Origin of the sequence: Vibrio sp. 10N.247.311.14, assembly GCF_041467715.1 — a bacterium.
Taxonomy (GTDB): domain Bacteria; phylum Pseudomonadota; class Gammaproteobacteria; order Enterobacterales; family Vibrionaceae; genus Vibrio; species Vibrio crassostreae_C.
The window spans coordinates 115344-173014 of record NZ_JBFSVE010000001.1 but is presented as its reverse complement, the minus strand read 5'-3'; the positions used below and the strand labels follow the sequence as shown (position 1 = coordinate 173014).

The 57671-nt window shown below is 45.5% G+C and carries 48 protein-coding genes (1 of these 48 only partly in view); 31 read left to right on the top strand and 17 right to left on the bottom strand.

Annotation, left to right across the window (positions count from 1 at the left end):
• Positions 1-307 carry the start of a LacI family DNA-binding transcriptional regulator gene (locus AB6F11_RS00810; protein WP_102393219.1) on the bottom strand. 767 nt of this gene lie to the left of the window's left edge, so 307 of the gene's 1074 nt are visible here — the first part of the coding sequence; its start codon is at positions 305-307; its stop codon lies beyond the left edge, outside the window.
• A gap of 250 nt (positions 308-557) precedes the next feature.
• Between AB6F11_RS00810 and AB6F11_RS00805 the strand changes: the two genes are divergently transcribed.
• Positions 558-2660, top strand: a complete 2103-nt coding sequence (locus AB6F11_RS00805) for an alpha-galactosidase (RefSeq protein WP_102393201.1) — start codon at positions 558-560, stop codon at positions 2658-2660.
• 102 nt (positions 2661-2762) lie between these two features.
• On the top strand, positions 2763-4457 hold the full coding sequence (locus tag AB6F11_RS00800; RefSeq protein ID WP_102393202.1) for a solute:sodium symporter family transporter: 1695 nt from the start codon (positions 2763-2765) through the stop codon (positions 4455-4457).
• 93 nt (positions 4458-4550) lie between these two features.
• Here the strand turns inward: AB6F11_RS00800 and AB6F11_RS00795 are convergent, their stop codons facing one another.
• The 8 genes from AB6F11_RS00795 to ebgR form a co-directional block, all read right to left on the bottom strand.
• The gene (locus AB6F11_RS00795; RefSeq protein ID WP_102393203.1) at positions 4551-5891 is read right to left on the bottom strand and encodes an MATE family efflux transporter; all 1341 of its coding nucleotides are present in this window, start codon (positions 5889-5891) and stop codon (positions 4551-4553) included.
• A 392-nt stretch (positions 5892-6283) separates the two neighbouring features.
• A complete protein-coding gene (ygjK, locus tag AB6F11_RS00790; protein WP_102393204.1) occupies positions 6284-8677 on the bottom strand; it encodes an alpha-glucosidase in 2394 nt (797 codons plus the stop codon).
• Positions 8678-8692: 15 nt separating this feature from the next.
• Entirely contained in the window at positions 8693-9757 is a 1065-nt protein-coding gene (gene ygjJ / locus AB6F11_RS00785) for a protein YgjJ (protein WP_048605573.1), read from the bottom strand.
• A gap of 406 nt (positions 9758-10163) precedes the next feature.
• The gene (locus AB6F11_RS00780; protein WP_050633944.1) at positions 10164-11597 is read right to left on the bottom strand and encodes an amino acid permease; all 1434 of its coding nucleotides are present in this window, start codon (positions 11595-11597) and stop codon (positions 10164-10166) included.
• Positions 11598-12170: 573 nt separating this feature from the next.
• A complete protein-coding gene (locus AB6F11_RS00775) occupies positions 12171-13595 on the bottom strand; it encodes an amino acid permease (RefSeq protein ID WP_048605567.1) in 1425 nt (474 codons plus the stop codon).
• A 141-nt stretch (positions 13596-13736) separates the two neighbouring features.
• Positions 13737-14189: a beta-galactosidase subunit beta gene (locus tag AB6F11_RS00770; protein ID WP_102393205.1), complete on the bottom strand. Its 453-nt coding sequence runs from the start codon at positions 14187-14189 to the stop codon at positions 13737-13739.
• A gap of 3 nt (positions 14190-14192) precedes the next feature.
• Entirely contained in the window at positions 14193-17324 is a 3132-nt protein-coding gene (ebgA, locus tag AB6F11_RS00765) for a beta-galactosidase subunit alpha (protein WP_102393206.1), read from the bottom strand.
• A 324-nt stretch (positions 17325-17648) separates the two neighbouring features.
• Positions 17649-18632: a transcriptional regulator EbgR gene (gene ebgR, locus AB6F11_RS00760; RefSeq protein WP_102393207.1), complete on the bottom strand. Its 984-nt coding sequence runs from the start codon at positions 18630-18632 to the stop codon at positions 17649-17651.
• A gap of 393 nt (positions 18633-19025) precedes the next feature.
• On the opposite strand from ebgR, the gene galE reads away from it, so the two are divergent.
• From galE to galM, 4 genes are all read left to right on the top strand, one after another.
• Complete coding sequence (galE, locus tag AB6F11_RS00755; protein ID WP_017070355.1) at positions 19026-20036, top strand: UDP-glucose 4-epimerase GalE; 1011 nt, start codon at positions 19026-19028, stop codon at positions 20034-20036.
• Positions 20037-20264: 228 nt separating this feature from the next.
• Positions 20265-21317 carry a UDP-glucose--hexose-1-phosphate uridylyltransferase gene (locus AB6F11_RS00750; RefSeq protein WP_052878877.1) on the top strand — a complete coding sequence of 351 codons (1053 nt, stop codon included), beginning with the start codon at positions 20265-20267 and terminating at the stop codon, positions 21315-21317.
• A 234-nt stretch (positions 21318-21551) separates the two neighbouring features.
• Positions 21552-22712, top strand: coding sequence for a galactokinase (gene galK, locus AB6F11_RS00745; protein ID WP_017060799.1), 1161 nt, complete (start codon positions 21552-21554; stop codon positions 22710-22712).
• Positions 22713-22823: 111 nt separating this feature from the next.
• The gene (gene galM / locus AB6F11_RS00740) at positions 22824-23903 is read left to right on the top strand and encodes a galactose-1-epimerase (RefSeq protein WP_017063325.1); all 1080 of its coding nucleotides are present in this window, start codon (positions 22824-22826) and stop codon (positions 23901-23903) included.
• A gap of 219 nt (positions 23904-24122) precedes the next feature.
• Here the strand turns inward: galM and AB6F11_RS00735 are convergent, their stop codons facing one another.
• Entirely contained in the window at positions 24123-25121 is a 999-nt protein-coding gene (locus AB6F11_RS00735; protein ID WP_017066816.1) for a substrate-binding domain-containing protein, read from the bottom strand.
• Positions 25122-25318: 197 nt separating this feature from the next.
• Between AB6F11_RS00735 and AB6F11_RS00730 the strand changes: the two genes are divergently transcribed.
• Positions 25319-25651 carry a tRNA-binding protein gene (locus AB6F11_RS00730; RefSeq protein WP_017060796.1) on the top strand — a complete coding sequence of 111 codons (333 nt, stop codon included), beginning with the start codon at positions 25319-25321 and terminating at the stop codon, positions 25649-25651.
• 46 nt (positions 25652-25697) lie between these two features.
• Here the strand turns inward: AB6F11_RS00730 and AB6F11_RS00725 are convergent, their stop codons facing one another.
• On the bottom strand, positions 25698-26252 hold the full coding sequence (locus tag AB6F11_RS00725) for a gamma-glutamylcyclotransferase family protein (protein ID WP_017060795.1): 555 nt from the start codon (positions 26250-26252) through the stop codon (positions 25698-25700).
• A 288-nt stretch (positions 26253-26540) separates the two neighbouring features.
• Here AB6F11_RS00725 and AB6F11_RS00720 point away from each other — a divergent pair, with 288 nt between their 5' ends.
• The gene (locus AB6F11_RS00720; RefSeq protein WP_102393208.1) at positions 26541-27725 is read left to right on the top strand and encodes an NnrS family protein; all 1185 of its coding nucleotides are present in this window, start codon (positions 26541-26543) and stop codon (positions 27723-27725) included.
• Positions 27726-27792: 67 nt separating this feature from the next.
• Here the strand turns inward: AB6F11_RS00720 and AB6F11_RS00715 are convergent, their stop codons facing one another.
• The gene (locus AB6F11_RS00715; RefSeq protein ID WP_102393209.1) at positions 27793-28800 is read right to left on the bottom strand and encodes an adenosine deaminase; all 1008 of its coding nucleotides are present in this window, start codon (positions 28798-28800) and stop codon (positions 27793-27795) included.
• Between the two features lie 354 nt (positions 28801-29154).
• Here AB6F11_RS00715 and AB6F11_RS00710 point away from each other — a divergent pair, with 354 nt between their 5' ends.
• Complete coding sequence (locus AB6F11_RS00710; protein WP_017069509.1) at positions 29155-29472, top strand: DUF3622 domain-containing protein; 318 nt, start codon at positions 29155-29157, stop codon at positions 29470-29472.
• Positions 29473-29674: 202 nt separating this feature from the next.
• On the opposite strand, the gene AB6F11_RS00705 is transcribed toward AB6F11_RS00710, so the two are convergent.
• The gene (locus AB6F11_RS00705) at positions 29675-30721 is read right to left on the bottom strand and encodes a succinylglutamate desuccinylase/aspartoacylase family protein (protein WP_017060792.1); all 1047 of its coding nucleotides are present in this window, start codon (positions 30719-30721) and stop codon (positions 29675-29677) included.
• A gap of 271 nt (positions 30722-30992) precedes the next feature.
• Here AB6F11_RS00705 and AB6F11_RS00700 point away from each other — a divergent pair, with 271 nt between their 5' ends.
• Positions 30993-31532 carry a DUF3332 family protein gene (locus AB6F11_RS00700; RefSeq protein ID WP_017066819.1) on the top strand — a complete coding sequence of 180 codons (540 nt, stop codon included), beginning with the start codon at positions 30993-30995 and terminating at the stop codon, positions 31530-31532.
• A 138-nt stretch (positions 31533-31670) separates the two neighbouring features.
• On the opposite strand, the gene AB6F11_RS00695 is transcribed toward AB6F11_RS00700, so the two are convergent.
• On the bottom strand, positions 31671-33143 hold the full coding sequence (locus tag AB6F11_RS00695) for an aminoacyl-histidine dipeptidase (protein WP_017069507.1): 1473 nt from the start codon (positions 33141-33143) through the stop codon (positions 31671-31673).
• Between the two features lie 1062 nt (positions 33144-34205).
• Between AB6F11_RS00695 and AB6F11_RS00690 the strand changes: the two genes are divergently transcribed.
• The 14 genes from AB6F11_RS00690 to pgpA all read left to right on the top strand — a co-directional run bounded on the left by AB6F11_RS00690 (position 34206) and on the right by pgpA (position 46996).
• A complete protein-coding gene (locus AB6F11_RS00690) occupies positions 34206-35495 on the top strand; it encodes an NCS2 family permease (RefSeq protein ID WP_017060789.1) in 1290 nt (429 codons plus the stop codon).
• A gap of 84 nt (positions 35496-35579) precedes the next feature.
• Positions 35580-36044, top strand: coding sequence for an oxytetracycline resistance phosphoribosyltransferase domain-containing protein Tet(34) (tet(34), locus tag AB6F11_RS00685; RefSeq protein WP_009847475.1), 465 nt, complete (start codon positions 35580-35582; stop codon positions 36042-36044).
• Positions 36045-36133: 89 nt separating this feature from the next.
• Positions 36134-37387 (top strand): esterase FrsA, encoded by a 1254-nt coding sequence (frsA, locus tag AB6F11_RS00680; RefSeq protein WP_017060788.1) that lies wholly within the window; start codon positions 36134-36136, stop codon positions 37385-37387.
• A 144-nt stretch (positions 37388-37531) separates the two neighbouring features.
• On the top strand, positions 37532-37921 hold the full coding sequence (gene crl / locus AB6F11_RS00675; protein WP_017060787.1) for a sigma factor-binding protein Crl: 390 nt from the start codon (positions 37532-37534) through the stop codon (positions 37919-37921).
• A 76-nt stretch (positions 37922-37997) separates the two neighbouring features.
• On the top strand, positions 37998-39182 hold the full coding sequence (gene proB, locus AB6F11_RS00670; RefSeq protein ID WP_012604650.1) for a glutamate 5-kinase: 1185 nt from the start codon (positions 37998-38000) through the stop codon (positions 39180-39182).
• A 66-nt stretch (positions 39183-39248) separates the two neighbouring features.
• On the top strand, positions 39249-40499 hold the full coding sequence (locus AB6F11_RS00665; protein WP_017060786.1) for a glutamate-5-semialdehyde dehydrogenase: 1251 nt from the start codon (positions 39249-39251) through the stop codon (positions 40497-40499).
• A gap of 156 nt (positions 40500-40655) precedes the next feature.
• Positions 40656-41105 (top strand): transcriptional regulator NrdR, encoded by a 450-nt coding sequence (gene nrdR / locus AB6F11_RS00660; protein WP_004734394.1) that lies wholly within the window; start codon positions 40656-40658, stop codon positions 41103-41105.
• A gap of 40 nt (positions 41106-41145) precedes the next feature.
• Positions 41146-42225: a bifunctional diaminohydroxyphosphoribosylaminopyrimidine deaminase/5-amino-6-(5-phosphoribosylamino)uracil reductase RibD gene (ribD, locus tag AB6F11_RS00655; RefSeq protein ID WP_017060785.1), complete on the top strand. Its 1080-nt coding sequence runs from the start codon at positions 41146-41148 to the stop codon at positions 42223-42225.
• A gap of 69 nt (positions 42226-42294) precedes the next feature.
• Positions 42295-42951, top strand: coding sequence for a riboflavin synthase (locus tag AB6F11_RS00650; protein ID WP_010436361.1), 657 nt, complete (start codon positions 42295-42297; stop codon positions 42949-42951).
• Positions 42952-43059: 108 nt separating this feature from the next.
• Positions 43060-44169, top strand: coding sequence for a bifunctional 3,4-dihydroxy-2-butanone-4-phosphate synthase/GTP cyclohydrolase II (ribBA, locus tag AB6F11_RS00645; RefSeq protein WP_017060784.1), 1110 nt, complete (start codon positions 43060-43062; stop codon positions 44167-44169).
• A 295-nt stretch (positions 44170-44464) separates the two neighbouring features.
• Positions 44465-44935, top strand: coding sequence for a 6,7-dimethyl-8-ribityllumazine synthase (ribE, locus tag AB6F11_RS00640; protein ID WP_004741508.1), 471 nt, complete (start codon positions 44465-44467; stop codon positions 44933-44935).
• Positions 44935-45402: a transcription antitermination factor NusB gene (gene nusB / locus AB6F11_RS00635; protein WP_004734399.1), complete on the top strand. Its 468-nt coding sequence runs from the start codon at positions 44935-44937 to the stop codon at positions 45400-45402. The genes ribE and nusB overlap by 1 nt, the downstream gene beginning before the upstream one ends.
• A gap of 113 nt (positions 45403-45515) precedes the next feature.
• Positions 45516-46490, top strand: a complete 975-nt coding sequence (gene thiL / locus AB6F11_RS00630; RefSeq protein WP_102393210.1) for a thiamine-phosphate kinase — start codon at positions 45516-45518, stop codon at positions 46488-46490.
• Positions 46490-46996, top strand: coding sequence for a phosphatidylglycerophosphatase A (pgpA, locus tag AB6F11_RS00625; RefSeq protein WP_017060782.1), 507 nt, complete (start codon positions 46490-46492; stop codon positions 46994-46996). The genes thiL and pgpA overlap by 1 nt, the downstream gene beginning before the upstream one ends.
• Before the next feature lie 119 nt (positions 46997-47115).
• Here the strand turns inward: pgpA and dxs are convergent, their stop codons facing one another.
• The 3 genes from dxs to xseB are packed head-to-tail and all read right to left on the bottom strand — an operon-like array spanning position 47116 to position 50168.
• A complete protein-coding gene (gene dxs / locus AB6F11_RS00620) occupies positions 47116-48999 on the bottom strand; it encodes a 1-deoxy-D-xylulose-5-phosphate synthase (RefSeq protein WP_017060781.1) in 1884 nt (627 codons plus the stop codon).
• Positions 49000-49020: 21 nt separating this feature from the next.
• Positions 49021-49905, bottom strand: coding sequence for a (2E,6E)-farnesyl diphosphate synthase (ispA, locus tag AB6F11_RS00615; protein ID WP_102393211.1), 885 nt, complete (start codon positions 49903-49905; stop codon positions 49021-49023).
• Positions 49906-49925: 20 nt separating this feature from the next.
• Positions 49926-50168 carry an exodeoxyribonuclease VII small subunit gene (xseB, locus tag AB6F11_RS00610; protein WP_004734405.1) on the bottom strand — a complete coding sequence of 81 codons (243 nt, stop codon included), beginning with the start codon at positions 50166-50168 and terminating at the stop codon, positions 49926-49928.
• Between the two features lie 298 nt (positions 50169-50466).
• On the opposite strand from xseB, the gene pomA reads away from it, so the two are divergent.
• The 7 genes from pomA to rlmM all read left to right on the top strand — a co-directional run bounded on the left by pomA (position 50467) and on the right by rlmM (position 57630).
• A complete protein-coding gene (gene pomA / locus AB6F11_RS00605) occupies positions 50467-51231 on the top strand; it encodes a flagellar motor protein PomA (protein WP_017060778.1) in 765 nt (254 codons plus the stop codon).
• 12 nt (positions 51232-51243) lie between these two features.
• Complete coding sequence (locus AB6F11_RS00600) at positions 51244-52191, top strand: flagellar motor protein MotB (RefSeq protein WP_059020020.1); 948 nt, start codon at positions 51244-51246, stop codon at positions 52189-52191.
• Positions 52192-52509: 318 nt separating this feature from the next.
• The gene (gene thiI, locus AB6F11_RS00595) at positions 52510-53958 is read left to right on the top strand and encodes a tRNA uracil 4-sulfurtransferase ThiI (protein ID WP_102393212.1); all 1449 of its coding nucleotides are present in this window, start codon (positions 52510-52512) and stop codon (positions 53956-53958) included.
• Between the two features lie 671 nt (positions 53959-54629).
• A complete protein-coding gene (locus AB6F11_RS00590; protein ID WP_012604639.1) occupies positions 54630-55538 on the top strand; it encodes a transcriptional regulator GcvA in 909 nt (302 codons plus the stop codon).
• Entirely contained in the window at positions 55531-56154 is a 624-nt protein-coding gene (locus tag AB6F11_RS00585; RefSeq protein WP_102319949.1) for an alpha/beta fold hydrolase, read from the top strand. Before AB6F11_RS00590 ends, AB6F11_RS00585 begins: the two co-directional genes overlap by 8 nt.
• The gene (locus tag AB6F11_RS00580) at positions 56144-56542 is read left to right on the top strand and encodes a DUF423 domain-containing protein (protein WP_017069500.1); all 399 of its coding nucleotides are present in this window, start codon (positions 56144-56146) and stop codon (positions 56540-56542) included. The genes AB6F11_RS00585 and AB6F11_RS00580 overlap by 11 nt, the downstream gene beginning before the upstream one ends.
• Positions 56539-57630 carry a 23S rRNA (cytidine(2498)-2'-O)-methyltransferase RlmM gene (gene rlmM, locus AB6F11_RS00575; RefSeq protein WP_017070491.1) on the top strand — a complete coding sequence of 364 codons (1092 nt, stop codon included), beginning with the start codon at positions 56539-56541 and terminating at the stop codon, positions 57628-57630. The genes AB6F11_RS00580 and rlmM overlap by 4 nt, the downstream gene beginning before the upstream one ends.
• Positions 57631-57671: the final 41 nt, after the last annotated feature.

Below are 57671 nucleotides of genomic sequence, written 5' to 3'. Positions count from 1 at the left end.
GATTAGGCTCGGAAACAACAGAGAAAGCGACGCCATAACCCATATCATGAGCCTGCATTCGCACGCCATTGGCGATCATTGCTGCGCCATGCAGTGCCATATCGAGCGTGACTAAACCAACGCTGGTGGACTTGGAACGGCTGAGCATTTGAGCCCCTTTATTGGGCACATATCCAAGCTTCTTTATCGCAGCATTCACTTTGTTTCGAGTGGATTCTGCGACATCTTGCGAACCGTTCGTCACCCTTGATACTGTTTGAGTCGATACGCCAGCCAGCTTCGCCACATCTTTAAAAGTTACACTCATCACACCGTCCATCGAATATTCCCGTCGTTCGATGAGCTTATCCAATTTAGCGAAATGAAACTCTGCTCCCTTTCAAAAAAATGTCATTTGAAACATTAAATATGTTTCCGGAAACAGTCGATCTTGTGCAAATTTTAGCAACGAATAAGTGTTTTTAGATCACGTTATTTAGCCGTTTTAGTACTAATTTCAGTCTTCAAGTTCACTATTAATTTTAGTTTATGTTTACGAAAACAATATGAGATTGGCTATGAGCGAATTTATTCATCTAACAAGTAAAAACCACAGTTTGATCATCAAATCGGGCCGTACTCCAGAGGTTCTTCACTGGGGCGCAAAGATCGCCAGTATTGATGAAGATCTTTTGTTATCAACCGAGAGACCGATCTCTCAAGCACGCCTTGATGTCGATGTACCGCTTTCTCTTTGTCCTGAATTGGGTAGCGGTCATTTTAATGCGCCGGGAATAGAAGGGCATCGTGATGGTTTTGATTGGGCACCCGTTTTTAATACCGTCCGCGTGGAAGCTCAGGTTCAGCAAGCCACTTTTGTTCTAGAAGACACCGTGTCTAAGCTTGAATTGACGGTTGAAATTAAACTGGATTACGAATCGGATGTGGTTCAAAAGCGCATCACAGTAACCAACAAAGGGGGCAGTAAATACTATTTAAATAAGCTGTCATCAACGTTGCCGCTGCCAAACCACGCCAATGAATTGATGACGTTCCATGGTCGTTGGTGTCATGAGTTCCAAACGCAACGTCAGCGTTTTGAGCATGGTGGCTTCATGCAAGAGAACCGTCGCGGCCGTACTTCACATGAAAACTTCCCTGGCATGTTTGCAGGAACGCAAGGTTTCTCAGAACAGAATGGTTTGGTGTGGGGCTTCCATTTAGGTTGGAGTGGTAACCACCAAATGCGTGCTGATGTTCGCAGTGATGGCCGCCGCTTTGTACAAGCGGGAGAGTTATTGTTAGCGGGTGAATCGATTCTAGAACCAGAGGCTACTTACCAGACACCTTGGCTCTATGGCTGTTACAGCAACTCTGGTTTGAACGGTATTGCTCAACGTTTTCAGCAGTTTGTTCGTGACAACATTATTCAATTCCCTACCGATAAACCTCGCCCTGTGCACTTAAATACTTGGGAGGGCATCTACTTCGACCATAAACCGGAATACATCATGCAGATGGCAACCGAAGCCGGCGCAATGGGTGTTGAACGATTCATTATTGATGATGGTTGGTTTATTGGTCGTGATGGCGAACGAACGGCCTTAGGCGATTGGTATCTCGATGAAGTGAAATACCCAAATGGCTTAGAACCTGTGATTGAACACGTTAACCAACAGGGGATGGAGTTCGGGTTGTGGGTTGAACCTGAGATGGTCAGCCAAGACTCAAACCTATACCGTAACCATCCTGATTGGGTCCTAGGTTTGCAAGGTTATCATCAACCGTCTGGTCGTTGGCAGTATGTTTTAGACTTGCAGAATGAAGCGTGCTTTGACTACTTGTTCTCTCGCCTTGATACGCTTCTGACTACGTACAATATCGGCTACTTAAAGTGGGACATGAATCGTGAATTAGTTCAGCCGAGCCACCAAGGTAAGGCGGCGGTGCATGGTCAAACTGAAGCCTTGTATCGTCTCGTCGATCAACTGAATCAAGCACACCCTAAAGTCGAGATTGAATCTTGTTCATCAGGCGGTGGTCGCATTGATTTTGAAATCCTCAAGAGAACACATCGATTCTGGGCATCCGATTGTAACGATGCATTGGAACGCCAAGCTATTCAAAAAGGCATGAGTTACTTCTTCCCACCAGAAGTTATGGGGGCGCATATTGGCCCTGCTGAGTGCCATTCAACCAATCGTCGTCACAGTATCAATATGCGTGGTGTCACCGCTTTGATGGGGCATATGGGTGTTGAGCTTGACCCGGTTAAAGAGTCGCAACAAGAGAAACAAGCTTTCTCTCACTACATCTCTCTGCACAAGCAGTTCCGCCATATTTTGCACTCAGGGCGCAGCTTTCGCATGGATCCTGCGGACAAAAACCAGAACATCTATGGGGTGCAGAATGATGATGAAATGCTGATCACCGTGTGTCAGTTGGCGATGCCTGAGTACGCTCTGCCATCACCACTTCGTATTAGCTGCGTGGAAGACAGTGCGCTGTATCAAGTGAAGTTAGTGGAGATGCCACAAACCAGTTTCCAACTCATGAAGCAACGCCCTCAATGGTTAGATAAAACACTGACTTTAAGCGGCGATAACCTCAAAGAGATTGGATTGACCTTACCTATTCTCGACCCAGAGTCTGCCTTGATTGTGCATCTAAAAAAGATGTGAATCTCTGACTCTGAGTACCCCTACAAATAAAAATCTAAATATAAAAATTATAATCGGCAGCGAGGTATTGCTGCCGCAATAACTCAACTTAAGGAAAACAAAATGTCTATTACCGTTCTGTTGTCATTTTTGTTATTTACTGGGTTTGTAGTCGCGTTTACCTACAACAAAGTGAAAAATGATAAAAACACCTCACAAGATGGTTTCTTTCTTGGCGGAAGAAGCTTAACCGGCGGCTTAATCGCCAGCTCACTTATCTTAACAAACTTGAGCGCCACCAGTTTCGTGGGCATGAGCGCACAAGCTTATACCCACAATATGAGTGTCATGGGCTGGGAAGTGGCCTCTGGTGTCACTTTGGTGATCATCGCTTTGATGTTAGTTCCTCGTTATTTGAAGCAAGGCATCACCACTATTCCTGATTTCTTAGAGAGCCGCTACGACATGTCGGTGAAGAAGTTTGTGACGTTACTTTTCTTGTGCCAATACGTGATCAACATTTTGCCTACCACACTTTACGCGGGCGCCGTTGTTTTGGGTGAAATCTTCGATGTTCAGGCCCTGCTTAATATTTCAGAGTTTAGCTCAATCGCGCTTATTTCGGCGACGATTGGTCTACTTGGCTTCTTTTACGCAATTTATGGTGGCCTGAAAGCGGTTGTGATTGCAGATACCATTAATGGCGTAGGCTTGATTGTTGGCGGCATGATGATCCCTGTATTTGGTTTAATGGTATTGGGCGAGGGGAGTTTCGGTGCTGGCTTAGATATTCTGCTTTATGCTGCGCCAGAGAAGCTTCAATCTGTGGGTACAGAAAGCGACCCACTGCCGTTCTCAACATTGTTCACAGGTCTGCTTTTGGTGAACTTGTATTACTGGGGTACTGACCAATCCATCATTCAACGCGCATTAGGTGCTAAGAACCTGAAAGAAGGACAGAAAGGGGTCATCCTTGCTGGTGCGATTAAGGTTATCTCTCCCCTGTTCTTGATCATTCCAGGCATCATCGCTTTCCACATGTTTGGTGCTGATGCGGGTAACCCAGATACCATGTACACCCGTTTAGTGAATGAAGTTTTGCCTAAGCCGCTGGTGGGTTTCTTCGTTGCGGTGATGTTTGGTGCGATTTTGAGTACCTTTAATGGTGTGTTGAACAGCTCAACGACTCTGTTTGCATTGAACGTGTATAAGCCGCTATTTGGACAAGGTAAAACCGATGAAGAGCTAGTGGGTAAAGGACGTATTTTTGGTGTCGTGATTGCGATTATCTCGGTATGTATCGCACCATTCATCATGTATGCGCCAGAAGGCCTTTTCCAATACCTACAAATGGTGGCGGGGTTCTTCAGTGTGCCAATCTTCACTATCGTGTTTGTCGGCTATGTATCTAAACGTGTTCCAGCTATAGCGGCAAAAGTGGCGTTGGTGGTGTTTGTAAGTTCTTACGCAGCAATGCAGTTAGTGTTTAAAACACCGATTCACTTCCTGCATCAATTAGCGATTCTGTTCGTGGTATGTACTGCGTTGATGTTCATTATTGGTTACTTTATGCCGCGTGAGTCTGAGTACGTGATGCCAGTCAATGAGAATATTGATGTGACACCTTGGGAGTTCCGTTTCGAGGCTTCGGCTATCATTCTCTACATGGTATTAGGTGCTTACGTGATGTTCTCTGATGTGGGCTTTGTCTCTGATGATCCAACCATCATGCAGGTTTACGGTGTGTGCGGCATTGTGATGCTGTTTGGTATTGCAGCACGCTTAGCAAAGCGTAAGAAAGCACTTGCGACCGCGTAGGTGAGTTCGATTCATTAAAAACGAAAACGCCGCTCCTTGAAAATAGGAGCGGCGTTTTTCGATCTTGTGAAGATAAATGGAAGGCTAAAAAGTCTAAAAAGAGAATCGAGTCCATTTCTTAGCTCGCCAGCGATAGGCCATGATGATTCCACGGAACCACTCGTCCATCGCGATTGCCATCCAAGCCCCCAATACGCCATAACCCCAATGCACGCCAAGCAAATAGCTCATGGCAACCCCAATGCCCCACATGCTGAGAATACCCATTTTGATCGGGAATTTAATGTCGCCAGCAGCCTTTAGACAAGAGATAAAGATCAGGTTAAATACTCGGCCAGCTTCAAGAATGATGGAACCTGCAATCAGTGCCGCCGTTAGCGCAATGATCTCTGGATCTTGCGTGAACAGATCGAGAATTTCGAACCGGAACACATAAACCATGCAGGTAATCGCGGTTGACGCGATAAAGCCAACCACAAAGTAGCGTTGCACGCGCTTGGTGATCTCGTCGATCCAACCCTTACCAATGTAATAGCCTGTTTGGATTTGGCTGCCTTGACCAATTGCCAGTGCAAACGCAAAAGAGAGACGAGCGATGTTTTGTGCGTAAGTAAACGCAGCCAGTGAAGAGGTGCCCATCTGCACGACAAAGAAGGTAATGCTGATCTGAGCCATGTTATAAGAGAGCACTTCTCCAGCGTTCATCGAGCCGATCTTCATGATTTTTTGATAGATGGCTTTCGGCACAGATTTAAACTGCTTCACTGGTAGATAAATCCCTTTGCTTTTGACCACACCAATCAAGATCAACATCCCTATCACTTGGCTAATGACGGTCGCGGTCGCAACCCCTTGCACGCCGTATACAGGCAAACCAAAAGGTTGATATAAAGCGCAGTAGTTACCGAATACGTTGATAACGCCAGCAATCATGTTGATCACCATCGGTGATTTTGAATAGCCATGACTGCGCAAAATAGTGGTGAGAACCACACCTATGGTTACATTGAAGGTGAGAGCACCACTGATGAACAGGTATTCTTGCGCATACTGTTCGACTTGAGGTTCGAGTTGATAAAGCGGGATAAAATATTCAGCAACAAGAACGGCAATAACACTCAGTAGCACACCGGCAATAATGGCCAGAATGATGCTCGCTACGCCCACGTGAGCGCTCTCTTGAGTGCGGGAGGCACCGTTGTACTGCGCGATTAAAATACCCGTACCACTGCTGACCATAGTCGAGACAATGATCAGGAAAAACGATATCTGAGAAATAACACCAACGGCAGACACGGCTTTGTCCGAGTATCCCGATAACATGAATACATCACTGGTGTTGAGTGCGGTTCTTAAAAGAACTTCGATAAAAATTGGCCAGGTGAGCGCAACGATTCCCATACGTTTATTTAGGGTGGAATCAGCATTAGGCATTTAGGTTTTCTCAAAAAAGGGGTAGGCGACACTATAGTTTAGCGATTATTTAGTAAACGACTATCAAATTAATGTCCGGAAGGCTAATAAGGATAAATAAAATTCGAATAAGTCTTCAGAACCCAATATTTCAGTGAGAGTGATGAAATTTTTGAGTGGGATTTCATAGCAAGAGCACCCTTTGTTTTTTGTGAGTAAAAGGTTGCCCGTGTTAGCGGAGTACAGCGAATTAAGTAAAAGGATCATAGTAGGCCAAATAGTCTAAGAGCTTGTTTGTTCGATTATTTGGCTTCAAATGTAAAAAAGGCACTCAGCGAGATACTGAGTGCCAAAGCCTGAAATTTATGAGGTTATGTTTTCATTGAATTCCAGAAGACAGGTATAGGTTTGATTTACTCTGCGTCAGTAAAGAAATCGTTGTAAAGCATGTACAGGTGAGCCGCACTCCATGAGAAGTTTGGTGCGCCTTGCTGTTCACCGTTCAATGGGTTGTAGTTCTCACGGATAGGACCGTCTTGAACTAACCCATCGGCGTGGTCAAAGAACGCGCCTGCCATTTCAATCGCATCGTCACGGTAGCCGTAGCTGTCCATGCCTTTTAGACCGAAGTAGAATTGGTCTACCCAAACGCGTCCACGCCAGTAAATATCTGGGCCGAATGCTGGGCTAGAAAGCGCTGCTGTGCCTAGTGGAACGTAGGTATTGAACTCTTCAGTGTCTTTCATCACAGAGACAACCGCATCAGCGTGACCTTGCGTTGCTGCGCCATTGAACAGTGGTGACCAACCCTCAGGGCCTTTACCACGTTCTACAATCGGTTTTCCTGCACAGCCATTGGCTAATGGTTTGTCTTCAATACGAATGTCGTAGAAGAAGTTAGTGCCTTCGTCGAACATACAAGTGTTGATGTAGTTCGATAGGTGCTCTGCTTTTTCACGGAACTCTTTCGCTTCTGCGTCTTTACCTAGAATGTCAGCCATTTCTGCTAGGTACTTGTTATCGCTGTACATGTAGCTTGCTTGGTCAACCGATTCTTGCAGTAGCGAGTAGCCTAGCAGTGTGCCATCTTCAGCGCGGTTTTGAGCGAACTCAACATCCCAATCGCTGCGTTTACCACCGTTTGCAACATACGCGTCTAGCTGGTCTTTATCAATGAAGCCAAATGCGGCTGCATCGTCACGGCCTGATTCCCAAGATGCGGCTGTTTGTGCCGGGCTCTCGATGTAATCGTAGTTGCCTTCAGCCACGACTTTATCGAGTGCTGCTTGGCCTACGACTGTTTCGTGCTTATCGCCACGAACTACAGTGAAGTACATTTCACCTTCAGGTGTGTTGTGTGCTTTGTCGCGTGCTGCGCCGTATTCTGGAACACCGTTGCCGTTGTTATCACGGTTGCGTAGCCACCAGTCGTGGTATGCCACTAGCTTTGGATACATTTCTTCTAGCCAAGCTTCGTCGCTGGTGGTCTTGTAGACTTCCATTACTGCCCATGCCGCTAAGCTTGGTTTGGTATTACGTTCGTTCCAGTTACCGCCGTCGCCGCCGCGCTCTGGGCTTAGGTTGTAAGCCAATAGATCTGGCACGTAACCTTCATCCCAAGGGCGAACCGGATCGTCAGCTTGAATTTGGTAGGCAAACATTGCGCGGATGTTGTCTTTCGCTACGTCTGGGTTGAAGTGCGCCATCGCGTAAGCTTGTTTCCATGTATCCCATGGCCATGTTTGGTTGCCTGAGAACCAACGCGCCGTTACCGAAGGTGTTACAGAGTCAAACTCCATCGCACCGGCTGCGCCACGCCAGTTACCGTTTAGGGTTTCCATCGCTTTTACCGCAACACGCTCTTGCTCAGGCGTCGCATTCGGGTTGGTTAAGCCCATCTCTAGGTAACCTTCCCAGCGCGCTTCAGATGCCGCTAAGAAATCAGTAGGGTTTGCCATGATCTTTTTGATCTCAGGCTGCTCCGCTTTTGCTTCTTCTGCCGTTAATACGTGCGAGTATGTGGTGTAGATGGTGGTTGATTCTTCAATGCTTGCGGTTGAAGTAAACGTTAGGCCATCGACCTTGGTTTGGGTTGGAATCGATTTATGAACTTGGTACTCAGACTCGCCTGAAGTCAGCAGATCCCACGTTGAACGCACTTTACCGAAAGTGACCTTTAGACCGTCGTCGGTTGCAACGATTTGGCGATTGTAATCAGGGTAAGTCTCGGCAATGGTTTTATCGGTTTGCGCGACGCCTTCTTTCGCGTGTGTTTTTTCAATCAGTTCACCGTCCCACACTAACTCAACTGGCGAGTCAGTAGTGATTTTAGTCTCCAGTAGAGAGGTACGGTTAGAAGCAAAACGCAGCGTCATCTCTACCGTTACATCGTCAGATTTTAGCGTCTGAATCAATGCGCCCGGCAGGCTGTAAGCTTCCATCGTGAATTCGACTTTCTTGCCATCTTTGTACACGCTTAGGCGGTCAAAGTTGTCAGCCATGAAGTTAATGTACTCTTCGGTAAGCAGTGCTGTACCTGGGAACCCGCCCATGCCTTCTGCACTGTCTGGCAGCAGGTGACCGTGCCATGCGCCTAGGTCGAAGAATGGGTTAAAGCGTTGGTGGTCATCGAAGTCGTAGTCACGCATGTATTCTGGTGAGCCAGTACGGTCGATAACGTTCTTAAATTCGTTGGCTTGCAGTTGTTCTGCATCAGAACTTGAGCCAGAGATGGAGTTTGATGCACAACCAGTAACGACAAGGGCTGCACCGATAGCGAGAGCTGCGAATGATTTATTCAGTTTCATGATCAATTCCTGTTATTACCAGTAGAAGTATTGCATTGCGAACACCTGAGCGTCGCCGATTTCAGTGTCGCTGCCTACGCCAAAGCGGCTATCGAAAGCAGTCGCAAATGTGCCGTTTCCGTATTCGTACCAAACGCCCGCGTTGATGTAAGAGGTGATCTCTTTGTCGCCGTTGTCACCATCAAAGTTTGCGTAGTTGTAGGCTGCTGAAAGGTAAACACCCTGAGCCGCTTCGTACCAAGCACTGGTTTGAATACCGGATTCGCTGCCAAATGATTCTTGGTTGCCTTTATCTGTGTCGTGCCAAATACGAGTCGCAAAGTTTTTGTATTCAGCACCCAATAGCAATAGTTCACCGCCATCGTTGTTACGAACTTCACCGCCACCCATTAGGGTTAAGTCGTCAGTCAGATCGTATTGGAGGTAACCGTTGACCATGGCGTTCTTATCTTTCCATTGGTCTGCGAAGTTGTCGTATTTACCGAAGTGGATGAGAGCATCGTCTTCAGAGAAGTCAGATTCTGGCGCGAATGAAACGCTGTAGCGAAGCTTGCCTTCTAGGTTTTGGATCTTCACACCAAGGTGTACGTCTCGTGTGTTCGAGATCGCGTAACCGTATTCAACCGTAGGGTCACCCCACCATTGAACGTCATCCAGTGAAGAGTCCATACGACCAATCATGAATTCTGTTTTGTTGTCGGTGCGGTAACCAGCGTAAAAGCGGTTAAAACCACCTTCAAAGCCGCCCCAGCCGTGGCCAGTTGCCCAAGCATTGCCTTCGTCGTCGGCTTGCACTGTCCAGCCTTCCATGTAAGCAAGACCGAACCAATTACCGTGCTCGATAGCCAAGCCTGCTTCGATGTAAGTACCGTCTGCATAACGGCCTTTGTCATCACCTTCTAGTGCCACGTGACCACCAAGGCCAAGCTCACCATAAAAGTTAAATAGGGTTTCAGTTTCTGTTTTAGGAGGCTGAGTATCACTGTGGTTTGCTGCGGACTCTTCCGCGTGGGCAGTGGTACTTAGGGCAGCAAGAATACAGCTTGTAATAAGAGTGGTTTTAGTAAAACTACTTTTCATTTTAATCACTTCTGTGTCGGGTTGTAAATGAAGGTTCGCAAGCAGTTCTGACTTCTAATATGGGGTGCTCTTCAAGGCGTATTGGTCAGGTTACTTACGATCGCAAAACCGATATTAATGATAATTTTGGTGTTTAAAATTAATTCAGTTTAAAAGTGTGATCTATTTTTAGTAAATATTTACTTTGTTTTTATTTTGACTTTCAGTTGAATTTGCAGAGGTATGGCTAGGGTTATAAGTATTCGGGAGGTGAATTGCTTTATAGGCGGTTAGATTGTTGACTCGAATGTCTTCTTTCTTGAAGGCTTTGGTGAAATTTAGGTGTTGAGTGGAAGTGTTCCAACAAATAAAAAGGCACTCACCAAATGCGAGTGCCTTAAGTTTTCGATCAGAGTGTAGGGTAAAGCTAAGCGTTCGCTGGTTCAGGCTTTGCTTCTAGTTTTTTCTCTTCTGGAGATAAGCTTTTCTCGTATTGACCGTACTTCCACCATGCGTAGCCAAGGAAGATCACAATACCACCCACGTTGTAGAAGATGATGGTCATGATGTCAGCACCTGTTGGGAAGGTAGAAGCAAAGAAGCCAACCGTAAAGATAGCGATAAGAATCGATACTGCAGTAATACCGACCGTACGAGAACCCATGCGGAAATCACGAGGAAGGTGATCCAGTTTCACGCGTAGGTGAAGGTAAGCAATCATGATGAACAGTGGCGGTAGCATAGAAGCTGCTGCAGTCATGTTGATGATGGTACTCATCAAGTCTTGCACTGTGTCAGACGCCAACGTTGGGATGAACATCAGTGGAATCACGATGAAGAACTGAATCCATGCCGCGCGCTCTGGAACGCCTTGTTTGTTAAGCGCGACAGTTTTCTCGCCGAAGATGCCTTTAGGGATTTCAGAGAAGAAAATCTTAACGGGTGTTGCCGTCCACATCAGCAGAGAGCCCAGCATCGCCGTGAATGAAACCACACCAACGAAACGGTTCATCAAGATTTCAGACAGGCCAAAGTGTCTTGCTAGCCCTTCAAATACCTGAACAGAGCCGCCTGTGAATTTAAGTTCTTCACGCGAAACAAACACGTTCGCCAACACAGATCCTACCGAGTAAAGCGCGCCGATGAAGATACCCGCGATAATGATTACCTTAACGAAAGACTTGTGACCGCCTTTGATGTCGTTAACGTAAACCGCGACCGATTCTGCACCGCCTGCCGCCATGAAGATCCAAGTGATTACGCCAAGGAATGCCCAGTTGAAGCTTGGTGTCATGGCTTCGATGGTGATTGGGTCTGCTGGCTCGATACCGCCCACCAAAGCACCGCCAGATAACAAGATGTAAGACATCGTTAGCAGCAGCATCAGTGATGATGTTAGTGAGGTGATAGGGCCCAGTAATTTCGCACCGTTATTCGAGATATGAGTCGCGACCGCAAACAAAATGGTACTCAGAATCGCGGTGGTCATTGGTGTGAATATGTACTCGAAACCTAAGAACGCATACGACGCATAAGCGATGATTCTAGGCAGCAGAGAGGTGAAGAAGAACAGGTTAACAAACCAGTAGGTGTAAGCTGAAATAAACGCCCAGCGGCCGCCTAGAGAGCTTTTAACCCAAGAGTAAACACCCGCTTCAGAGTCTTTATTCAGTGACACAAACTCTGCGACGATCAAACAAAATGGCACAAAGTAAAAGATGGTTGCTAGAAAGAACATCGGAGCCGAGGAAAGGCCGATCTCGATGTTGTTATTAATGATGTTATTGAAGCTGTATACCGCCGCGAAGGTCATAGACAGTAGGGCAAATTTGCCTATCGTACTGCGTTTATTTTCGGACATGATGTTCTCCGGTGAATCACGTTGATGATCGTTATAACTTGGTCCTAGAGAGGGAAGCTCTAGGCCGCACTTTTATTGTTATGTTGGTTTGGCAAACACCCGCTTTGTTTTGTCAGGGTTGGCTCATTGTTGTTTTTATAGATTTACGATCGGACTTCTTTGAGCTTTTTTTCTCTGGTGTTTCAGTAAAGTTATTACCAAAACAAAGAGTTAAAGATTAAGAAGTTCATTGAAGAGGTTGCTGGTTTCATGAGCGACGATTTATAAGGCTTGTAGGGGCTTTTTGTCGCTTTTTTTATATGAATCAGTTTGTCTCTTCAGCAAGAAGATTAAAGATTAAGCGGCGGGAAGTTAATCGAAATTGATCAAATATGTGACCTTGAGTAAATAAATTTAGTTAACATTTTACCTTGGTTTTTATTCGAGTTTTATTACCTATTAATTGGTGTTTTTCGTGAAGTGAAACCTTGACGGAATGCCGTTTTTATTTTTTGGCTTTCCGTTTAATTATCTGATTTAAAACAAAAAAAGCGCCTTGGTGGGCGCTTTTAAAGTTGGGGGTAAGGCAGAGTGCTACGATTGCTTAGCTGTTTCTAGCTTTGCGTCTTTACCTGCCTGCTTTTTTTCAAAGCGAGAGATCCACCACCAAGCAAGACCAGAGAATACGGCTGTCATGAATACGTTGATAAAGAAGGCTTGAACTAGGTCAACACCTGTTGGGAATGCAGATGCCGTCATGCTCACAACGAAGATGCCGATAAGTACCGATACAACAGCCATACCTTGCACTCGAGTACCCATGCGGAAATCACGCGGTGTATCGTCATGCTTCAAGCGGAATACAAAGTACGCCACCATGATGAAGATAGGCGGAAGCATTGCTGTACCAGCGGTTAGGTTGATTGCTGTGTTCATCATGTCTTGTACTGATTCAGAACCGAAGCCGTTCACCACAAGCATCACGAATACAAACGCGAACTGCCACCAAGCTGCACGTACTGGCACGCCGTGTTCGTTAAGCTCTGTTGTTTTCTCGCCGTAAACACCTTTAGGAATTTCAGAGAAGTGAATTTTTACTGGAGCTGCTGTCCACATCATCATCGAACCGAACATAGCAACGAATAGGATAATACCGACGAAGCGACCCGTTAGAGATTGTGAAATATCGAAGTAGTTCGCCATACCTGTGAAGATTTCAACCATGCCGCCAGCGTAGGTCAGTTCATCACGAGCAACGAATACGTTAACAAGTAGAGAGCCAACGGCGTACATTGCGCCGATTGCGATACCTGCACCAATGATAACCTTGATGAAAGACTTGTGACCGCCCTTAACATCGTTTAGGTAAGCGGCTGCGGTTTCAGCACCACCGGCTGCTTGGAAGATCCAACACATGATACCTAGCGTTGCCCAGTTGATGGTCGGTGTCATTGCTTCAAGCGTGATTGGTTCTACTGGTTCATGGTTGCCACCCAGTGCCATTAGTGCACCGATAACGTAGATTGCAAATAGAGCAAATACACCGTATGCCACGATCTCGGCAATCTTACCTAGCCAGCTCGCGCCTTTAGTTGAGATGTGAGTTGCTGCCGCAAATAGAGCAATCGAGATAGCCGATGTGACGACTGGCGAGAAGGCGTATTCATAGCCCAACATCGCGTAAGACGCATAGGCGATTACGTTTGGTAGCAGGGATACAAACCAGAAAAGGTTTACGAACCAGTATAGGAACGAACCTAGGTAGGCTGCTTTTGAGCCTAGTGGTTTTTTAAGCCAGTCATACATGCCTGACTCAGAATTTTTATTTGCTGATACGAATTCAGCAATAATGAATACGAACGGAATGAAGTAAATAAGGGTCGCAAGCAAAAAGATAGGAGCAGAACTCAATCCCAATTCGATGTTGTTGTTTACAATGTTGCGAACGTTAAATACCGCTGCAAATGTCATGGATAGTAGGGCAAATTTGCCTAACTTACCGCGTACAGATTCAGACATAGTGTCCTCCAGGGAATCACATAATTATAGTCGTTATTTCCCTATGCTTCTTTGTAGGGAAGAAGCACAGAGGTTTTGTTCAGTCTATTTGAGCCTTGAACGGCAAGGCTCAAACGCGCTGTGAGTTAATAGGGTTATAGCTTACTTATTAAGGAAGTAACCGTCTTCAATGGTCACTTTCAGCACCACCTTGCGAACTCGGTTATCACCGTGGAAGCGGTAAGCTTTGCTGTTATCAAAGATCGCCACTTTGCCCTCAGTTAACTCACGAGTTTCACCGTTACCCAGTAGGTGTTCACGGTCGGTTTCATCGCTGTAATCTTGGATTTGTTCTAGCTCTGATTTCGCTGCGAATTCAACCGTTTCACGACCTTCTAGGTAGTAGTGCACATCGAAATAACGACGGTTGCCGGTGAAGTTTTCTGTGTTACGAGCCACACCGTCTTCAATCATGTAAGCCAGTGAGTCACCAATGGAATACATCACGCCATCTTTGATGTTGCCGATGTTTTCAATCGCCTCTACACAGCGTTGCCATTTACGACCGTCGCGGTAAACGACTTTAAATTGCTCTAGGTTGTCTAAAACGATCATCGCTTATGCCTCGTTCTGTTGTGGTTGAGTTGTTGGCGTATTCGCCGTGAAGAACTCGTCACCAAAGTTGTGATTGATTAGGTGTTGTGCGTCGCAATCGCCTGCTTTGAATGGAATCAGAGTTAAGCCATAGCGGAACTCGTCCATGTACACGCGGTAAGAATCCAACACTTCGCTGCCCCAAGAGTTTGAACCTAAGCCCATCACTTGGTGGTCTAGGTTTAGGGTGATGTAGCCACTCTTCTCTAGTTCAATCGTGTGCTGTGCTTGATGCAGGTTTTGGTTGGTGTAGAACCATGCGCTGAAGTTGATTTCTTGCTGTGGTTTTACTGCAATACCATTACCCGCGCGGCTTGAAAGCGCAGCCCAACGAACGTGTTGGCGGTTGCCGTTGTTCTGTGGGAACGGGTAGTTCTCGAACATGTCTGCAACGGTTGATTGGTACACATCAATCATGTTGGCTTGCTTGCTGTCTTGGTAGTTCTCTTCAGGGCCGCGTCCGTAATATTGGACTTGGTCGAAGTCGCCGTTGATGCCCATATCAAAACCAATCACAGGAATTACATGAGGGTACTCACCGTAACGTTCGCCGCTTAGCTCAACGTTCAATTGGCCTTCAGCATTAACTTGGTAGCGATATTCACAACGCATGCCGAAATCGAATACTGGTGGAGCAATGATGCTGGTGGTGGTGATCTCTACCTTGCCATTTACCTGTTCAACGTTAACGCATTCAAGGTCAATGCTACGGAAGTGCTCCTGCATAATTTGCAAGTGTGCAGACTCCCAGTAACCATCGTGCTCTTGCTTATGGTTATCGATCATTGGCTTGAAGAAGTTCAGCTTAGGCTCAGACTTAATCAGTTCCTCGCCATTGACTAACCATGACGTCAGTTTGCCGTTCACTTTCGAGAAGTTCAGAGCAAAGTTGTGACCTTTGATTAGGTAGGCTAAGCGAGATTCTTCAACATTTAGCGCTGTCGCATTGTTGTTAGTGAACGCTTCAAGTTGTGCTGTGTTCTCTTTCACTTGGAACTGGTAAACCGCGATGTCGTGGTTCGCTTCGCTGTATGAAGTACGAGAATCCTTACGAACCGTGAAGTTCACAAACACTTCACGCTCATCAAGCTGTGGCAAGTTTAGAGTCAGTTCACGGCTAGAGTTTTCAGCCAGCTCTTCAACCTTGATGTGTTGCACGGCAATGGTTTCACCCTCAGCGCGGATTTCCGCAGTGATGGTGTAGTCATTGATGTTTGAGAACCAAAGCTTGTTGTCTACCGTGAAGGTGCCGGTTTGTGCATCGAAATCGCGAAGCTTCACTGGGGCAATCACTTGCTTGTACTCTTTCAAGCCAGGGCCTGGCGTTTGGTCTGGGTAGATCAAGCCATCCATGCAGAAGTTGTAGTTGTTCGGATAGTCACCGTAGTCACCGCCGTATTTGTAGAATTCTGTGCCTGCTTCATCACGCGCTAGAATGCCGTGGTCACACCATTCCCAAACATAGTGACCTTGAATTGCGTCATGCTTGTAGAACACGTTTTGGTATTCAGTTAAACCACCCGGGCCGTTACCCATTGCGTGTGCGTATTCGCAGATGATGCGTGGTTTTTCGTGTGGGAATTCACCGAAGGCATTCATCAGTTGAGCGCGTGAGTACATGGTTGAAATGATGTCGACCACTTCAGCATCACGGTCTTCTTCATAGTGAACCAGACGCGTGTCATCAATTGCTTTTGCAGCATCGTACATAGAGCGGATGTTGCAGCCGTAACCAGACTCGTTACCTAGAGACCACATGATGATAGAAGGGTGGTTCTTTTGAGCGTGGATATGACGTTCGATACGTTCAACAAACACCGCTTCCCACGCAGCATCGTTAGTGATGCGGCTTAGGTCGCCAACGTTAGCAAAGCCGTGTGTTTCAACATCGGTTTCGCCCATCACGAATAGGCCGTAGATATCACACAGTTCGTAGAATCGTGGATCGTTCGGGTAGTGTGCAGTACGTACTGAGTTGATGTTGTGTTGCTTCATCAACACTAAGTCTTTCTCTACGCGATCCATGCCTACAGCACGACCCTTCAGGTGGTCGTTGTCGTGACGGTTCACGCCGTGCAGCATCACGTATTTGTTGTTGATGTAGAACAAACCATCACGAACTTTAATGTCGCGGAAACCAACTCGCTGTGGAATCACTTCCAACACCTTGCCGTCAGCGTCTTTCAGCGTCAGCAGCAGTTGGTACAGGTAAGGGTTCTCAGCGTTCCATTGAACAGGGTTAACCACATCAATAGAGAATTGAGTGTTCGCATTGCCGCCAGTCTGTTGGTTAGGAACACTTAAGTTATCTACTGAGCCTTGCGAGATAACTTGGCTGCCATCAAGCAATGCGTACTCAAGGGTTGCGTTTGCCGCTGCTGCTAGGTTTTCTAGTTCCACTTTGCACGACAGGGTCGCGCTTTGGTAAGCGTCGTCGAAGTCAGTGCGAACGGTAACGTCTTGAACGTGCAGTTGTTCTTTACCTACTAGATAAACATCACGGAAGATACCGCCCGTCCACCACATGTCTTGGTCTTCAATGTAGGTGGAGTCGGCCCACTGCATCACACGAATAGAAAGTAGGTTGTTGCCTGCTTTTACCTGGCTAGAGATATCGAACTCAGCGGTTAGGCGGCTGCCTTTGCTGAAGCCCACGTATTCGCCGTTTACGTAAACTTCGAAGTAAGTTTCAACGCCATCAAATTTGATGATGGTTTGTTTCTCGTCCCAGCTTTCGCCAAGGAAGAAAGAGCGTTGGTATGCGCCGGTTGGGTTGTCTGATGGTACGAAAGGCACATCAATTGGGAATGGGAAACCTTCATCTGTGTATTGAAGATCGCCGTGGCCTTCCATTTGCCACATGTTTGGAACCGTGATATTTCCCCAGTCGCTCATTTCCTGAGAATAGAACTCTTCAGGAACCAATAGCGGATTGGTGAAATAGCTGAAATTCCATTGGCCACTCAATAGTTGGAAGTGGCTGCTTAGTTCACGTTGAAATGTTTTAGCGGTTTTTTCTGATGCGTATGAGAAGAAGTAAGCACGTGGTGCCATACGGTTCTCATGTAAGTTCAGGAAGTTTTCCCAGTTGTTCACGTTGCCTCTCTCTCGGTCTGAATGCAGTTTGCTGACCGACGTTCTTATGCGTAATTGGGTCGTAGTGAATACGAGTATTTTTGGATTGAGGTAATTATTAGTAAAAGTTTTACTAAATGAAAATGGTGAAAACGTTTTACTTTAACTTCATCACGTTTTTTATGGTCTTTTTACGGCGCTGTGTGATCCACTTAAAAGAATGCTATTGGCTGATTTATGTAGCAGATTAAAGAGGGGGATACGTGGAGATTGATGTATGTGACGGGCACAAAAAAGGCCACCTTCAACAAAGGTAGCCTTTATTTATCTACTTGATATATTTAATTATTTTGTTGTATCGCGCAGCTTGAGTTTGCTTGGTACATAGACACGTAGTGGGATGGTTCGGCCGTCGCGTACTTTCTCAATCAGCAGATTAACGCCTTGAATTCCCATCAATTCAGAGTGAATACGAACAGTTGATAAAGATGGGAAGGTAAATTTAGCTGTTGGGATGTCGTTTACACTGATCAGCGCAATATCTTCAGGGATGTTTAATCCGTGCTCATGAACTGCTCGTAAAACGCCAATTGCGATGGAATCTGACGCAATAAACATGGCTTTAGGGTAGTCGCCCGTCGCGAGCATCTGTTTTGCAAGCTTGTAACCTGATGAGCTAGAGAAGTCACCACGGTAGATGTCTTGCTCACTGACAACGTTCTTGAGGCCACCATATTCAGCAAAAGCGACTTCACGAATATCAGGGGTATTGACGTCGTCTTGGCCACCAATAAAGCCGATGCGCTCATAGCCTTGGTTGATAAAGAAGTTGGTGATCTCTTTGCTGATCAAAGCCAGGTCGATATCGACAGAGTCATAAGGTTCTGAGTGATCGGTAAAATCGACATAACAGATATTATCGCTCAGCTTTTTAGCTTGCTCGATAACCTCTGGTGTCATTCTACCCACCAACAAAACACCTGTGATTGGTGCTGAATTGATCTGTATTTTACTTTCATAACAGTTGGTTAGCTTAACTTCCATCTTTTCACATTGGGTTTCAATCCCGTGGCGAATCGATAGATAGTAAGGGTCGTTAACTTCCGCTTCTTGCTTGTAGTTATACAGGGCTAGGAAGTGATGGTTTTGTTTTTTACTGCTAACGGTTTTTCGTGAGCTGCTGGTTTTGTATTCCAACTTCTCTGCAATTTCAAAGATACGCCTTTTGGTCTCTTCCTTGACGCTTAATGTTGGATCTTCATTGAGAACCCTTGAAACTGTAGCCAATGAAACATGTGCTTCAGTCGCGATATCTTTTAACGTTGCCATACTCACTTCCTGTTATTGGAACATTGCGCTGCTTTGAAATTGGTATTTAGTAAAAAAGCAATGCACCTCTTTATTCTACAGACCTATTGTAATCAAACTGGAAGTCATTGCATTAACTTTTAGTAAAATAAATGCTCAACTCATCTGTGATGTCTCAAATCTGACTATCTATAATTATCTTATTAAAATTCAATGAATTAGAAGTTAACAGCTATGCGTTATCTCTATGCCATGTTCAGTTCCAATGATGAAAGTTAGTGTAAACGTTTACACTTCGTGGTTTTGATCACAGAATTATAGTCAAAATGGCTGCTACTATTTCTGACATACGGTGCTACTGAGCTGAATGTCAGTTCGAGTTAGCCCACGAATGACGACAAAGAGAGGTTGATTGTGAAAGTACTGGTTACGGGCGGCATGGGTTACATCGGAAGTCATACATGCATTCAAATGATACAGGCAGGTATGGAGCCGATCATTGTTGATAACCTTTGCAACAGCAAAGAGCTAGTGCTGGAACGAATCGAGTCGTTAACTGGCAAGCGCCCAACGTTTTATCTTGGCGACATTCGTGACCAATCTTTTCTAGATAGCGTGTTTTCAGAAAACGATATCCAAGCGGTGATTCACTTTGCTGGCCTGAAAGCGGTAGGGGAGTCGGTGGCTAAGCCTTTGGAGTACTACGATAACAACGTTAATGGTTCACTAGTGTTAGCTCGAAGCATGAAGAAAGCGGGCGTGAAAAGCATCGTATTTAGTTCTTCGGCTACCGTTTACGGTGATCCAGAAGTAGTGCCGATTACTGAAACTTCACCAACTGGCGCGACAACTAACCCTTATGGTCGCAGCAAATATATGGTGGAAGAGTGCTTGAGCGATCTGTTCAACGCGGAGAACGACTGGAGCGTCACTTTACTGCGTTACTTCAATCCAGTTGGCGCACATCCATCGGGCACTATGGGTGAAGACCCACAAGGTATCCCAAATAATTTAATGCCGTTTATTGCTCAAGTAGCCGTCGGTCGCCGTGAAAAACTGGCTGTTTTTGGAAACGATTACCCAACAGTCGATGGCACAGGCGTTCGTGACTATATTCATGTAATGGATTTAGCGGACGGTCACGTCGCAGCACTAAAAGTGGTTGGCGAGAAAGCGGGCTTACACATTTACAACCTAGGTACGGGCAAAGGCTCAAGTGTACTCGAGATGGTTGAAGCCTTCGCACAAGCATCGGGCAAACCGGTTCCTTATGAACTTTGCCCACGCCGCGCAGGTGACATTGCCGAATGTTGGGCAAGTACTGAAAAAGCAGAGCGCGAGCTTGGCTGGAAGGCGACGCGTAGCGTGATGGAGATGACGGCGGATACATGGAATTGGCAGTCGAATAACCCACAAGGTTACTAAAGAACTTTTAAGCTATTGAAAAAATAGAGATTCCAGATATCTCGTGCCTTTATTCTGGAATGACGGATGAGCATAAGGCTATGAAGTGGTGGCCTTTGCACAAATAGCACAACGAGATTACACGTCATTCCCTACAGCGAGGCACGAGCGTGATAGGGAATCTCCTTGTAGAAGAATTATTCATCTTGGTGAATTGACCAAGACACAAAATTTGAGAGCAATCTAAACATGTCAAAAGTTGAATTTAACCCAGTAGACCACCCGCATCGTCGTTATAACCCATTAACGGGTCAGTGGATCTTAGTATCACCGCACCGAGCAAAACGTCCTTGGAGTGGCCAAGATGAAAAACCATCGACTGCGCAGCTTCCTGCGTATGAGAAAGAGTGTTTCTTGTGCCCAACCAATACGCGTATCTCGGGCGACGAAAACCCAGACTACGACGGCACTTATGTATTCAGTAATGACTTCGCGGCGTTGATGCCTGATTCACCTGACGCTCCAGAGTCTGATAACCCTCTATTCAAGACTCAAGGTGTTCGCGGGTTGAGCCGCGTGATCTGTTTTTCTCCGGACCACAGCAAAACGCTGCCAGAGTTACCAGTAAACAAGATTCGCGGTGTTATCGACACATGGAATGAACAGATTGAAGAGCTAGGTAAAGACTACCTATGGGTTCAAGCGTTTGAAAACAAAGGCGAGACCATGGGCTGTTCTCAGCCTCATCCGCACGGTCAGATATGGGCAAACAGCTTTTTGCCCAACGAGATTGAACGCAAAGAGAAATTGTTAAAAGAGTACTTCGAACAACAAGGTTCGAATCTTTTAGTGGATTACGTTGAAGCTGAAATGAAAGACGGCTCTCGCACTGTGGTTGAAACTGAACATTGGATTGCGGTGGTGCCTTACTGGGCGGCGTGGCCATTTGAAACCATGTTGCTACCAAAAACGCACATTCGCCGTATGAGCGAACTGACTGACGAGCAGCGTGATGATTTAGCGCTTGCGATTAAGAAGCTGACCAGTCGTTACGACAACTTGTTCCAATGCTCATTCCCGTACTCAATGGGTTGGCACTATGCGCCGTTCTTTGAAGAAGGCACGGACATCGATCACTGGCAACTGCATGCGTTGTTCTACCCGCCATTGCTACGTAGTGCTTCGGTTCGCAAGTTCATGGTCGGCTACGAAATGTTGGCTGAGTCTCAGCGTGATTTAACCGCAGAACAAGCAGCGCAGCGTCTGCGTGATTTGAGTGACGTTCACTATAAAGAGCAGTAATACGTTGCTTCGTAGATAACAAGCGAGATTCCTGATATCTCGTCCCTCGATTCTGGAATGACGGCAGATGAAAAGCCCATAAGTTTAAGAGCTTAGAAGCTTAAAAGTTTAGTCGCTGATGTTGTCATTCCCTACCGTGAGCGACGAACGATATAGGGAATCTAAAAGAATTAAAGTGGTGCCGTGAAGGGGCCATAACCAATTGAACAAAGAGTTTAACCAGAGAGTTTACTTATGTCTGACCTAATCCAAAACGTGAAAGCATCTTTTGAGCAAGTCCTTGGTTACCAAGCGACTCATATTATCCAAGCACCAGGTCGTGTGAACCTGATCGGCGAGCACACTGACTACAACGATGGTTTTGTTCTACCGTGTGCCATTAACTACCAAACGGTAGTCGCCGCGGCTAAGCGTGACGACAACATTGTTCGCGTAGTATCAGTGGACTACGGTAATGCAGTCGATGAGTTCGATTTAACTCAAGAGATCACATTCCAACAAGACAAGATGTGGGCGAACTACATTCGTGGTGTGGTGAAGTGCTTAAAAGGTCGCGGCTTTGAATTTACAGGTGCAGACATCTCTGTAACGGGCAACGTGCCTCAAGGTGCAGGTTTAAGTTCTTCTGCGGCGCTGGAAGTGGTGATTGGTCAAACATTCAAGGTGCTTTATAACCTAGAGATCAGCCAAGCTGAAGTGGCGCTAAATGGTCAGCAGGCCGAAAACGAATTTGTGGGCTGTAACTGCGGCATCATGGACCAAATGATCTCTGCAGAAGGTCGCGCAAACCACGCGATGCTTTTGGATTGTCGTAGCCTAGAGACTCAAGCGGTTTCAATGCCAGAAGATATGGCTGTGGTTATCATTAACTCAAACAAGAAACGCGGCTTAGTCGACAGCGAATACAACACACGTCGTGAACAGTGTGAAGAAGCGGCGCGCATCTTTGGTGTTCCGGCACTTCGTGATGTGACCATTGAGCAATTCAAAGCGAAAGAGTCTGAATTGGATGAAATGGTCGCGAAACGTGCTCGTCACGTGATTACTGAAAATGACCGTACTGTTGAAGCGGCTCAAGCTCTACGCACTCATGATATGAAGCGTATGGGCGAGTTGATGGCTGAATCGCATGCATCAATGCGTGATGATTTTGAAATCACGGTGAAAGAGATTGATGCGCTGGTTGATATGGTCAAAGAAGTGATCGGTGAACAAGGTGGCGTGCGTATGACTGGCGGTGGTTTCGGTGGTTGTATTGTGGCATTGGTTCCACCTGCATTGGTTGATGAAATCAAAACAACCGTTGAACAGAAATATCAAGCGGCGACGGGGCTAAAAGAATCTATTTATGTGTGCCAAGCGAAAGACGGAGCAGGCTTAGTTGAAGTAATCTAACGGCTTCGAGACTTAATATAGAGCTTACCAAGTAAAAAGATCATGGTAGGCCAAATGCTAAAGCCTTTACTTCAGGTAGAGGCTTTTTACTGGCACTAGAAGGAATTTAGAATGACACAAGAGCAAAACCTGCATCAATCCATGGCGCAGACTCCAGCCTATGATGGCCAACCCGCTCAGTTAGTGACGCTATCAAATACGCATGGCATTCAAGTGACATTCATGGATATTGGTGCAACATGGTTGAGCTGTATCCTGCCAGTAAAGGGAAACAAAAGAGAAGTGTTGTTGGGTGTTAACTCAATGGAGAACTTCGATAAACAAGCCAGCTATATGGGCACAACCGTTGGCCGTTATGCTAACCGCATTGCTAATGGTCGTTTCAAAATTGATGGTCAGAATTACAAGCTGGAAACCAACCAAGCGGGCAATACCTTACATGGTGGCCCGAACGGATTTGATAAACGCCGTTGGAATATTGCCGAGCAAACCGAAACGTCAGTGGTGTTCAGTCTAGAGTCTGCTGATGGCGACCAAGGATTCCCGGGGAATTTGAATGTGTCGGTACGTTATGACATCACCGAAGACAATCGAGTGTCCATTAATTACTCTGCAACCACAGACAAGCCGACTGTAGTCAACCTAACGAATCATGCGTACTTCAATCTACTTGGCGCTGAAGCTGGACACGATTGTTTGTCACACATTGTCAGTATCAATGCTAATCAGTTCTTACCGACCAATTCGGTGGGTATTCCGTTAGGTAACCTTAAATCAGTGAAATCGACCAGCTTTGACTTCAATCAGCCTATGATGATCTCAGAGCGTTTGTTGGGCGATGAACAGCAGAAAGCAGCAAAGGGTTACGACCACTCTTTCTTATTGGCTGATGGCTGCAAACGCACTCAATGCGCCGCGACCGTAACCTCACCGGATGCGCTCGTCACACTAAAAGTATTTTCAACCAAACCTGCGATGCAGCTATACACCGGAAACTGGCTTGGTGGCACACCAAACCGAAGTGGTGGCAGCTATGAAGACTACGCTGGTTTGGCGCTAGAAACCCAGTTCTTACCTGACTCTCCTAACCACCCAGAGTGGAAGCAGGACAGTTGTATTCTCAAGCCTGAACAAGAATATAACTACAGTACCTGTTACCAGTTTGAATTTTCGGGGGATTCTTCAAACTAGTACGCTCTAGCTCAAAGCGGTTACGTCAATATCTTTTGTTTGTGAATAGGACGATGTGAATTATCGCGTTGTTCTTGGGGGATGAGCAAAAGTGGCGCTCAACAAGAGTGCGGTTTATTAAGCGCGATTGTTGAGTATCTGAGTAAGGTAGGAAAGCCCTAACAGAAGCGATTCTGTTAGGGCTTTTTTTTGTTTATTGCTTGATGAGTCGACCAGAACCTAGACTTTCTCTACCGAATTACGGCGTACCAGAGTTGGAGAGAACATCATTGGTTCAGTTGAGGTGTTTTCACCTTTGGCTAAGTGCAACGCGAGTCGTGTCGCTTTCTCTGCCATCATCTGAATCGGGTAGCGAATAGTGGTGAGCTTTGGATGAACATAGCGGGCAATCAAACCATCATCGAAACCGATGATCGACATTTTGTCTGGCGCTTGAATACCGTTTTCATCAAGGACAGACAAAGCACCAGCTGCCATGTAATCGTTGTACGCCACAATGCCAGTGATTGGCAGTGACTTAGTCAGAAGGTTAGTCATGGCGTATTCGCCACCGTCACTGGTCGGCGCTGAGTATTCAATATAGCTGTCAGAGAGCGCTATTTTGTAATCTGAGAGTGCCGCTAAGTAACCTTGGATACGCTCATCGGCATCTTCAATGCTATGCGATGAGGCGATACAGGCAATGTTCTTATGGCCATGGCGGATCAGATATTCCGTCGCAAGATACGCACCTTTTTTGTTGTCTAAGAAAATACAGTGGTTGGCAATCTCAGCAATATAACGGTTGATCAGTACTAAGCCTTTGACCTCTTTTGCATAGGCAATCAGTTCTTCGTCGGTGAGGCCTTTAGAGTGGATCACCAGGGCGTCACAACGGCTGTTAATCAGCAATTCAATCGCTTGTCTCTCTTCTTCACGATCGTGCGAGCCATTACCGACAAGGATATGTTTTCCGTTCTCACGAGCGACATTGTCGACAGCCTTAACCAGCGTGCCAAAAAAGGGATCGGAGATGTCACCGACCAATACACCAACAGTGTTCGTGCTTTGGCTTACCAGCGCTCGAGCATTGGCATTCGGTCGATAGCCAAGTTTAGACATCGCTTTAGTTACAGATTCTACCGAGCTTGCACTCGCCTTGGGAGACTTGTTGATCACTCGAGATACGGTTGCAACAGAAACACCAGCTTCCTTTGCTACATCTTTAATTGTTGCCATTTTTAACCTCTATACATTGCTTCATCTATTTAACACCGACAATGATAGTAAGGCAACGAAACTCTCATTTTACTTCCAGTAATGAGATCTTTACCGCTTGTAATTATTAGGCTTAATGCTAGTGTAAACATTTACATTTTACTTAATTTTAGTAAATGATTTAATGAGTGAAAATAAACCAATATAGGAAGTGAGAAATGGATACTGTCTCTTATGGTGACTTTGCTAAGTTAGAAATGCGTGTGGGTAAGATCATTGAGGTTGTGCGTCATGAAAACGCCGACAAGCTTTACATAGTGCAAGTGGATGTTGGTGACAAGACACTGCAAACGGTGACCAGCCTAGTCCCTTACTACACAGAAGAAGAGTTGATGGGTAAGCAGGTTGTTGTTTTGTGCAATCTAGCGAAGGCGAAGATGAGAGGCCACACTTCTGAGTGCATGTTGCTTTGTGCAGAAACGGAAGATGAATCTGAAAGTGTATTGCTAACACCTGAACGTGCGATGCCAGCAGGTATTCGTGTCGTTTAAGCTCACTTTAGGTTGGTGAGTCAATGTGTTCACCAACCTAAATCAACTAGCTGCGTACAGTTAGTATCAAGCCATCAATCACACTGTGATGGTGATCGGAAACCCCAGCAAGGTTGCCGTATTTAGGCTGGTGGCGATCATTTTCTAATGGGTGATGCCAACCTTGTGTGTGTTTAACGAAGTGCGCCGCAAAGCTTTCAGACACCTCTAAACATCCTGCTAATACAGTATCGACGTAGGTTTGAACGATAGGGCTGTTTTCGCAAGGTGCTTCAATCTCGTCTTTGATGTAAACCCAGATCGGTTGATCCTGTTTGAATTCATCTTGGCTTTCTATCTGAGAGGCCTTTAATTCGATACGGTGATAACCACGCTCACGGCGATCAAACTCAGCCAGTGCAATATCATCCACCTCAAGCAACACACCATTCACTTGTCCTTCGCCGAGATTGACGATCAAAGGGGATAAGACATAGCTGTCATCGATCTTGCTCCAATGGCGAATCAAACCATGAACAATCGCAGGGATCGCTTGCCCTGTCTGACCGGTAAGCTGACGTGAAGATGAGTTGATTAAACTGCCATAACCAAAAATATACATCGCATTCCTTGTCTGAGTTGTTCCATTTAAGTCTAGTCTTACTATATGTGGCGAGATACCAAAAGTCAGTAAGTTTCTATTTATACATGTATATGTCTTTATGACTCTTTTGGTTGTGTTTTTTTGACTTATTTATTGGCTATTGAATCTCGTGAGTCGCTGTTTTTACTGGTTTTATCTAATTGGCGCGTTTCATGCAATGTGATCTGCATATTGCATCGGATTTGATGCACACAAAATTTGGTTTAGGTAATACCTTGGCCGCTTATCTGAGAATTAGGAGCGAGTTTGTTAAATATCACAGATAAAAGTGTAGAAGACGCGATTCCAGCCTACCTGCGTTTAGGCTTTCGACCTTTCTTCTTTTTAGGCAGTCTCTATGCCGTGATCGCGATTGTCGCTTGGGTCATCATGTTCCAAAACGGTCAGCCTGAAATGCTAAAAGTACCGGCGCTTTGGTGGCACGTACATGAAATGCTGTTTGGTTTCTCAATGGCGATAGTGGTCGGTTTTGTGTTAACGGCAGTACAAACGTGGACGGGTGTCAATGGCACCAAGCATTATCGATTAGCTGCGCTAGTCGGTTTGTGGATCGCACCTCGTATTCTGTTTTGGACACCCGCTCCGTTATGGCTGATCTCGTCGGTTGAGGCGCTGTTCTTAATCTTCGCCGCCTACGAAATTGGTTTCCGAGTCGTGAAGTCGAAAGGCTGGAAGAATCTATTCTTTGTGCCACTGTTTATATTGGCTATCGTGGCGAACTTTGCTAGTTACGCGACCATTAAGGGGATGCCTCCATTCCCATCGTCTGCAGTTTGGCAGGCTATGTTGTGGTGGTTTACCTTGCTGTTATCAGTGATGGGTGGGCGAGTGCTCCCATTCTTTACAGCGCGTCGTTTTGATTTCGAAAAAGCGCAGCCCTTGGTTTGGTTGGAATGGTTAGCCAATCTACCTTTGGTTGGCTTATTTGTGTTGAGCTTCTTCCCATTGACCTTTGCTCAAGTCGGCAATGAGTTGATGGTATTTGCAGGTGTGACACAGTTGGTGCGCTTTATCCGCTGGAAGCCTTGGACAACACTATCAGAACCCTTGGTGTGGTCGCTGCATGCGGCTTACCTATGTATCCCTCTCAGCTTGCTGTTACGCGGTTTGCTAGATAACCCGTTCGCGAGCCATAACATGCTGCACCTGTTTGCGATTGGCGGTTTGAGTGGGTTAATTCTGGCGATGATCACGCGCGTGACAATGGGACATACTGGCCGTGCTATCTATAAAGGGCCAAGTATGGCTTTGGCGTTCTCGGCTATATTTATCGCGGCACTCGTTCGTAGTTTAGGTGTGACATTCTTCCCGGCGTATTTATTTGAGATGGTCAATATCAGCGCGGGTTTATGGACGTTAGCGTTCGGTCTATTTATCTGGAAATTTGGGATGATGCTGTTAACGCCAAGAGTGGATGGTCACCCGGGCTAAGCCAATTAGTTATCTATTGATATAGATAGGGAAGCTCAGAGCTTCCCTTTTTGATCTTGATAACTCATTAAGTACTCGCAGCAAGGTATTGGCGTACCTGTGTGATGAGATCTTCCTTGGCGTGAGGCGAGATAAAACTGGCTTCGATGGCATTAATACTGAACTGCGCCAATTCGTTTTTGGTCACTGGGTGAGCATTGGCGACGGCGAGGAAGTTATCATTCATATAGCCGCCGAAGTAAGCCGGATCATCGGAATTGATGGTGACGCACAGCCCTTTTCTCAGCAACTCGACGATGTTGTGCTCTTGCATGGTCTCAAACACCTTGAGCTTGGTATTCGACAGCGGGCAGACGGTCAGTGGTGTACGTTTTGCTATTAGCTGTTCCATCAACTCTTCATCTTCTACACAGCGAACGCCATGATCAATTCGGGTAATGCCTAGCAAGCTCAGTGCGTCGCTAATATTTTGTGCTGGGCCTTCTTCTCCGGCGTGCGCGACAGTCAGAAAGCCTTGGTTGATCGCTGCTTGGAATACATGTTTAAACTTCTCTGGTGGATTGCCCTGTTCTGATGAATCTAACCCAACGGCAATGATCTTATCTTTATAAGGAAGGGCTTGTTTGAGTGTTTCAAAAGCGCTGTCTTCATCGAGATGACGCAGAAAGCACATGATCAGTTGGCTGCTGATACCAAGCTCTTGCTCCACTTGATTCAAAGCTCGAGTAATCCCGCCAACGATGACTTCAAAGTCAATGCCGCGTTCAGTGTGAGTCTGAGGGTCGAAGAAGATCTCAGTATGAACCACATTATCTTGCTGACACTTCAACAGATAAGCCCACGTCAGGTCGTAGAAATCTTGTTCATGAATCAGTACGTTTGCACCTTGGTAATAGATATCGAGAAAGGATTGAAGATTGTGGAACTGGTACGCGTCTCGAACTTGGTCTGGGGTCTCAAAGGGAATCGACAGGTTATTACGCTTGGCGAGTTGGAACATCAGCTCTGGCTCTAATGTGCCTTCTATATGTAAGTGCAGCTCAACTTTGGGTAAATTTTTGATGAAGCTATCCATAGCAACTCCTTAGCTATTTTAATTATGAGCGGAGTAGGTGAGACAGTAGAGTCTATAAACCTGAGCAAGCAGGTATCTCTTTCATTTATCTCTGTTTGAGCATAGTTCATTTCATTGTTATCGATAAAATAGGATAGAAGTTGATGGTGAACCGAGAGTTATGAACCGATTGAAATTAGGCGCAAACGATTTGCAGCATTGGAGTGTGATCCGCTGCAAATATTTGCAGCAATATTCATTGATTTGTGCTCTAATACCGCGCTTACCAAGGGATGGTGTTAAAAGATGCTCACTTAGATGGAGTTATCAAAGTTGACCGATCCCTTAATGATCTCCCTTAGGAAAAAATAGAACATGTCTAAGAACAAAAAATTTGATATCCGCCTTACAGAAAAACGCAACGGTTGGTGTGCAGAGATTACTCGTCAAGTAACGTCTCGCAGCACTACAGTATCTAAGCGTGAGTCTGGTTTCGAAACTGAAGCTCTAGCACAAGAGTGGGCAGAGAAAGAGCTAGCATCTTTCATCGCTAACCAAGCTGAACGTAACGAGCGTAAATCAGAGCAACGTAAAGAGCGTGACGAACTACGTCACACTAAAGAGCTTAAAGCTGAGCAAGCACGTGAAGCGCGCGCTAAAGCTCGTGCAGAAGAGCAACAAGACGCTGAATAATTCAGTGCATGACTAATTTATAGATCCCTTAATTTTAAGATAAGGGATTTGTGAAAAAAAAGCCCCGATACAACTTTTTTCTTTCGAGTTAAAAGTGTTTTGGGGCTTTTTAGTTTGTGGAGTTCTGTTTTATTGTGTTTAAGAGCTCGGTTTGGCTTCTCGCTTTTAACGTCGAGCTCTTAAACTGTTAAGCATTGTCTGATCAGTTATTCAGTGCAGTTAGCCAATCGTCTTCTGCCACTTCTTCAATGTAGCTTTCTACTGATTGTCCTACTTCTTCATCGTCTTGCTTGAAGTAAGCGATGTGGAACACAGCATCACCTTCGTTGACCAAAGGCAGAGTTTGCTGACCAATCACGATACCGCCTTTGGTTGTGATCACTTGGCCTTCTTGGTGACCCAATGGAGAGCTGATGTAAGCAAGGGTTTGTCCTGCTTCAACCTGTTCGCCAAGTCTTACCATGTTACGCAAAATACCGTCTGATTCAGCGCGGATCCAGCTGGTGGATTTACTCAATACTGGCTCTGGTAACTTCTTACGGTTAGGGCGCAGCATGCCGATTTCTTTCATCACTTGATGCACGCCAAGGTAACCCGCACGAATCGCGAGGTGATCAAAACGCAGCGCTTCACCACCTTCGTAAGTTAATACAGGAATACCCAGTTTTTCCGCTTCGCTACGCAGTGAACCGTCGCGCAGTGGAGAATCAATAATCACGGGTGTTGCGAACGCTTTTGCGATGCGCAGTGTCTCAGGGTTCGATAGGTTTGCACGAATCTGTGGCAGATTGGTACGGTGAATCGCGCCCGTGTGTAGATCCAGAATGTAATCACAGTGCTTTGCCACGTTCTCAAAGAAGGTGTAAGCGATACGTGATGTTAACGATCCTTTCTCACTGCCAGGGAAGCAACGGTTTAGGTCACGACGGTCTGGTAGGTAACGAGATTTATGGATAAAGCCAAATACGTTAACGATAGGCACAACAATTAATGTCCCTTTCAGTTTCTTTGGATCAATCGCATTGGTCAGTTGTCGTGCAATCTCAACACCGTTTAGCTCATCGCCGTGGATAGCCGCATTTACCATCAGTGTTGGGCCTGCTTGGCGACCGTGAATAATTTCAATCGGGATCGAAAGTGGAGAATGCGTGTAAAGCTGAGCCGCTTGCAGTTCAATCTCCATTCGCTGTCCTGGCTGAACAGTATAACCAAGTAATTCGAATGGTTGATTAGGTTTTAGTCTTGCCATTTAGGTTGTTCTCAACATGGTGATAATTCGTTAACACGGAATGTAGCAATCGTTGATTTTTAGTACGAATCAATCGCTTTACGGTGACGACAAAAGTTTTTTATGAAGGGGCTTCTGAATTGGTTTCAGTTTTTTATCTGGCTAATTGAAGGGTGTTTAAAATTTTGAATTTTCTGACAATACATTAACTTAGAGCTGATATTTGTCATTCAGTTCGTTGGTATTATCCACCGCCATTTTTTGGCGGCCAAATTCAAATATTGAGATAAAAATGAAAAAAACAATTTCAAAAGTTGTAGCACTAGCAGTGGTATCTGTTGCTCTATCTGGCTGTGTGGGTAGTAACGCAGTAACCGGTTATCTAATGAAGTTTAACGTGAAGGCTGTTGATAACCGTTACGCTCGTGGTGGTTTGAACATGCTACTAGCGCCTGCTTACGGCCTAACAGTTGCTGCCGATTACCTAGTATTCAACTCACTAGAGTTCTGGACTGGTAGCAACCCACTAACTGGTTCTCCGCACATCTTTGATACAAAGACTGATACTTACCTAGACATCAACCACCAACTTGATCCGTCTCTAACGGAAGCGCCAGTGGGTCCTATCACGAGTGCAGATGTGATCGAAAAAGGTCAAATGCAGCAGATTGATGAAAACACGATCCAAATGGACATTACTTACCAGTCTGGTGAGCGTGCGACGTTAATCGGTGTTCGTGATGGCGAGATGGTGACGTACTTCATCGATGGCGAAGTTGTGGCACAAACTTCAATTGATGAGCTAGAAAGCTACGCGGCTTCACGCGCTTAATTGTTTATTTAGTCACAAGTAGTAGCTACAAAGATTAGATACAAAAACAGGTACTCATTGAGTACCTGTTTTATTTTGTCTCAGATAAACGGTGTTTACTGTAAAACACCATTTACTGAACAAACATAGCTTATCGAATTAAGCTTTTTCTGGGATCGCTTCAAGCAATGCAACCATTTGGTTCCAGAATAGCTCAACGGTGTCGATCTTCACTTTCTCATCAGGAGAGTGCGGAAACTTGATGGTTGGGCCGAAAGAAACCATATCCATGTTCGGGTAAGGTTCTTTGAATAGACCACACTCAAGACCAGCATGGATAACCATGATGTTTGGCTTGTGACCGTAGATACCTTCGTACATGTCGCGGAAGATATGCATGATTTCTGAATCTGCGTCTGGTTTCCAACCTGGGTAAGCACCAGAGAACGCGATGTTAGCGCCTGCTAGTTCAGCAACAGAGTGAAGCATGCTTTCTACTTGGCTACGACCTGAATCGATAAGAGAGCGGATCAGGCAAAGTACTGTGATTGAGTTCTCTTCTGTTGTGATAACACCTACGTTTAGCGACGTTTCCACAACACCTTCAATCTCGTCACTCATACGAATCACGCCGTTTGGACATGCGTTAAGTGCAGCGATAAAGCGAGCTTGGTCTGCTGACGCAAGTGCGCCCATTTCTACAGAAGCTTCTTCATTGAAAGTCACGATGCTGTCTTCTACTTTACCTAGCTCTGTTGAAAGCAGCTCAGTGTAGTAGTTGTATAGTGAAGCCAGTTTTTCTTGGTTTGCCGCAGGAACAGCAACCGTTACGAAACCTTCACGAGGGATCGCGTTACGAAGGCTACCACCTTTGAATTCGACGATGCGAAGGTCTAGCTCTTTTGCGTGACCCGCTAGGAAGCGAGCAAGCAGTTTGTTTGCGTTTGCACGACCTGTGTGGATGTCACAACCAGAGTGACCGCCTTTTAGGCCTTTTAGCGTTAGCTTACGTGTTACGAAGTCAGCTGGAATCGCATTACGAGCAATTTCAAATGTCATTGCGCCGTCGATACCGCCAGCACAACCCATGTACACTTCGCCTTCTTGCTCTGAATCGGTGTTAAGAAGGATATCGCCTTCTAACCAACCCGCTTCAAGACCGAAAGCACCAGTCATGCCTGCTTCTTCATCTACTGTTAGTAGAACTTCGATAGGGCCGTGCTGGATTTCGTTTGAAGCAAGAACCGCTAGGCAAGAAGCCATGCCCATGCCGTTATCAGCGCCAAGCGTTGTGCCTTTAGCTGTAACCCACTCACCATCAATGTATGGTTGAATTGGATCTTTAGCAAAGTCATGAACTGTGTCTTCGTTCTTTTGTGGAACCATATCGATGTGAGCTTGTAGCACTACACCCTTTTTGTTTTCCATACCCGCCGTTGCTGGCTTTTTGATGAATACGTTACCCGTTGGGTCACGACGTACATCTAGGCCTTGCTCTGTTGCCCAAGCAATAATGTATTGAGCAAGCTCTTCTTCATGCTTAGAAGGGTGTGGGATTGAGCAAATCTTATCGAAGAACTGCCAGATAGGGGTAGGGGATAATTTACTGATCTCAGAATGGAATTCAGACACGGATGACTCCTTTTTTATTTAATAACCATATATTTAGGTTTTGCATGGGGGAAACCTAGAACAAAAATCTAAAATATGGGTCTGTTTTGATGGCAACAGCATACCACTTGAGCGTTTTGACGAGTAGCGGTTCTAAACCTCAAATAGCTCAAATTTTGAAAGCGATCTTGTCCATCTGATCACAGATAAGCGCCTTGATGCTTATAAATGGAGCAGGCAAACGTTTGTTTAATTCTATTTTGTAATTTTATTACAAAATAAGTTTGCAAAATAACCGTAAATGGCCAAAAATGTGACGTATAGCAAAAAATACTTGTAATCTTTTTTCTTTGGGGTATATTAATAACCAGCTTCTGAGATGAAGAGTAAATGCTCAAAGGATGAGTCCGTTTTATCGCCTCCAAGGAACCGAGAAATCAAATTCGTTTTTTATTGATTTATTAAGGTGATAGTTATGAAAGGTTTACCATCTGCAATGTTCTGGATTAACAGCTCTGTTTACACTAGCAACTTTGCATACCCTACAAGCTTTGGTTACTAATACCGTAAGCATGTAACTCGAACAGTTTTGTTCACCCCTATATATTGGAATTCTTTTACAGCCCTTTTGGTTGACAGATTCTACCGCCACTCAGTTTTGAGTGGCGTTTTTTTTGCCTGCTACTTTTCCAAACCGCTTTCGCTTGTCACTTTCCTTGCTGTTCTGCGTGGTTGTTTTTTAAACGCCGAAATATCAATTTTCGCCTTATTACTGATCCTGTTGAAAAATACATAACTATTGTGAGTTTGAATTCAGAATTTACTGGCTAGATTATCAATGAAAATAACCGATGGTAGAAAAAACAACCAACTAGTTTTAGTGAGTCTATTGTTGTTAATTGTTTGTTTTTAATGGTTATTTATCGATGATATCTTCATTTTTAATCGCTTTGTTTCATACGGCATTCTGATAAATATCGATTAGAGCCTTAATTCTATCTGGAATTTGTTATTTGATAACTTTATAATCCACAGCCAATCGATTACGCAACCGTTTACTTTTTACCCTTATAGGATTCGATAATGTTCGAAAAGCTATTCAAACTCAGTGAAAATGGCACCAATGTGCGCACTGAAATCATCGCAGGTCTAACAACCTTCCTAACAATGGCTTACATCATTTTTGTAAACCCAATGATTCTAGCTGATGCTGGTATGGACCATGGCGCTGTATTTGTAGCAACCTGTTTAGCGGCTGCTATTGGCTGTTTCATCATGGGCTTTGTTGCTAACTACCCAATTGCTCAAGCTCCAGGCATGGGTTTGAACGCATTCTTTACCTACGCTGTTGTAATGGGTATGGGTTATACGTGGCAAGTTGCTCTGGCAGCGGTTTTCGTATCAGGCGTAATCTTCATCTTCTTAAGCATCTTTAAGATCCGTGAATGGATTATCAACTCGATCCCTATGTCTCTGCGTGTTGGTATCTCTGCAGGTATCGGTCTTTTCCTAGCGTTTATTGCGCTTAGCAATGCAGGCATCGTTGTTTCTAACCCAGCAACTAAAGTTTCACTGGGCGACATTACCGCGATTGCTCCTATCCTAGGCTCACTTGGTTTCTTCCTAACGATTGCTCTTGTTCACCGTGGCGTGAAAGGGGCAGTAATGATTGCGATTCTAGCTATCACAGCTCTTGGCATTGTTATTGGTGACGTTCAATACGGCGGCATCATGTCTACACCACCAAGCCTTGCTCCTACATTCATGCAGCTTGATTTCTCTGCTGTATTTGAAATCGGTATGATTTCAGTGGTATTCGCGTTCTTGTTCGTCGATTTGTTCGATACAGCGGGTACTCTGGTTGGTGTTGCAACGAAAGCAAACCTAATCAAAGAAGACGGCAAACTACCTCGCTTGAACAAAGCACTGCTTGCTGACTCTACAGCAACATCTATTGGTGCACTGCTAGGTACATCAAATACTACTTCTTATGTTGAGAGTGTTGCGGGTGTTGCTGAAGGCGGCCGTACCGGTCTAACGGCTGTTGTTGTTGGTATCTTATTCCTACTGGCTCTTTTCTTCTCGCCACTTGCAGGTATGATTCCGGCTTACGCAACATCAGGAGCACTTTTCTATGTAGCAATTCTGATGATGTCTGGCCTAGTTGGCATTGATTGGCGTGATCTTACGGAAGCAGCACCAGTCGTGGTAACATGTCTGCTTATGCCGCTGACGTACTCTATCGCTGAGGGTATCTCACTAGGTTTCATCGCTTACGCTGCAATTAAGCTGCTAAGTGGTAAAGGTCGCGACGTTTCACCTGCTGTGTGGGTAATGTCGGCTATCTTTATTCTTAAATACATTTTCGCTTAATCGTCTAGATTTCTGCTTAATCGCTGAAGAGGCTATGTTTGAAATAGCCTCTAATAACATGACAAAATTATTAGGTTTTATACTATGAGCAACAAATTCGTTATCACTTGGGACAACATGCAGACTTACTGCCGTCAACTTGCTGAAAAGCAAATGCCAGCAGAGCAGTGGAAAGGCATCTGGGCAGTAAGCCGTGGTGGTTTGGTTCCTGGTGCAATCTTGGCTCGTGAGCTAGGTATTCGTCACGTAGATACGATTTGTATTTCTAGCTACGACCACGATCACCAACGTGATATGACAGTAGTTAAAGCACCTGAAGGTGACGGCGAAGGCTTCCTAATCGTTGAAGACTTGGTTGATAGTGGTGACACTGCACGTAAGCTTCGCGAAATGTACCCTAAAGCGAAACTGATCGCTGTATGTGCAAAACCATCTGGCGCTGATTTGCTAGACGAGTACATTGTTGATATCGCTCAAGACACATGGATTGAGCAACCTTGGGATACTAGCCTAAGCTACGTAGAGCCAGTAAATCGCAAGTCAAAATAAGCGTAAACTTAGTTTTTTGAGAAATGACCCTTTATAGGGTCATTTTTTTTTATATTATTAGTGACAACCATTTCTTATTAAGTATCCCAATGTCTGAACCAGAAGAAACGAGCTCGAACCTTTCGGAAACTTTGTTTGTAAAGCACAAGCAAGCGAAAGAGACCTCAATGTTGACACAATACATGCCAAGCTCTGAAGCGCTATTGGATGAGAAACGTGAACAGCAAAACTCATCATGGTATCGAAACCTAAGACGTCTTCAGTGGGTATGGCAAGGCGTTAATCCAATAGAGCAGGAAGCGGTATTGGCTCGCATCGCGTCATCAGATAACTCTCGTACAACCGATGAGTGGCTTGATACGGTCATGGGTTACCGAAGTGGTAACTGGGCATACGAATGGACCAAGCTGGGTATGCAGCATCAAAATCGTTCTAATGAGAAGAATGGTGAAGAGATGGCTGAAGAGCTATTTTCCGCATCGTTGTGCTTCAGTATTGCGGGTTACCCACACCTCAAGAACGACAACTTGGCAGCTCAGGCTCAAGTGTTGGCCAACGCAGCGTATTCTGAAGCGATCAAGCACACTAAGTTGATCGTCAAGCAGATTGATATTCCATACCAAAACAAGAAGATCAAAGCGAACTTGCATCTAACCAAGACAGATAAACCACAACCGGTTGTGATTGTCAGCGCGGGTCTAGATAGCTTGCAAACCGATATGTGGCGCCTGTTTAGGGATTATTTAGCACCTAAGAACATTGCTATGTTAACGGTAGACATGCCATCAATAGGGCACAGTGCACATTGGCCGTTAACAGAAGACTCATCTTGTCTTCACCAAGCAGTGCTGAATGAATTGCCTAACATCCCATGGGTCGATCACCACAAAGTTGGCTTGTTTGGTTTCCGCTTCGGTGGCAATGCGATGGTGAGATTATCTTTCCTCGAGCAACATAAGATTAAAGCGTGTATTTCTTTAGGCGCGCCAATTCACGATATCTTTGTTCATGCAGACAAACTTAAGCAGATGCCTAAAATGCATCTAGATGTGTTGGCTTCGCGCCTTGGTAAAGGGGCGGTCGATATCAATAGCCTTTCTGGGCAGTTGATGGCGTGGTCACTCAAGGTACAAGGTTTGCTGTCAAACAGTAAAACCAGTGTTCCTATCTTGGCATTGGCACTGGAAGGCGACCCGGTTTCACCGCCAATGGATAATCAACTGGTTGCTATTTACAGTGATTACGGAAAAGCGAAGAAAATCAAAGCTAAGTCAATTACACAAGGTTATGAGCAATCCCTCGAATTGGCGATAAAGTGGCTTGAGGATGAATTATTTAGATGACATTTCTCCTAAATTAGTTAAGCATGAAAAATGTACAAACTAAGTACCTGATACTCAGAGGTCATTTATAAAATCCAAATGCGTAGTTTCTACGTATAACAGTCTGAGTAACGTCATTCTTAACATTGAAAATGGAGATTCAATATGTCAGAAGTGACACAACAACCTACGCATTACCGCTTGTTGAATGTTTTAAAGGCGATCGGGCCTTACTTAAGGGAACCGCAATCAGAAGAAGGCCACTATATCTTTGATTGCTTGTCTGTATGTGTGAACGATAAAAAATCACCAGAAGAACGCGAGTTCTGGGGCTGGTGGCTGGAATTGGATAAGTCGGAAGAGGGATATTCGGCGAAGTACAATATCGGCAAGTACAACATCGATGGTAACTGGGATTCTTTGCCGTTACCTAAAAAGGCGGTCGCTGAGGTCTCTCGAACTCAAGAAGCCTTCCACAAGAAACTGGTTGATGAACTTCAAAGTAAGTTTGAAATCAGTATCCAATTAGACGAAGAGTCTGTCGAATTCGTCTAATTTTAAAGGTTACTCTTCTATATAAAACAAAAAGGTGCGATTTCGCACCTTTTCTGCTTGTGAATTCCCCTTTTGATTGCTAAAACATCACCTCTTATTTGTTTTATCCATAAAAGACTTCATGACAACAAATCATCAAAGCGGGACAACAACACAGCGTAAAACTGTCGTTGTTAAACTGGGTACCAGTGTCTTAACTGGTGGAACATTGGCATTAGACCGCGCTCATATGGTTGAGCTGGTTCGTCAATGTGCTGAATTAAAAAAACAAGGCCACTCTGTGGTTATGGTTTCGTCTGGTGCAATTGCAGCAGGACGTGAGCACCTTGGTTACCCCGCACTTCCCAACTCAATGGCGAGCAAACAGTTGCTTGCGGCAGTTGGGCAAAGTCAGTTGATTCAAGTTTGGGAGTCTTTGTTTGCTATCTATGGCCTTAAGATTGGCCAGATGCTACTGACTCGTGCTGATCTCGATGATCGCGAGCGTTTTCTTAATGCACGTGACACGATCAACGCACTGGTTGAGCACGATATTATTCCGGTAGTAAACGAAAACGACGCAGTAGCAACCAACGAAATTAAAGTGGGCGACAATGATAACTTGTCGGCCTTAGTGGGTATTTTGTGCGGTGCTGATAAGCTTTTGCTACTAACAGACCAAAAAGGCCTGTTTACGGCTGACCCTCGTAAAGATCCAAATGCTGAGCTCATCAAAGAAGTGAAAACCATTGATGACACGCTGCGTAAGATCGCAGGTGGCAGCGGTACTACGTTGGGTACTGGCGGCATGGCGACAAAACTGCAGGCGGCTGACATTGCTCGTCGCGCAGGCATCGAAGTGATTATTGCTGCGGGCAGTGCTGAAAATGTGGTGTTTGATTCACTGAGTGATAACCCACAAGGCACACGTTTCTTGCCTTTAGCGGAAGCGCTTGAAAACCGTAAACGCTGGATTTTAGCGGGCCCTGCTTCAGCAGGTGACATCGTGGTTGACGACGGCGCAGTAAACGCAGTCAACACCAAAGGCAGCAGCTTGTTGGCGAAAGGGGTTGTTCGAGTTAAAGGCGAATTCTCTCGTGGTGAAGTTACCCAAGTCACAGACAGCAAAGGCAAAGTAATTGCGCGTGGTATCGCCAGTTATTCAAGCCAAGACCTAGCAAAAATTGCAGGCAAGCACAGTAAAGATATTGGCGACATCCTTGGATACGATTATGGGTCAGAAGTCATTCACCGTGACGACCTAGTTGTAATCCAAGAGTAGCTCGTGATGATAAGGTGAATCACCTTTTTGCATCCAAAGACAGACAGAATTTAGGGAGAGTTAAACGTGGATTTAACTAACATGGGTATCGCAGCAAAAGACGCTGCTTTCCACCTAGCGACCGCATCTACGGCGCAAAAGAATAAAGCATTGGCGATTATCGCTGATGAGCTAGAAGCAAACGCAACAACGATTTTAGAAGCGAACGCGAAAGACATCGAACTGGGTCGTGAAGCGGGTTTAACTGACGCACTGCTCGATCGTCTACTTCTTAACGAAGAGCGCTTAACCGGTATCGCTAACGATGTTCGTAACGTGATTAGCCTGAATGACCCAGTTGGCAGCGAAATTGACAGCAAAGTACTAGAAAACGGTATGTCACTGTCTCGCCGCCGCGTGCCACTTGGTGTGGTGGGTGTTATCTATGAAGCGCGTCCGAACGTAACCATCGATATTGCAGCTCTGTGTCTGAAGACAGGTAACGCAAGCATTCTACGTGGTGGTAAAGAGACGTTTTTCTCGAACATGGAACTGGTTAAGGTTATCCAGTCTGCATTAGAGAAAGCGGAGCTACCAGCCGCTTCTGTTCAGTACATCGAGAAGCCTGATCGTGAACTCGTTTCTCAACTGCTTAAACTGGACGACTACGTGGATATGATCATTCCTCGTGGCGGCGCTGGTCTGCACAAGATGTGTAAAGAGAACAGCACCATCCCAGTAATCATCGGCGGCTTTGGTATCAGCCATATCTTCGTTGATGAAAGCGCTGATCTTGAGAAATCTGTCGATGTGGTCGAAAACTCAAAAGTTCAACGTCCATCGGCGTGTAACTCGTTAGATACACTGCTAGTGCATGAAGCGGTTGCTGAAGCTTTCCTAACTAAGCTGAAACAGCGTTTAGCCGGCAAGGTAACCTTAGTTGCTGATACCAGTGCAAAATCGCTGCTAGCGGGTTTTGAAGACCAACGTGATGCGGTTGAAGGCGACTTTGACACTGAATGGCTAAGCTACACGCTAGGCGTGAAAGTGGTAGCGGATGTGGCAGAAGCGATTGACCACATGCGTGTACACAACGCGAGTCATTCAGATGCGATCATGACCAATAGCTTAGAGAGCTCAGAGCGTTTCATTAACTCTGTTGGTTCTGCAGCGGTTTATGTGAATGCATCAACACGTTTCACTGATGGAGCACAGTTTGGTTTAGGTGCTGAAGTTGCCGTGTCTACTCAGAAATTGCATGCTCGCGGCCCAATGGGCTTAGAAGAGCTGACAAGCTACAAATGGGTAGGTAAAGCGAACTATTTAGTCCGCGGTTAACGCTGGTCGTTAATTTTACTCCTCAGCTCATTTTTGAAATGGCGGTCGAGTAGCAATAATCAATGAATCACCACACAAAAGGGCCTTAATTGGCCCTTTTTCTTTCCTAACGTTTGGCAATTCCGTTACACTGATATTCAATTATTTGGAGGTGATATGCATTGTCCTTTTTGTTCAGAGAACGACACTAAAGTAATCGATTCAAGACTGGTAGCCGATGGCCATCAGGTTCGTCGTCGCCGTCAATGCCTTGCATGTAGTGAACGTTTTACTACGTTCGAATCGGCAGAACTTGTGATGCCTAAAGTCATAAAGTCGAATGGAAACCGCGAACCATTTAATGAAGATAAAATGGTGGGTGGTGTACAGCGCGCCCTAGAAAAACGCCCAGTGAGTGCTGACGCGATTGAACTTGCGATCAGTACGATTAAGTCACAACTCCGTGCAACTGGTGAGCGTGAAGTACCAAGCGAGATGATTGGTAATCTTGTGATGGGCCAATTGAAAGAATTGGATAAAGTGGCGTACATTCGTTTTGCCTCTGTTTACCGCAGCTTTGAAGACATCCGAGAGTTTGGCGAAGAAATCGCTAAATTAGAGGATTAACTCCTCAATCATGTCAAACTTTACTCCCCTAGATTTTCAAATGATGTCGCGTGCTATTCAGTTAGCAAAACGCGGCATTTACACTACTGCGCCAAACCCTAATGTGGGTTGTGTCATTGTACAAACCGACGGTCAGATCGTTGGTGAAGGTTTTCATGCCAAAGCTGGCGAACCTCATGCTGAAGTACATGCCATGCGAATGGCAGGCGACAAAGCAAAAGGTGCGACGGCTTATGTCACGCTAGAGCCTTGTTCTCATTACGGTCGAACGCCGCCTTGTGCTGAAGGTTTGATTAAGGCTCAAGTAGCCAAAGTGATTTGTGCCATGCAGGACCCAAACCCAAAAGTCGCAGGTCGTGGTATCAAAATGCTACGCGATGCGGGTATTGAGGTTGAAATCGGTTTGCTAGAGCAAGACGCTCTCGACTTGAACCCTGCATTTATCAAGCGTATGCAAACTGGCATGCCATTCGTTCAGTTAAAGATGGCCGCTAGCCTTGATGGGCAAACGGCATTGGAAAATGGCCAAAGCCAGTGGATCACATCGCCAGAAGCACGTCGTGATGTTCAGAACTACCGAGCAAAATCAGGCGCTGTGTTGTCAACTAGCCAGACGGTGATTGAAGACAACGCGTCGTTGAATGTTCGTTGGGCAGAGTTGCCAAGCAGTATCAAAGGTCATTACGCTGAAGACGAGCTGCGTCAGCCGATTCGCGTGATTCTTGATCGTCAAAACCAACTGCGTCCTGAACTCAAGTTATTCCAGACTCCAACATCGGTGTTGAGAGTTGCCGAAGCATCTGCTGATATTGAAGTCGCAACCACAGATGCAGGTCAGCTCGATTTGCACGATCTGATGCGTCAATTACCTGCCAATCATATCGACCATATTTGGGTCGAAGCGGGCGCAACATTGGCAAAAAGCTTGATTGAAGAGCAGCTGGTGGATGAGCTAATCCTTTATTTAGCACCTAAACTTATGGGCAGTGACGGACGAGGTTTGATGGGTGCATTAGGGCTCACTTCAATGTCTGACGTTATTGACCTAGAAATTAAAGATGTTCGACAGGTTGGTGTGGATATTCGCATCGTTGCGAAACCCGTATTTCGAAACAGATAGTAACGAAACCACAGTGGAAATAGTTACTCCAACTGCATACGTGTCGTTGACAACAAAAAGAGTTTTAAAATGTTTACAGGAATTGTAGAAGCCGTAGGTACATTGAGTGCAATCACTCCCCGCGGAGAAGACATCACCGTAACGGTTAATGTTGGTAAGCTTGATATGGCTGACGTTAAGTTAGGCGACAGTATCGCTACCAATGGTGTGTGTTTGACAGTTGTTGAATATAACGACCACAGCTACAGTGCAGATCTTTCGCTTGAGACCCTGAAAAAAACGGGTTTTGTCGATTACCAAGCGGGCGATAAAGTTAACCTTGAGAAAGCAATGTTACCAACCACGCGTTTCGGTGGACATATAGTGTCTGGTCACGTTGATGGCGTGGGTGAGATTGTTGAACGTAACCAAGTTGGCCGTGCGATTGAATTCTGGGTAGAAATGCCAGCAGAAATCTCAAAATACGTGGCTCAAAAAGGCTCAGTAACAGTTGATGGCATTAGCCTGACTGTGAACGATTTACGTAAGAACGCATTCAAGCTGACTATCGTTCCTCATACTTCTTCAGAAACCACCATCGACCAATTCAATGTCGGTCGTAAAGTGAATCTAGAAGTTGATGTATTAGCACGTTACATGGAGCGTTTACTGCAAGGTCAGCAACAAGAATCTGAGCCTGAATCTCGATTAACGATGGAATTCTTACAGCAGAATGGTTTTGCCTAACCGTTGATACAAAGTGCGTTAAGCGAGACTTTGTAAAGCGAAGCAATATCATCAGGTTTAAATAGTGTCGGTTCTAGGAAGCAGAACCATTTCAAAGGATATAGAACAATGCCAATTAGTACTCCTCAAGAAATTATTGAAGACATTCGCCTAGGAAAAATGGTTATCCTGATGGATGATGAAGATCGCGAAAATGAAGGCGATCTGATCATGGCAGCAGAACATGTGACGCCAGAAGCGATTAACTTCATGGCGATGTACGGCCGTGGTTTAATTTGTCTGACGCTAACCAAAGAGCGTTCAAACCGCATGGGTCTAGCGCCTATGGTTCAAGATAACAACGCACAGTACACCACTAACTTTACTGTTTCGATTGAAGCGGCAGAGGGCGTAACAACGGGTATCTCTGCATCAGACCGTGCAGTGACGGTTCAAGCGGCAGTGGCGAAAGATGCGAAAGCGGCTGATCTTGTTCAACCTGGTCATATTTTCCCACTGACAGCGCAAGATGGCGGTGTTCTGACTCGCGCAGGACACACAGAAGCAGGTTGTGATTTAGCACGTCTTGCAGGCTGCGAGCCAGCATCGGTTATCGTTGAGATCCTTAACGACGACGGTACTATGGCTCGTCGCCCTGACCTTGAAGTGTTTGCTGAAAAACACGACATCAAGCTAGGCACAATTGCTGACTTGATCGAATACCGCAACAACACAGAAACAACGATTGAGCGCGTTGCCCAATGTCATTTGCCAACTGAGTTTGGTGATTTCGAGCTTGTGACTTACCGCGATACAATTGATAACCAGATCCACTACGCGATGCAAAAAGGTGACCTATCTGAAGGTGCTCCTTTGGTACGTGTTCATCTGCATGACACGTTCACCGATCTGCTTCATTCAGACCGTGGTACGGAGCGTAGCTGGTCGCTAGATAAAGCGATGAAGCGCATTGGCGACGAAGGCGGTGTGTTGGTTATTCTTGGCAACGAAGAGTCGTCTGATTCTTTGATTCACAAAGTGAAGACATTCGAAGCGCAAGACAAGAACGAGCAGCCAACTATGGCGAAGAAGCAGGGTACCTCGCGTCGTGTTGGTGTCGGTTCTCAGATTCTTCAAGATCTAGGTGTGCACGATATGCGTCTGCTTTCTTCAAGCACTAAGCGTTACCACGCATTGGGTGGTTTTGGCCTTAACGTTGTTGAGTACGTTTGCGAATAAACCATGCGTTAGCAAGCAGACGTTTCTCCGTTTGTAGCAACATAATTTACCGATGATTTCAGTGGCTCTTTTGGTGATAAATCTTGCCAAAAGAGCAAAGTAGCCAAGTCCGACTCAAAACGTGTTCAACACACAAACTTGGTTACTCGCTGTTCCTATATGCTTGGGATCAGCGCTGCATTATCATCTTTACATTGCCGGTGTCTGTTCTTCTAAATTACCATTAGATATTGCTCACAGTTTTGTGCTAGAATCCGGCGATTCTCACTTGATGAAAATAGTTAAAGGAAGGCTTATGAAAGTGATCGAGGGTGGCTTCCCAGCGCCAAATGCAAAAATTGCTATCGTTATTGCTCGTTTCAACAGTTTTATTAACGAAAGTTTACTTTCTGGTGCAATCGATACTTTAAAGCGTCATGGACAAGTAAGCGAAGACAACATCACTGTTGTTCGTTGCCCTGGTGCAGTAGAACTTCCACTTGTAGCGCAGCGCGTTGCAAAAACAGGTAAGTTCGATGCGATTGTATCTCTTGGTACAGTAATTCGTGGCGGTACACCTCACTTTGACTATGTTTGTAGTGAATGTAATAAAGGTTTGGCACAAGTGTCTCTGGAATATTCTCTTCCAGTAGCGTTTGGTGTTCTTACTGTTGATACGATCGATCAAGCTATTGAACGCGCAGGAACCAAGGCTGGTAATAAGGGTGCAGAAGCAGCACTTAGCGCACTTGAGATGATCAACGTTCTTTCTGAAATCGATTCCTAATGGGGGCCAGTGTGAAACCAGCCGCACGTCGTAACGCACGTCAATTTGCTCTACAAGCAATTTATTCTTGGCAAATTACTAAAGAAAATATTGCTACCGTTGAAGAACAGTTCTTATCTGGTGGTAAGTATGATGAAGAAGAGCATCATGCTGCAGAGCCTGCTCTTGCTATGCCAGAAACAGACGTTGCATACTTCCGCGACCTACTAACTGGTGTTGCTCTTAGCCACATGGAACTTGATAGCAAGCTTCGTCCATTCGTATCTCGCCCTATGCAAGATCTGGATCTGATGGAGCTAGCGCTTCTACGTTTAGCTATGTACGAGATGACTCGTCGCGAAGATGTACCATACAAAGTGGTTATCAACGAAGCTATCGAGCTTGCAAAAGTATTTGCAGCAGAAGACAGCCATAAGTTTGTTAACGGTGTGCTTGATAAAGCTGCACCGCACGTTCGTAAGAAATAAGACGTTCGTATATTGAATCTAAAGGTCAGCTTTATGCTGGCCTTTTTTGTAACTAAATTTCTGTAATATCCATGATTACGGCGATTTTTATGAGACTAAAGATAGGGCATGTGATGTCTGGCGAATTTAACCTGATTGAAAAATATTTTGTAAATCGACAACCACAACGTAAAGACGTTCTTCTAGCTGCTGGCGATGATTGTGCTTTGGTCAAAGCGCCGGGCAATGTTGAGATAGCGATCAGCACGGACACCTTAGTGGCTGGTACCCATTTCTTAGCTGAGGCGAATCCGGCTTGGGTGGCACACAAAGCGTTGGCTTCCAATATCAGTGACCTTGCTGCAATGGGCGCGACGCCTGCTTGGGTGTCTTTTGCTTTAACCATGCCTGAAATCGATGAAGCATGGCTTACTCCCTTCTGTGACTCCTTTTTTAAACTCGCAGACTACTTTGGTATTCAGTTAATTGGTGGCGACACAACCAAAGGTCCACTAAGCCTGACACTGACGGTACAGGGCTTTGTTCCTGAAGGACGAGCGCTGCGCAGAGATGGCGCGAAAGTGGGCGACTGGATTTACGTAACAGGTAATCTAGGTGACAGCAAAGCTGGCTTAGAAGTGTTACTTAACCCTGAGCAGAACAGAGCGAAGCCCTATGCTGCTGAGCTTGAAGAAAGACATTATGTGAGCGCCCCACGAGTGTTAGCGGGTCAGGCTCTAGTGAACCTTGCTTCATCTGCGATTGATATCTCTGATGGCGTTATTGCTGATTTAAAACATATCCTTAAGCGTTCTCAAGTTGGCGCGAGTATTGATGTAAGCACGCTGCCTATCTCTCCAGAGTTACGTCAGTTCGCTCCTGATATCACTTCAGCTCAGCAGTATGCGCTAACGAGTGGTGAAGAGTACGAACTGTGCTTTACTGTACCAGAAGAGAATAAAGGGTCGCTGGAAAGTGCTTTGTCACACACTGGTACAAAAGTCACCTGCATTGGCCAGATAAGACCTGTAGAATATTTTGAATTACACAATAATGGTGAACCACTAAGCTGGAACTTAACTGGTTACGATCACTTTAAGGTTAATTGATGACAAACCCACTTTCTCTTATTTCTCTTAAAAATCCTTGGCATTTCTTAGCAACGGGTTTTGGCAGTGGCTTATCGCCTATTATTCCCGGCACAATGGGCACGCTTGCGTCAATTCCGTTGTACCTATTGTTGGTTCAGCTACCGTTTCCTGCTTACGTTGCCGTGGTGGTGGTAAGCTGCATTATTGGTATTAAGATCTGCCAAGTAACGTCTGATGATATGGGCGTGCATGACCACGGTTCTATCGTTTGGGATGAGTTTGCGGGCTTTTGGATCACCATGAGCTTAGTGCCTATGCTGAATATCCCTGCCGATGACTGGAAATGGCTTCTGACTGGTTTTGTGCTTTTCCGCTTCTTTGACATGGTAAAACCTTGGCCGATTGGTTGGCTAGATGCGCGAATTCACGGCGGCTTGGGTATCATGATTGACGATATTGTAGCGGGTATTATGGCGGCTATTTCGTTGTATGCCGTGGCACATTTCGCAGGTTGGTTAGTGTGAGTTAACTGAAGGGCTAAGGTTTAGTTGGCGATACACCAAACTAATTAGCAGATACTAAAAAGGTTGACCCTAGGGCCAACCTTTTTTGTTTGCGGAGCTTACGAGCTTACGTATTAAAGCTACTTGGCGAGATAGTCAGTGATAGACTTCTCAATGCCTTTCGCGTCCAAACCAAGCTCTTCATGCAGTTCGCCTTGCGTACCTTGAGCAATGAACTTGTCTGGTAGGCCAAGGTTCAATACTGGCATCAGCAGTTTCTCTTGCATCAAGAACTCAATCACACCTGCGCCCGCACCACCTGCAATCGCGTTTTCTTCGATAGTTACCAGTACATCGTGGTCAGCAGCAAGTTGTTTGATCAGAGCTTCATCGAGTGGTTTCACAAAGCGCATATCTGCAACTGTCGCATCGATGACGTCAGCGGCTTGAAGTGCACTCTCAAGGAAAGTACCAAAGCTTAAGATAGCGACTTTCGAGCCATCTTTTGTTTTTTCGCTTTCGCGAACGATACGACCTTTACCAATCTCAAGCGCGGTAAATTTATTTTGTATCTCAGTACCCATACCATTACCGCGAGGGTAACGAACGGCACTTGGACCTGTATGCTGGTGGCCAGTGTAAAGCATTTGGCGACATTCGTTTTCGTCGCTTGGCGCCATGATCACCATGTTTGGAATACAACGCATAAAGCTTAAGTCGAACGCACCTTGGTGTGTTTGACCATCAGCACCGACAAGACCTGCACGGTCAATAGCGAACATGACCGGTAAGTCCATGATAGCCACATCGTGGATCAGTTGATCGTAGCCACGTTGTAGGAACGTCGAGTAGATAGCGACAATCGGCTTATCACCCGCAATCGCCATACCCGTTGCTAGGGTCACAGCATGCTGCTCAGCAATTGCTACGTCGAAGTATTGTTCTGGGTACTCTTTCGAGAAACGCACCATGCCAGAACCTTCACGCATTGCAGGCGTGATCGCCATTAGCTTAGGATCTTGCGCCGCCATATCACACAGGAAGTCACCAAAAATCTTAGAGAAAGTTGGTTTAGAGCTGGTGCTCTTAGGCAGACTTGAGTGTGCTGGATCGAATTTCGGTACGCCGTGGTAACCGATTGGATCTTTCTCAGCTGGCTCGTAGCCTTTGCCTTTCTTAGTCATGATATGCAGGAACTGAGGGCCTTTAAGGTCTCTCATGTTCTTAAGCGTTTTAATCAGCTCATTGACATCGTGACCATCAATTGGGCCAATGTAGTTAAAGCCTAACTCTTCGAACATGGTGCCAGGGACAACCATACCTTTTAGATGTTCTTCTGTACGACGAACCAGCTCTTTAATCGGCGGAACGCCTGATAGCACTTTCTTGCCGCCCTCACGAATTGACGTGTAAAGACTGCCAGAAAGAACTTGAGCGAGGTGGTTGTTTAGCGCACCTACGTTTTCAGAGATCGACATCTCGTTATCGTTCAGGATAACCAGCATGTCATTGTGAATATCGCCCGCGTGGTTCATGGCTTCAAATGCCATACCCGCAGTAATCGCGCCATCACCAATCACACTCACGACTTTACGGTTCTTGCCTTCTTTCTTCGAACTGATAGCCATACCAAGTGCAGCACTGATCGATGTTGAAGAGTGACCAACAGAAAGGGTGTCGTATTCGCTCTCTTGACGCCATGGGAATGGGTGCAGTCCATCTTTTTGACGGATAGTCGACAAGCGGTCGCGACGACCTGTAAGAATTTTGTGCGGGTATGCTTGGTGACCAACATCCCAAACCAACTGGTCAAAAGGCGTGTTGTACACATAGTGCAGAGCAACTGTCAGCTCTACTGTACCTAAGCCTGACGCTAAGTGACCACTTGACTGGCTCACTGAGTTAAGAAGATAGGTACGTAATTCATCACAAAGCTGTGTCAGCGTCTCTTTTGGAAGTAGACGCAAATCCTCTGGCTTATCAGCCAAAGCAAGAGTTGGGTACTTTGATATATCAAGAGTCATAGGTAATGCGCGCTTATTGTCTTAGTTCTTGCGCTCGATGACGTATCGGGCGAACTCTTCGAGTAACTGGGTATTGTATGGGATTGCAGCCAAAGCTTGAAGCGCTTCCTGTAGCAGAGTTTGCGCTTTTTCTTGAGCGCCCTCTAAACCTAGCAAAGAAGGGTAGGTGCTTTTGTTCAATTCTTGGTCAGAACCCTGTGGCTTACCCAAAGTTTCAGTATCGCCAGTGATATCTAAAATATCATCTTGAACCTGGAATGCTAATCCAATGGCGTCGGCGTACTTGTCTAATTGAGGCATCACTTCAAACGCTTTTTCACCAGCAGCGAGAGCACCTAAACGAATCGCACATTTCATTAGCGCGCCCGTTTTATTGCGGTGAACTTCTTCTAACTCTTCTAGCGTGACAGAGCGGTTTTCAGCTTCAATATCAAGTGCTTGTCCAATGCACATACCTTGTGCACCAGAGGCTTCGGCTAGGCGTTGAATCATTCGAACGCGATTGCTTTCACCGTCAGCACTTAATGTACCTTCCGCAAGTATAGTAAATGCCAGAGTTTGTAGGGCATCGCCCGTTAAAATGGCGGTCGCTTCATCGAATTTGATGTGACAGGTCTGATGGCCACGACGCAGTTCGTCGTCGTCCATTGCTGGCAGGTCGTCGTGAATCAGAGAGTAGGCATGAATACATTCGACTGCAGAAGCTGGAGTGTCGAGTTCTTCAGCGGTGCAACCGAGCATCTCCCCTGTAATATAGACAAGAAATGGACGCGCGCGCTTGCCGCCTAAAAGTAACCCATAACGCATTGCGTTGATCAGGTTCTGATTTTGGTGTGGCAGGCGATCAAGCCAAAGGTTCAGTTGCTCGTTATTACGTGCCTGATAAGACAATAAAGTCTCGATCATAGGGGATCTCATACAATTCGTTATTCTGGTTGTGGGTTAAAGTCACTAAGTTCTGCGTTTTCATCATTTTGCAGTAGGATGCTAACACGCTGTTCAGCATCGTTTAGTTTGCTTTGACCGGCACGAGCGAGGGAGATGCCTCGTTCGAACTTTTTCAGCGCATCATCTAAAGCTAGATCACCATTTTCTAGTTGATCAACCAAGCCATCAAGCTCTTCGATTGCTGCTTCAAAGCTCATATTTTCAGGTTTCTTAGTAGCCATAATAAATCTGCGTTTGGAAAGATGAACGAACGTTACCCTAGGCCGCTGAGATGGTCAAATGTAACCAAGAAATTTTGCTAGAAAGTTCGTTTTTAAGGGGCTTGAACGCACTTTGCTTGAATAACCTTAGCTTTATCGAGTTTATGCGCTACGTATAAGAGCAAAGTAAGCCAATAGTTGGGATTCAAAAACGAAAAGTGTGATACTTAGGCCAAGAATTTACTAAAAGATCTTATAGTCTTGCCGATACAAAGATTATCGTCGACATAGAGCTACAAAAAAGCATGAGGAGTGCTCAGTGGATTTAGCAACCCTAATAGGTTTGATTGGTGGATTTGCCTTTGTAATTATGGCAATGATCCTAGGTGGAAGCCTCGGGATGTTCTATGACACGACATCCATTTTGATCGTAGTTGGGGGCTCAACCTTTGTTGTTCTAATGAAGTTCACCATGGGACAGTTCTTTGGTGCGACTAAAATCGCAGGCAAAGCTTTTATGTTTAAAGCGGATGAGCCTGAAGATCTTATTGCGAAAGTTGTAGAGATGGCTGATGCGGCTCGTAAAGGTGGTTTTTTAGCACTGGAAGAGATGGAAATTAACAACAGTTTCATGCAAAAGGGCATCGATCTTTTGGTGGATGGCCATGATGGAGATGTAGTTCGTGCTGCACTGCAAAAAGACATCGCATTAACCACAGAGCGTCATGAGCAGGGCGCGAAGGTGTTCTCTGCATTTGGTGATGTAGCACCCGCGATGGGTATGATTGGTACCTTGGTTGGCTTGGTTGCCATGCTTTCTAACATGGATGATCCAAAAGCGATCGGCCCTGCGATGGCGGTGGCACTTTTAACCACCCTATATGGTGCGATTCTTTCGAACATGGTGTTCTTCCCAATTGCCGACAAGCTTGCGCTGCGTCGTGACCAAGAGACACTCAACCGTCGTTTGGTTATGGATGGCGTACTCGCGATTCAAGATGGTCAGAACCCACGAGTAATCGATGGTTACCTGAAGAGCTACCTAAACGAAGGTAAGCGTACGATTGATGGTGAACCTGCGTAAGAGGAGTTGAAGATGGATGAAGAAAATCCATGTAAATGTCCTCCTCCGGGATTGCCTCAATGGATGGGGACATTTGCTGACTTGATGTCACTGCTGATGTGTTTCTTCGTACTGCTGCTCTCATTCTCTGAGATGGACGTACTGAAGTTCAAACAGATCGCTGGCTCGATGAAATTTGCGTTTGGTGTACAAAACCGCTTGGAAGTGAAAGACATTCCTAAAGGCACCAGCATCATTGCACAAGAGTTTCGACCTGGTCGTCCAGAGCCGACACCGATTGATGTGATCATGCAGCAGACGATTGATATTACGCAGCAAACGCTTGAGTTTCATGAAGGTGAATCTGAGCGTGCTGGCGGTACCATGCGTGATCAAGGCAAGATGACCGGAGGCAAGTCGCCAGAGGTTTCGACTCACGACAATCAAAACTCTGAGTCAGACCAACAGCAACAACAAGCTGAAGCTCAATCGCAAGAGATGGAAACCTTGATGGAAAGCATCAAGAAGGCGTTGGAGCGAGAGATAGACCAAGGCGCGATTGAAGTTGAAAACCTTGGCCAGCAGATTGTGATTCGAATTCGTGAGAAGGGTGCATTCCCATCGGGTTCTGCTTTCCTACAGCCTAAGTTCCGACCTTTGGTGAGACAGGTTGCTGAGTTGGTGAAAGATGTTCCGGGTATCGTTCGAATCTCAGGGCACACCGATAATCAACGTCTTGATTCCGAGCTTTATCGATCTAATTGGGACTTGTCATCACAGCGAGCAGTGTCTGTTGCTCAAGAGATGGAAAAGGTGCGTGGTTTCTCTCATCAACGCTTGAGAGTACGCGGCATGGCGGATACCGAGCCAGTCGAGTCGAACGATACTGAATGGCAACGTAGCCTCAACCGCCGCGTTGAAATCAGCATCATGCAGGGCGAGCCGCTTTACAGTGACGAAGTGCCTGTTATTAATGAATAGCCGATACGTGTACACACGGTAGCATGCAGATAGCATCGAAAGCCCAACCTTATAATGAGGTTGGGCTTTTTGTTTGCTGGTCTTCAATGGTTCTCTCTGCGGCATTTATGTCGTTTCGAAACCTGCTACTGTTAATAACAAGCGGTTTAATGATGGTGTTACAGCAAGCACTCTTTTCCTTGCTTCACTTTCTCATGTATAATTCGCGCCCTTAGATTTAGATATGATCTATTCTTGCTTCAAGTGCTGTGTAAATTCTCTAATTTACTTGGCGATGAGCGTTTTCAAAATTTTGAACATTAATGTTGTGAAAGTACTATGAAATTTATTGTTAAGCCCCATCCGGAAATTTTTGTAAAAAGTGAATCGGTGCGTAAGCGCTTCACAAGGATTCTAGAGTGCAACATTCGTAACGTTATTCAACGTCGCTGTGAAAGTGTTGCGGTATTCAACCGTCGCGATCATATCGAAGTGACGTCTGAGAGTGACCAGTACTACGCAGAAGTGTTAGAGGCTCTGACTCACACTCCAGGTATTCACCACTCTCTTGAAGTTCAACAGTCTGAGTTTAAAGACTTGCACGATATTTACGAGCAAGTACTAGAACGCAGCCGTGCTGACATTGAAGGCAAGACTTTCTCTGTTCGAGCTAAGCGTCGTGGTAAGCATGACTTTACCTCTATTGAACTTGAACGCTACGTAGGCGGCGGCCTAAACCAAGCAGTTGAGTCAGCTAAAGTTCGACTTAAGAACCCTGAGGTAACCGTTAAAGTTGAAGTGGCTAACGATAAGTTAAACCAAGTTCTAGCTCGTCACAAAGGCCTAGGTGGTTTCCCTCTTGGTACCCAAGAAGATCTACTAAGCTTGATCTCTGGCGGCTTTGATTCTGGTGTTTCAAGCTACCTGCACATCAAACGTGGCTCTAAGGTTCACTACTGTTTCTTTAACCTTGGTGGCCCAGCGCACGAGATTGGCGTTAAGCAAGTGGCTCACTACCTATGGAATAAATACGGCTCATCTGCAAAGGTGAAGTTCATTTCTGTAGACTTTGAACCAGTGGTTGCTGAAATTCTTGAGAACGTAGAAGACGGCCAAATGGGCGTTGTTCTTAAGCGTATGTTCATGCGTGCTGGTGGTATGGTTGCAGAGCGCTTCGGTATTGAAGCTCTAGTAACGGGTGAAGCACTTGGTCAGGTTTCTAGCCAAACGCTAACTAACCTTCGCCACATCGACAACGTGACAGATACTTTGATTCTTCGTCCGCTTATCAACTGGGATAAAGAAGACATCATTGACCTTTCTCGTATCATCGGTACTGAAGACTTCGCTAAAGTAATGCCTGAGTACTGTGGTGTTATCTCTAAGAAGCCAACAGTGAAAGCGAAGAAAGGCAAACTGGAAGCAGAAGAAGCTAAGTTTAACTTTGAAGTGCTGGATCAAGTGATCGAGAACGCTCGTGTTATGGATATCCGTGACATCGAGAAAGAGAGCCAAGAGCAAGCGCCTGAAGTTGAACAAGTTCAAGCTGTTGCTGAGCACGCTATCGTTCTTGATATCCGTAGCCCAGAAGAAGAAGACGAAAGCCCATTAGAGATCGAGGGTGTTGAAATTAAACACATCCCATTCTTCAAGCTTTCGACTCAGTTTGGCGACCTAGACCAAGCGAAAGAGTACTTGCTGTACTGTGACCGTGGTGTAATGAGCCGTCTACAGGCACTTTACCTACAAGAGCAAGGCTTCCATAACGTTAAGGTTTACCGCCCATAGTGGTGTGTTGACCAAGCGTTAATCATTTTGCAAAGCCGTTTACTGAAAAGTAAGCGGCTTTTTTATTTTCTATTGTGAATGATTTACAGTAGTCAGACAGAGGCGTGAGTTTGGGCGTGCTATCGTCATGCTCAGCTTTGAAATTTTTGATTGATAGAAAGAGTGTGTTCTAAACGGGTTTATAAGTACCGAAGAAGTGTGAGTATCTTGAAGTATTCTGTTACTTTTTAGTGCAACTCAATGGTGCTATTTGTATGTGTTCAGTTGATTATTTGAGTGGGTGTCTGATTCTGTGATTGGCGATGAAAAATAATAAAGATTAATTAGCACAGCTATTGATAAACTTGTTGTTACATTTCTTTGCACATAAAAAAACACCGCCCATAAGGCGGTGTAAACAAATTTGACAGACAGGTCAAAATAAATACAGGAAGTACATGCCTCGTTTCAGTATAAACTGCAACAAAACATTTGGTAGAACTCTACCCAACTCGAAAAGAACGAGTTTGCAAACACAACATCGCAGGAGCTAAGCCAATTGATTCTAGAGAGAATCAAGCCGTTCAGGCTAGCTGCTGCGGGATGAAATATAGAATTTCTCTGGCTGCTAGGCAATGGACAAATTATAATGTTTCAGATAAAAAAAACTAATGCTTATTTAGAGAGTAACTATGTCTCGTCGATTACCCCCATTAAACTCGCTAAGAGTGTTTGAAGCTGCAGCTCGACACTTGAGTTTTACGCGTGCTGCAGAAGAGTTGTTTGTTACTCAAGCGGCAGTCAGTCATCAGATCAAAGCGCTTGAAGAATTCTTATCTTTGAAGCTGTTTCGCCGAAGAAACCGCTCTTTGCTGCTAACTGAAGAAGGTCAAAGCTACTTCTTAGATATCAAAGATATTTTCACATCACTAGCAGAAGCGACAGACAAAGTGCTGGAGCGAAGTGAGAAGGGCGCATTGACCATCAGTTTACCGCCGAGTTTTGCTATTCAATGGTTGGTACCAAGGCTCGCTGACTTTAATCAGCAAGAGCCTGATATTGATGTAAGAATCAAAGCCGTTGATATGGATGAAGGCTCGCTAACCGATGATGTAGACGTCGCTATCTATTATGGCCGAGGTAATTGGTCGGGGCTTAGAGCCGATAAGCTTTACCAAGAATACTTGATCCCTCTTTGCTCACCTTCCGTGCTGCTAGGAGTAAAACCATTAGAATCTCTCAGTGATTTAGCATGTCATACGCTATTGCATGATACTTCTCGAAAGGATTGGAAACAGTTCGCTAAGCAAAATGGCATCGATGGGGTAAACGTTAATCACGGCCCTATCTTCAGTCACTCAACCATGGTGCTGCAGGCAGCGGCTCACGGCCAGGGCATTGCTCTGGGTAACAACGTGTTGGCGCAGCCTGAAATCGAAGCGGGTCGTTTGATTGCGCCTTTTGATGAAGTGTTGGTGAGTAAGAACGCCTTCTATGTGGTTTGTCATGAGAAACAAGCCGACATGGGTCGTATTGCTACCTTCCGCGACTGGATGCTAGCGAAAGCGCAAAGTGAACAAGAGGACTTACTCGATGAATAACGTCATCATTGATGGTGAAGACAATCCCATCACCTTTATCTTTGCCCATGGTGCTGGCGCAGGCATGGAGCATGAGTTCATGCAGTCGGTAGCCAAAGGGTTAGCCTTTAAAGGGATACGAGTGATTCGTTTCAACTTCCCTTACATGATTAAACGTGCTGAAGATGGTAAGCGTCGTCCACCTGACAGAGCGCCTAAGCTACTTGAAGCCTATCAAGAGATTATTGAGCAGGTTGATGCCGATAAGCTTGTGATTGGTGGTAAGTCGATGGGAGGGCGTATGGCGAGCCATTTGTCTGAACTTGATAAGGTGGCCGCAATGGCGTGTTTAGGCTTTCCTTTCCACCCACCAGGTAAACCCGAGAAATACAAAGGTGAGCATCTGGCTGAGTTAGCAAAGCCATGCCTCATTTTACAAGGTGAGCGCGATACCTTTGGTAAGCGTGAAGAGTTTGCTGATTTTGATCTGTCTGATTCTATTCGTGTTGAATTTATTCCCGATGGCGACCACAGCTTTAAACCTCGTAAGAGTTCTGGTTACACCGAGCAGCAGAATATTGCGTTAACCGTTGAGAAGTTATCAGCGTTTATCAAAGAGGTACTCAATGAGAAGTAAGTATTTACTCACTTTTGCAGGTATCTCTGGCGCAATAGCCGTAATGCTAGGTGCCTTCGCCGCTCACGGGTTAAAAGCTGTCTTGCCAGAGTATCTGCTAGGCGTGTTTGAGACAGGTGTTCAGTACCAGTTTATCCATACACTAGCAATATTGGCGTGTGGTGCTCTGCTACAGATGAAACTTGGTGCTAAATCACAAAAATATTTTTTCATTGCGGCAATTTGCTTTATCATCGGCATCCTTTGTTTTAGTGGCAGCCTTTATGGCTTAGCACTGACAGGAATAAAATGGTTTGGCCCTATAACACCGTTTGGTGGTCTACTATTTATCATTGGTTGGGGAGTCTTCTCCTTCGCTGCTTTGAATATAAAAGAGGTAACTCAGTGAAACACGTACTACTTTATTGTCGCTCTGGTTTTGAAAAAGAATGTGCTGGCGAAATTCAAGACAAGGCAACACAACTGGAAGTGTTTGGTTTTCCTCGCCTAAAGAACAATACAGGTTTTGTATTGTTTGAATGTTACCAAGCAGGTGAAGCGGACAAGTTGATCAAAGAGATCGATTTCCAATCACTGATCTTTGCTCGTCAAATGTTGGCAGTGGCTGTTGAAATTAAAGACCTGCCAACCGATGACCGTATTTCTCCAATTCTTGAGGCGCTTTCTGAGAAAGAAGGTTTCCCTCGTTGTGGTGATATCCGTATTGAAACGCCAGATACTAACGAAGCAAAAGAGCTTTTGAAGTTCTGCCGTAAATTTACCGTGCCGATGCGTCAAGCGATGCGTGGTAAAGGCCTGATGACAGCGAAAGATAACGCTAAGAAGCCTGTGCTTCATTTATGCTTCATCGCTCCGGGCCACTGTTTTGTTGGTTACTCTTACCCAACGAACAACTCCCAGTTCTTTATGGGTATCCCTCGTCTGAAGTTCCCATCAGATGCGCCAAGCCGTTCTACATTGAAGCTAGAAGAAGCATTCCACGTATTCATCCCTCGTGATGAGTGGGACGAGCGTTTGGCTCCAGGTATGTGGGGTGTTGATTTAGGTGCATGTCCAGGTGGTTGGACTTACCAATTGGTTAAGCGCTCGATGTTCGTTCACTGTGTTGATAACGGCATGATGGCAGACAGCCTAATGGAAACAGGTCAAATTAAGCACCACATGGTGGATGGCTTTAAGTTTGAACCAGACCGTAAGAACGTAACTTGGATTATCTGTGACATGGTTGAGAAGCCAGCTCGTGTTGCTCACCTTATGGGTGAGTGGATCATCAAAGGCTGGGCGAAAGAAGCACTGTTCAACCTTAAACTGCCTATGAAAGGCCGTTACGATGAAGTACTGCAAGATATAGAGAACCTAAAAGTGTTCCTGATTGAGAACAAAGTGAAGTTCAAGATGCAGGCTAAGCACCTTTACCACGATCGCGAAGAGATCACGGTCCACATTCAGGCGCTTTCAAACATCTCACCGCACTAATATTTACGTTAGTGTGTCAGTGATAAAAAATGCTCCTTTAA

Bases quoted from the DNA above. Each gene is read 5' to 3' on its own strand.
- AB6F11_RS00795 (WP_102393203.1), bottom strand. From the start codon at position 5,891: ATGCCTAATGCTGATTCCACCCTAAATAAACGTATGGGAATCGTTGCG.
- AB6F11_RS00775 (WP_048605567.1), bottom strand. From the start codon at position 13,595: ATGTCTGAATCTGTACGCGGTAAGTTAGGCAAATTTGCCCTACTATCC.
- thiL (WP_102393210.1), top strand. From the start codon at position 45,516: ATGTCTGGCGAATTTAACCTGATTGAAAAATATTTTGTAAATCGACAA.
- AB6F11_RS00650 (WP_010436361.1), top strand. From the start codon at position 42,295: ATGTTTACAGGAATTGTAGAAGCCGTAGGTACATTGAGTGCAATCACT.
- ygjJ (WP_048605573.1), bottom strand. From the start codon at position 9,757: ATGAAAAGTAGTTTTACTAAAACCACTCTTATTACAAGCTGTATTCTT.
- AB6F11_RS00750 (WP_052878877.1), top strand. From the start codon at position 20,265: ATGTCAAAAGTTGAATTTAACCCAGTAGACCACCCGCATCGTCGTTAT.
- AB6F11_RS00700 (WP_017066819.1), top strand. From the start codon at position 30,993: ATGAAAAAAACAATTTCAAAAGTTGTAGCACTAGCAGTGGTATCTGTT.
- pgpA (WP_017060782.1), top strand. From the start codon at position 46,490: ATGACAAACCCACTTTCTCTTATTTCTCTTAAAAATCCTTGGCATTTC.
- AB6F11_RS00730 (WP_017060796.1), top strand. From the start codon at position 25,319: ATGGATACTGTCTCTTATGGTGACTTTGCTAAGTTAGAAATGCGTGTG.
- crl (WP_017060787.1), top strand. From the start codon at position 37,532: ATGTCAGAAGTGACACAACAACCTACGCATTACCGCTTGTTGAATGTT.
- thiI (WP_102393212.1), top strand. From the start codon at position 52,510: ATGAAATTTATTGTTAAGCCCCATCCGGAAATTTTTGTAAAAAGTGAA.
- ribBA (WP_017060784.1), top strand. From the start codon at position 43,060: ATGCCAATTAGTACTCCTCAAGAAATTATTGAAGACATTCGCCTAGGA.
- xseB (WP_004734405.1), bottom strand. From the start codon at position 50,168: ATGGCTACTAAGAAACCTGAAAATATGAGCTTTGAAGCAGCAATCGAA.
- galK (WP_017060799.1), top strand. From the start codon at position 21,552: ATGTCTGACCTAATCCAAAACGTGAAAGCATCTTTTGAGCAAGTCCTT.
- ygjK (WP_102393204.1), bottom strand. From the start codon at position 8,677: ATGAAACTGAATAAATCATTCGCAGCTCTCGCTATCGGTGCAGCCCTT.
- AB6F11_RS00580 (WP_017069500.1), top strand. From the start codon at position 56,144: ATGAGAAGTAAGTATTTACTCACTTTTGCAGGTATCTCTGGCGCAATA.
- AB6F11_RS00770 (WP_102393205.1), bottom strand. From the start codon at position 14,189: ATGATCGTTTTAGACAACCTAGAGCAATTTAAAGTCGTTTACCGCGAC.
- AB6F11_RS00715 (WP_102393209.1), bottom strand. From the start codon at position 28,800: ATGGATAGCTTCATCAAAAATTTACCCAAAGTTGAGCTGCACTTACAT.
- AB6F11_RS00600 (WP_059020020.1), top strand. From the start codon at position 51,244: ATGGATGAAGAAAATCCATGTAAATGTCCTCCTCCGGGATTGCCTCAA.
- ebgR (WP_102393207.1), bottom strand. From the start codon at position 18,632: ATGGCAACGTTAAAAGATATCGCGACTGAAGCACATGTTTCATTGGCT.
- AB6F11_RS00585 (WP_102319949.1), top strand. From the start codon at position 55,531: ATGAATAACGTCATCATTGATGGTGAAGACAATCCCATCACCTTTATC.
- AB6F11_RS00590 (WP_012604639.1), top strand. From the start codon at position 54,630: ATGTCTCGTCGATTACCCCCATTAAACTCGCTAAGAGTGTTTGAAGCT.
- AB6F11_RS00800 (WP_102393202.1), top strand. From the start codon at position 2,763: ATGTCTATTACCGTTCTGTTGTCATTTTTGTTATTTACTGGGTTTGTA.
- galM (WP_017063325.1), top strand. From the start codon at position 22,824: ATGACACAAGAGCAAAACCTGCATCAATCCATGGCGCAGACTCCAGCC.
- frsA (WP_017060788.1), top strand. From the start codon at position 36,134: ATGTCTGAACCAGAAGAAACGAGCTCGAACCTTTCGGAAACTTTGTTT.
- ispA (WP_102393211.1), bottom strand. From the start codon at position 49,905: ATGATCGAGACTTTATTGTCTTATCAGGCACGTAATAACGAGCAACTG.
- ribD (WP_017060785.1), top strand. From the start codon at position 41,146: ATGATGTCGCGTGCTATTCAGTTAGCAAAACGCGGCATTTACACTACT.
- AB6F11_RS00735 (WP_017066816.1), bottom strand. From the start codon at position 25,121: ATGGCAACAATTAAAGATGTAGCAAAGGAAGCTGGTGTTTCTGTTGCA.
- AB6F11_RS00725 (WP_017060795.1), bottom strand. From the start codon at position 26,252: ATGTATATTTTTGGTTATGGCAGTTTAATCAACTCATCTTCACGTCAG.
- dxs (WP_017060781.1), bottom strand. From the start codon at position 48,999: ATGACTCTTGATATATCAAAGTACCCAACTCTTGCTTTGGCTGATAAG.
- AB6F11_RS00780 (WP_050633944.1), bottom strand. From the start codon at position 11,597: ATGTCCGAAAATAAACGCAGTACGATAGGCAAATTTGCCCTACTGTCT.
- ribE (WP_004741508.1), top strand. From the start codon at position 44,465: ATGAAAGTGATCGAGGGTGGCTTCCCAGCGCCAAATGCAAAAATTGCT.
- AB6F11_RS00690 (WP_017060789.1), top strand. From the start codon at position 34,206: ATGTTCGAAAAGCTATTCAAACTCAGTGAAAATGGCACCAATGTGCGC.
- AB6F11_RS00705 (WP_017060792.1), bottom strand. From the start codon at position 30,721: ATGGCAAGACTAAAACCTAATCAACCATTCGAATTACTTGGTTATACT.
- AB6F11_RS00710 (WP_017069509.1), top strand. From the start codon at position 29,155: ATGTCTAAGAACAAAAAATTTGATATCCGCCTTACAGAAAAACGCAAC.
- AB6F11_RS00805 (WP_102393201.1), top strand. From the start codon at position 558: ATGAGCGAATTTATTCATCTAACAAGTAAAAACCACAGTTTGATCATC.
- nrdR (WP_004734394.1), top strand. From the start codon at position 40,656: ATGCATTGTCCTTTTTGTTCAGAGAACGACACTAAAGTAATCGATTCA.
- nusB (WP_004734399.1), top strand. From the start codon at position 44,935: ATGGGGGCCAGTGTGAAACCAGCCGCACGTCGTAACGCACGTCAATTT.